This window comes from Saccharopolyspora sp. NPDC003752 (assembly GCF_053605825.1).
This window is the reverse complement of the sequence record NZ_JBSGJZ010000040.1, coordinates 1-55,204: the sequence shown is the minus strand read 5'-3', so window position 1 is coordinate 55,204 and position 55,204 is coordinate 1. Positions and strand designations below refer to the sequence as shown.

The 55,204-nt window shown below is 70.5% G+C and carries 55 protein-coding genes and 3 pseudogenes (1 of these 58 cut by a window edge); 18 read left to right on the top strand and 40 right to left on the bottom strand.

Annotation, left to right across the window (positions count from 1 at the left end; translation table 11 throughout):
• From ACWEV3_RS35260 to ACWEV3_RS35240, 5 genes are all read right to left on the bottom strand, one after another.
• Positions 1-576: the 5' portion of a Rieske 2Fe-2S domain-containing protein gene (locus ACWEV3_RS35260; RefSeq protein ID WP_452618046.1), read on the bottom strand. It extends 459 nt beyond the left edge of the window; the window shows 576 of its 1,035 coding nt (coding positions 1-576); it begins with the start codon at positions 574-576; the stop codon falls past the left edge of the window.
• Positions 577-578: 2 nt separating this feature from the next.
• Positions 579-803, bottom strand: a complete 225-nt coding sequence (locus tag ACWEV3_RS35255) for a recombinase-like helix-turn-helix domain-containing protein (RefSeq protein ID WP_093272452.1) — start codon at positions 801-803, stop codon at positions 579-581.
• 221 nt (positions 804-1,024) lie between these two features.
• A complete protein-coding gene (locus ACWEV3_RS35250; protein WP_452618045.1) occupies positions 1,025-1,267 on the bottom strand; it encodes a hypothetical protein in 243 nt (80 codons plus the stop codon).
• Positions 1,268-1,279: 12 nt separating this feature from the next.
• Positions 1,280-2,218, bottom strand: a complete 939-nt coding sequence (locus ACWEV3_RS35245; RefSeq protein WP_452618044.1) for a PDR/VanB family oxidoreductase — start codon at positions 2,216-2,218, stop codon at positions 1,280-1,282.
• A 76-nt stretch (positions 2,219-2,294) separates the two neighbouring features.
• Entirely contained in the window at positions 2,295-2,816 is a 522-nt protein-coding gene (locus tag ACWEV3_RS35240; protein ID WP_358566683.1) for a cupin domain-containing protein, read from the bottom strand.
• A 222-nt stretch (positions 2,817-3,038) separates the two neighbouring features.
• Between ACWEV3_RS35240 and ACWEV3_RS35235 the strand changes: the two genes are divergently transcribed.
• Positions 3,039-4,517 (top strand): aldehyde dehydrogenase, encoded by a 1,479-nt coding sequence (locus tag ACWEV3_RS35235; RefSeq protein WP_452618043.1) that lies wholly within the window; start codon positions 3,039-3,041, stop codon positions 4,515-4,517.
• A 272-nt stretch (positions 4,518-4,789) separates the two neighbouring features.
• Here ACWEV3_RS35235 and ACWEV3_RS35230 read toward each other — a convergent pair whose 3' ends face one another.
• Positions 4,790-5,323, bottom strand: coding sequence for a MarR family winged helix-turn-helix transcriptional regulator (locus ACWEV3_RS35230; RefSeq protein ID WP_235883588.1), 534 nt, complete (start codon positions 5,321-5,323; stop codon positions 4,790-4,792).
• A 376-nt stretch (positions 5,324-5,699) separates the two neighbouring features.
• On the opposite strand from ACWEV3_RS35230, the gene ACWEV3_RS35225 reads away from it, so the two are divergent.
• On the top strand, positions 5,700-6,917 hold the full coding sequence (locus ACWEV3_RS35225; RefSeq protein WP_452618042.1) for an IS110 family transposase: 1,218 nt from the start codon (positions 5,700-5,702) through the stop codon (positions 6,915-6,917).
• Positions 6,918-7,280: 363 nt separating this feature from the next.
• Here the strand turns inward: ACWEV3_RS35225 and ACWEV3_RS35220 are convergent, their stop codons facing one another.
• The 6 genes and pseudogenes from ACWEV3_RS35220 to ACWEV3_RS35195 all read right to left on the bottom strand — a co-directional run bounded on the left by ACWEV3_RS35220 (position 7,281) and on the right by ACWEV3_RS35195 (position 11,973).
• On the bottom strand, positions 7,281-7,997 hold the full coding sequence (locus ACWEV3_RS35220; protein WP_452618041.1) for a hypothetical protein: 717 nt from the start codon (positions 7,995-7,997) through the stop codon (positions 7,281-7,283).
• A gap of 170 nt (positions 7,998-8,167) precedes the next feature.
• Entirely contained in the window at positions 8,168-8,602 is a 435-nt protein-coding gene (locus ACWEV3_RS35215) for a VOC family protein (protein WP_452618040.1), read from the bottom strand.
• 72 nt (positions 8,603-8,674) lie between these two features.
• Positions 8,675-8,778 (bottom strand): annotated as a pseudogene (locus ACWEV3_RS35210) (IS481 family transposase); the annotation flags it as partial.
• A gap of 54 nt (positions 8,779-8,832) precedes the next feature.
• Positions 8,833-8,976: pseudogene (locus ACWEV3_RS35205) on the bottom strand (IS481 family transposase); the annotation flags it as partial.
• Between the two features lie 312 nt (positions 8,977-9,288).
• On the bottom strand, positions 9,289-10,926 hold the full coding sequence (locus ACWEV3_RS35200) for an ABC-F family ATP-binding cassette domain-containing protein (protein ID WP_452618039.1): 1,638 nt from the start codon (positions 10,924-10,926) through the stop codon (positions 9,289-9,291).
• Between the two features lie 507 nt (positions 10,927-11,433).
• Positions 11,434-11,973: a MarR family winged helix-turn-helix transcriptional regulator gene (locus tag ACWEV3_RS35195; protein ID WP_452618038.1), complete on the bottom strand. Its 540-nt coding sequence runs from the start codon at positions 11,971-11,973 to the stop codon at positions 11,434-11,436.
• Between the two features lie 99 nt (positions 11,974-12,072).
• On the opposite strand from ACWEV3_RS35195, the gene ACWEV3_RS35190 reads away from it, so the two are divergent.
• The 4 genes from ACWEV3_RS35190 (at position 12,073) to ACWEV3_RS35175 (ending at position 16,265) form a co-directional block, all read left to right on the top strand.
• Positions 12,073-12,972 (top strand): EamA family transporter, encoded by a 900-nt coding sequence (locus ACWEV3_RS35190; RefSeq protein WP_452618037.1) that lies wholly within the window; start codon positions 12,073-12,075, stop codon positions 12,970-12,972.
• Positions 12,969-13,541, top strand: coding sequence for an NADPH-dependent FMN reductase (locus tag ACWEV3_RS35185; protein WP_452618036.1), 573 nt, complete (start codon positions 12,969-12,971; stop codon positions 13,539-13,541). The genes ACWEV3_RS35190 and ACWEV3_RS35185 overlap by 4 nt, the downstream gene beginning before the upstream one ends.
• 102 nt (positions 13,542-13,643) lie before the next feature.
• Entirely contained in the window at positions 13,644-15,218 is a 1,575-nt protein-coding gene (locus tag ACWEV3_RS35180) for an MFS transporter (RefSeq protein ID WP_452618035.1), read from the top strand.
• Positions 15,219-15,341: 123 nt separating this feature from the next.
• Positions 15,342-16,265, top strand: coding sequence for a MerR family transcriptional regulator (locus ACWEV3_RS35175; protein WP_452618034.1), 924 nt, complete (start codon positions 15,342-15,344; stop codon positions 16,263-16,265).
• Here the strand turns inward: ACWEV3_RS35175 and ACWEV3_RS35170 are convergent.
• From ACWEV3_RS35170 to ACWEV3_RS35150, 5 genes are all read right to left on the bottom strand, one after another.
• Positions 16,262-17,248 (bottom strand): LysR family transcriptional regulator, encoded by a 987-nt coding sequence (locus tag ACWEV3_RS35170; protein ID WP_452618033.1) that lies wholly within the window; start codon positions 17,246-17,248, stop codon positions 16,262-16,264. The two genes, ACWEV3_RS35175 and ACWEV3_RS35170, sit on opposite strands and share 4 nt — an antisense overlap.
• Before the next feature lie 48 nt (positions 17,249-17,296).
• Positions 17,297-18,484: an acyl-CoA dehydrogenase family protein gene (locus tag ACWEV3_RS35165; protein ID WP_452618032.1), complete on the bottom strand. Its 1,188-nt coding sequence runs from the start codon at positions 18,482-18,484 to the stop codon at positions 17,297-17,299.
• Complete coding sequence (locus ACWEV3_RS35160) at positions 18,481-19,686, bottom strand: CaiB/BaiF CoA transferase family protein (RefSeq protein ID WP_452618061.1); 1,206 nt, start codon at positions 19,684-19,686, stop codon at positions 18,481-18,483. Before ACWEV3_RS35160 ends, ACWEV3_RS35165 begins: the two co-directional genes overlap by 4 nt.
• Positions 19,686-21,011 (bottom strand): MFS transporter, encoded by a 1,326-nt coding sequence (locus ACWEV3_RS35155; protein ID WP_452618031.1) that lies wholly within the window; start codon positions 21,009-21,011, stop codon positions 19,686-19,688. Before ACWEV3_RS35155 ends, ACWEV3_RS35160 begins: the two co-directional genes overlap by 1 nt.
• A gap of 446 nt (positions 21,012-21,457) precedes the next feature.
• Complete coding sequence (locus ACWEV3_RS35150) at positions 21,458-22,051, bottom strand: TetR/AcrR family transcriptional regulator (RefSeq protein ID WP_452618030.1); 594 nt, start codon at positions 22,049-22,051, stop codon at positions 21,458-21,460.
• 124 nt (positions 22,052-22,175) lie between these two features.
• On the opposite strand from ACWEV3_RS35150, the gene ACWEV3_RS35145 reads away from it, so the two are divergent.
• From ACWEV3_RS35145 to ACWEV3_RS35135, 3 genes are all read left to right on the top strand, one after another.
• Entirely contained in the window at positions 22,176-23,144 is a 969-nt protein-coding gene (locus ACWEV3_RS35145) for an SDR family NAD(P)-dependent oxidoreductase (protein WP_452618029.1), read from the top strand.
• 161 nt (positions 23,145-23,305) lie between these two features.
• Positions 23,306-24,715, top strand: coding sequence for an MFS transporter (locus ACWEV3_RS35140; protein ID WP_452618028.1), 1,410 nt, complete (start codon positions 23,306-23,308; stop codon positions 24,713-24,715).
• 85 nt (positions 24,716-24,800) lie between these two features.
• Positions 24,801-26,003: a cytochrome P450 gene (locus tag ACWEV3_RS35135; RefSeq protein WP_452618027.1), complete on the top strand. Its 1,203-nt coding sequence runs from the start codon at positions 24,801-24,803 to the stop codon at positions 26,001-26,003.
• A gap of 59 nt (positions 26,004-26,062) precedes the next feature.
• Here the strand turns inward: ACWEV3_RS35135 and ACWEV3_RS35130 are convergent, their stop codons facing one another.
• The 3 genes from ACWEV3_RS35130 to ACWEV3_RS35120 all read right to left on the bottom strand — a co-directional run bounded on the left by ACWEV3_RS35130 (position 26,063) and on the right by ACWEV3_RS35120 (position 28,956).
• The gene (locus ACWEV3_RS35130) at positions 26,063-27,400 is read right to left on the bottom strand and encodes a hypothetical protein (RefSeq protein ID WP_452618026.1); all 1,338 of its coding nucleotides are present in this window, start codon (positions 27,398-27,400) and stop codon (positions 26,063-26,065) included.
• A complete protein-coding gene (locus tag ACWEV3_RS35125; protein WP_452618025.1) occupies positions 27,397-27,984 on the bottom strand; it encodes an RNA polymerase sigma factor in 588 nt (195 codons plus the stop codon). The genes ACWEV3_RS35130 and ACWEV3_RS35125 overlap by 4 nt, the downstream gene beginning before the upstream one ends.
• A gap of 69 nt (positions 27,985-28,053) precedes the next feature.
• Complete coding sequence (locus ACWEV3_RS35120; RefSeq protein ID WP_452618024.1) at positions 28,054-28,956, bottom strand: NADP-dependent oxidoreductase; 903 nt, start codon at positions 28,954-28,956, stop codon at positions 28,054-28,056.
• Between the two features lie 263 nt (positions 28,957-29,219).
• On the opposite strand from ACWEV3_RS35120, the gene ACWEV3_RS35115 reads away from it, so the two are divergent.
• Complete coding sequence (locus ACWEV3_RS35115) at positions 29,220-29,480, top strand: hypothetical protein (protein ID WP_452618023.1); 261 nt, start codon at positions 29,220-29,222, stop codon at positions 29,478-29,480.
• Between the two features lie 59 nt (positions 29,481-29,539).
• On the opposite strand, the gene ACWEV3_RS35110 is transcribed toward ACWEV3_RS35115, so the two are convergent.
• The 3 genes from ACWEV3_RS35110 to ACWEV3_RS35100 form a co-directional block, all read right to left on the bottom strand.
• Positions 29,540-29,782, bottom strand: a complete 243-nt coding sequence (locus tag ACWEV3_RS35110) for a CDGSH iron-sulfur domain-containing protein (RefSeq protein WP_452618022.1) — start codon at positions 29,780-29,782, stop codon at positions 29,540-29,542.
• A 13-nt stretch (positions 29,783-29,795) separates the two neighbouring features.
• Positions 29,796-30,002, bottom strand: coding sequence for a heavy-metal-associated domain-containing protein (locus ACWEV3_RS35105; RefSeq protein ID WP_452618021.1), 207 nt, complete (start codon positions 30,000-30,002; stop codon positions 29,796-29,798).
• A gap of 81 nt (positions 30,003-30,083) precedes the next feature.
• Positions 30,084-30,917, bottom strand: coding sequence for a hypothetical protein (locus ACWEV3_RS35100; RefSeq protein WP_452618020.1), 834 nt, complete (start codon positions 30,915-30,917; stop codon positions 30,084-30,086).
• A 336-nt stretch (positions 30,918-31,253) separates the two neighbouring features.
• On the opposite strand from ACWEV3_RS35100, the gene ACWEV3_RS35095 reads away from it, so the two are divergent.
• A complete protein-coding gene (locus ACWEV3_RS35095) occupies positions 31,254-32,675 on the top strand; it encodes an MFS transporter (protein WP_452618019.1) in 1,422 nt (473 codons plus the stop codon).
• A 58-nt stretch (positions 32,676-32,733) separates the two neighbouring features.
• Positions 32,734-33,273 (top strand): carboxymuconolactone decarboxylase family protein, encoded by a 540-nt coding sequence (locus ACWEV3_RS35090; RefSeq protein ID WP_452618018.1) that lies wholly within the window; start codon positions 32,734-32,736, stop codon positions 33,271-33,273.
• 14 nt (positions 33,274-33,287) lie between these two features.
• Here the strand turns inward: ACWEV3_RS35090 and ACWEV3_RS35085 are convergent, their stop codons facing one another.
• The 6 genes from ACWEV3_RS35085 to ACWEV3_RS35060 all read right to left on the bottom strand — a co-directional run bounded on the left by ACWEV3_RS35085 (position 33,288) and on the right by ACWEV3_RS35060 (position 38,218).
• Positions 33,288-33,749: a pyrimidine/purine nucleoside phosphorylase gene (locus ACWEV3_RS35085; protein WP_452618017.1), complete on the bottom strand. Its 462-nt coding sequence runs from the start codon at positions 33,747-33,749 to the stop codon at positions 33,288-33,290.
• A gap of 79 nt (positions 33,750-33,828) precedes the next feature.
• Complete coding sequence (locus tag ACWEV3_RS35080; protein WP_452618016.1) at positions 33,829-34,878, bottom strand: polyprenyl synthetase family protein; 1,050 nt, start codon at positions 34,876-34,878, stop codon at positions 33,829-33,831.
• Positions 34,879-35,203: 325 nt separating this feature from the next.
• Positions 35,204-35,551 carry a YciI family protein gene (locus ACWEV3_RS35075; protein WP_358566770.1) on the bottom strand — a complete coding sequence of 116 codons (348 nt, stop codon included), beginning with the start codon at positions 35,549-35,551 and terminating at the stop codon, positions 35,204-35,206.
• A gap of 146 nt (positions 35,552-35,697) precedes the next feature.
• Complete coding sequence (locus ACWEV3_RS35070; protein ID WP_452618015.1) at positions 35,698-36,606, bottom strand: Vgb family protein; 909 nt, start codon at positions 36,604-36,606, stop codon at positions 35,698-35,700.
• Entirely contained in the window at positions 36,603-37,256 is a 654-nt protein-coding gene (locus ACWEV3_RS35065; RefSeq protein WP_452618014.1) for a CatB-related O-acetyltransferase, read from the bottom strand. Before ACWEV3_RS35065 ends, ACWEV3_RS35070 begins: the two co-directional genes overlap by 4 nt.
• Positions 37,257-37,270: 14 nt before the next feature.
• Complete coding sequence (locus ACWEV3_RS35060; protein ID WP_452618013.1) at positions 37,271-38,218, bottom strand: GNAT family N-acetyltransferase; 948 nt, start codon at positions 38,216-38,218, stop codon at positions 37,271-37,273.
• Positions 38,219-38,370: 152 nt separating this feature from the next.
• Here ACWEV3_RS35060 and ACWEV3_RS35055 point away from each other — a divergent pair, with 152 nt between their 5' ends.
• Entirely contained in the window at positions 38,371-41,055 is a 2,685-nt protein-coding gene (locus ACWEV3_RS35055) for an ATP-binding protein (RefSeq protein WP_452618012.1), read from the top strand.
• Positions 41,056-41,419: 364 nt separating this feature from the next.
• On the opposite strand, the gene ACWEV3_RS35050 is transcribed toward ACWEV3_RS35055, so the two are convergent.
• The 3 genes from ACWEV3_RS35050 to ACWEV3_RS35040 form a co-directional block, all read right to left on the bottom strand.
• On the bottom strand, positions 41,420-41,635 hold the full coding sequence (locus ACWEV3_RS35050) for a hypothetical protein (protein ID WP_452618011.1): 216 nt from the start codon (positions 41,633-41,635) through the stop codon (positions 41,420-41,422).
• Entirely contained in the window at positions 41,590-41,841 is a 252-nt protein-coding gene (locus ACWEV3_RS35045; protein WP_452618060.1) for an NAD(P)H-binding protein, read from the bottom strand. Before ACWEV3_RS35045 ends, ACWEV3_RS35050 begins: the two co-directional genes overlap by 46 nt.
• A gap of 88 nt (positions 41,842-41,929) precedes the next feature.
• Positions 41,930-42,979 carry an NAD(P)-dependent alcohol dehydrogenase gene (locus ACWEV3_RS35040; RefSeq protein WP_452618010.1) on the bottom strand — a complete coding sequence of 350 codons (1,050 nt, stop codon included), beginning with the start codon at positions 42,977-42,979 and terminating at the stop codon, positions 41,930-41,932.
• 111 nt (positions 42,980-43,090) lie between these two features.
• Here ACWEV3_RS35040 and ACWEV3_RS35035 point away from each other — a divergent pair, with 111 nt between their 5' ends.
• A complete protein-coding gene (locus ACWEV3_RS35035) occupies positions 43,091-43,696 on the top strand; it encodes a TetR/AcrR family transcriptional regulator (protein WP_452618009.1) in 606 nt (201 codons plus the stop codon).
• 79 nt (positions 43,697-43,775) lie between these two features.
• Here the strand turns inward: ACWEV3_RS35035 and ACWEV3_RS35030 are convergent, their stop codons facing one another.
• On the bottom strand, positions 43,776-44,219 hold the full coding sequence (locus ACWEV3_RS35030) for an RrF2 family transcriptional regulator (RefSeq protein ID WP_452618008.1): 444 nt from the start codon (positions 44,217-44,219) through the stop codon (positions 43,776-43,778).
• Between the two features lie 146 nt (positions 44,220-44,365).
• Here ACWEV3_RS35030 and ACWEV3_RS35025 point away from each other — a divergent pair, with 146 nt between their 5' ends.
• A complete protein-coding gene (locus tag ACWEV3_RS35025) occupies positions 44,366-45,484 on the top strand; it encodes an NADH:flavin oxidoreductase (protein WP_452618007.1) in 1,119 nt (372 codons plus the stop codon).
• Between the two features lie 359 nt (positions 45,485-45,843).
• Entirely contained in the window at positions 45,844-46,980 is a 1,137-nt protein-coding gene (gene corA / locus ACWEV3_RS35020; protein ID WP_452618006.1) for a magnesium/cobalt transporter CorA, read from the top strand.
• 33 nt (positions 46,981-47,013) lie between these two features.
• Here the strand turns inward: corA and ACWEV3_RS35015 are convergent, their stop codons facing one another.
• The 4 genes from ACWEV3_RS35015 to ACWEV3_RS35000 form a co-directional block, all read right to left on the bottom strand.
• Positions 47,014-47,946 (bottom strand): 3-keto-5-aminohexanoate cleavage protein, encoded by a 933-nt coding sequence (locus ACWEV3_RS35015; protein ID WP_452618005.1) that lies wholly within the window; start codon positions 47,944-47,946, stop codon positions 47,014-47,016.
• Between the two features lie 26 nt (positions 47,947-47,972).
• Positions 47,973-48,737: an SDR family oxidoreductase gene (locus ACWEV3_RS35010; protein ID WP_452618004.1), complete on the bottom strand. Its 765-nt coding sequence runs from the start codon at positions 48,735-48,737 to the stop codon at positions 47,973-47,975.
• 28 nt (positions 48,738-48,765) lie between these two features.
• Complete coding sequence (locus ACWEV3_RS35005) at positions 48,766-50,070, bottom strand: MFS transporter (protein WP_452618003.1); 1,305 nt, start codon at positions 50,068-50,070, stop codon at positions 48,766-48,768.
• Between the two features lie 64 nt (positions 50,071-50,134).
• A complete protein-coding gene (locus ACWEV3_RS35000) occupies positions 50,135-51,205 on the bottom strand; it encodes a LacI family DNA-binding transcriptional regulator (RefSeq protein ID WP_452618002.1) in 1,071 nt (356 codons plus the stop codon).
• Between the two features lie 245 nt (positions 51,206-51,450).
• Between ACWEV3_RS35000 and ACWEV3_RS34995 the strand changes: the two genes are divergently transcribed.
• Positions 51,451-51,921 (top strand): Asp23/Gls24 family envelope stress response protein, encoded by a 471-nt coding sequence (locus ACWEV3_RS34995; RefSeq protein WP_452618001.1) that lies wholly within the window; start codon positions 51,451-51,453, stop codon positions 51,919-51,921.
• A gap of 106 nt (positions 51,922-52,027) precedes the next feature.
• Here the strand turns inward: ACWEV3_RS34995 and ACWEV3_RS34990 are convergent, their stop codons facing one another.
• On the bottom strand, positions 52,028-52,525 hold the full coding sequence (locus ACWEV3_RS34990) for a COG4315 family predicted lipoprotein (protein ID WP_452618000.1): 498 nt from the start codon (positions 52,523-52,525) through the stop codon (positions 52,028-52,030).
• A gap of 187 nt (positions 52,526-52,712) precedes the next feature.
• Positions 52,713-53,462 (bottom strand): SDR family NAD(P)-dependent oxidoreductase, encoded by a 750-nt coding sequence (locus ACWEV3_RS34985; RefSeq protein ID WP_452617999.1) that lies wholly within the window; start codon positions 53,460-53,462, stop codon positions 52,713-52,715.
• Between the two features lie 122 nt (positions 53,463-53,584).
• On the opposite strand from ACWEV3_RS34985, the gene ACWEV3_RS34980 reads away from it, so the two are divergent.
• Positions 53,585-54,778 carry a PucR family transcriptional regulator gene (locus tag ACWEV3_RS34980; RefSeq protein ID WP_452617998.1) on the top strand — a complete coding sequence of 398 codons (1,194 nt, stop codon included), beginning with the start codon at positions 53,585-53,587 and terminating at the stop codon, positions 54,776-54,778.
• Positions 54,779-54,924: 146 nt separating this feature from the next.
• Here the strand turns inward: ACWEV3_RS34980 and ACWEV3_RS34975 are convergent.
• Positions 54,925-55,204 (bottom strand): annotated as a pseudogene (locus ACWEV3_RS34975) (acetyl-CoA C-acyltransferase); the annotation flags it as partial.

Sequence of the window (55,204 nt, the reverse complement as noted above, 5' to 3'; positions counted from 1 at the left end):
GAACGCCGCCTCCCGCTTCCCGGTGTACATGGTGTGGCTGTTGCGGTGCAGGAACGCGCCGTGCATCGGGTCGAGCAGGTTGTCCAGCGAGAGCAGGTAGGAGGCGTCCCACTCGACGTAGCAGAGGAAGTTGTCCCACTCGCCGCCGGCGATCGGCGCGGGCACCTGCAACGGAGTCGGTTCGGCGGCCTCGTCCGCGCCGAACCAGGCGAAGATCGCCCCGGCGTGCTCCTGCGCCGGGAAGGTGCGCAGCGCCTTGCGGCCTTCCAGCGCGCAACCCGGGCTGCCCGGCACCGAAGCCACGACACCGTCTCCGTCGAGCTGGACACCGTGGTAGTTGCAGGCGATCCGGTCGCCCATGTGCACGCCCAGCGACAGCCGCGCGGCGCGGTGCGGACACCGGTCCTCCTGCACGTGCACGACGCCGGAACTGTCGCGCCACAGCAGCAATTCCTCGCCCGCGCGCTCCAGCCGGGTCAGTTCGCCCGCCCGGACCTGGCTCGACGGGCACAGCGGGTACCAGCGGTCCCGCAGCCCGAGCAGCAGGAGGTCTTCCTCGTTCCGCAGCCTGGTCATCGTCAGATCTCCTTCGCGCCGAGGCGGGCGAGCTCGGCGGTGAACGCCTGCTCGGTCCAGTCGGAGCCGTCGGCCGGGCGGACGCCGGTCTCGTTGAGCGCGGCCACGACGCCGGGCAGGTCGTGCACGCCCCGGCCGTAGATCGCCTCCAGTTCGTCGGCGAAGGCATCCGCATAGCTCGTGGTGGGCCCGAGCCGGGTCTGCACCGGCTCCAAGGTCAGCGACATGTCGGTTCTCCTCCAGTGTTTCCAACGGGACACCGGCACCCGGATCTCCAAGGGGTCGTTCCGGATTGCGGGGTACGGGCAAGCGCGCGACGTGGCCGCCTGGGATGCAGGGCGTCGATTTCGCGCGAAATCAGCGCTTCTCGTGGGGGCGGGGTGGCGATTTCGCGCGAAACCGCCACTGGCGTCGGGCGCGCCTGCCCGGAGCCATTCCGGAACGCCCCCTAGTGCAGTGCCGCCCGGCCGAGGTCGGTCAGGGCAGCGGTCACGCGCCCGCTGCTCGCGCCGGGCGGGGCCGCGCGCAGGAGGCCGGTCTGCACCAGCTCCCGGGCGCTGCCCTGGTCGCAGCACGGCAGCCCGTCGACGTACAGGTCGGGTTCGCAGCTGCAGGTGATCTCGGCCCGGCCACGGGCGACGGCCCGCAGCATGGCCAGCTGCCGGTGGTTGAGCACCGCGATGACGGTCATGGTCCTACTCGTTCACAAGTCCAGTACCAGCTCGGCCGAACGGCAGCGGGACACGCAGATCATCATCGTTTCCCCGGCATCCCGCTCCGCCTGGCTGAGCACGAAGTCGCGGTGCTCCGGCTCGCCGCCGAGCACCTTGGTCTCGCAGGTGCCGCACACGCCTTCCTGGCAGGAGCTCGGCACCGGCACCCCGGCGTCGGACAGCGCGTCGAGCACCGAGACGTCCGGGCCGACGAACACCCGCGTGCCGGACGCCTCGCAGGCCACCTCGAAGCCTCCGTCCGAAGTGGACGCCGGCGCCTCCGGGGCCCGGAACCGCTCGACGCGCAGCACCGACGGATCTGGCAACGCCGCTTCCACCGCGCCGATCAGCGGTTCGGGACCGCAGCAGTACACCAGCGCGCCGGGCGGCAGGCCGGCGAGTTCGGCACCGAGGTCGGGCGGCCCGCCGTGCTCGTCGTCGGCGTGGACGCGGACCCGGTCACCACCGATCTCCTGCAGTTGCGGCAGGAAGGCCATGCTCTCGCGGGACCGTCCGCAGTAGAGCATCCGCCAGTCGGCGCCGCGGTCGGCGAGTTCGCCGGCCATGGCCCGCATCGGCGTCACGCCGATGCCGCCCGCGATGAGGAGGTGGCGCTCGGCGGGTTCCAGCGGGAAGTTGTTGCGCGGCCCGTCGACCGTCAGCAGGGTGCCCGCGGTCAACCGCTCGTGCACCCAGCTGCTGCCGCCGCGCGAGTTCGGCTCGCGCAGCACCGCGACCGTCCAGCTGCGGCGGTCGGCCGGGTCACCGCACAGCGAGTACTCCCGCGTCATCCCGTTGGCCAACCGCAGTGCGAGGTGCGCCCCCGGTTCCCACGCCGGGAGGTCGGCCCCGGCCGGATCGCGGAATTCCACCTGCACCACACCGGATGCCAGCCACGTCGTGCTGTGCACCCGAACCTCGTGCGCCATGCTCCTCACCCCGGGCCTTCCTCGACTGACGTCTGTTCTCAATGCGGCGCGGGGCCGCTCGCGGTGTGGACCCGGTTCAGTCGCGGGTGACGCCGTGCACCGGCGAGGTGGCCGGGTAGGTCGGCAGCTGCGGCTTCTGGGCGCCGATGACGACGCAGAACAGCGCGTCGGTGTCGCCGATGGCCTTCAGGCTGCGCGGCACCCCGGCGGGCACCCGGATCAGGTCGCGGTAGCCGAGCACGCGGGTCGCGGTCTTGGTGCCGTCCTCGACGTCGTGGACGCTGACCTCGAGCTGCCCCTCCAGCACGAAGAACACCTCCTCCACGTCGTGGTGGGTGTGCTCCGGGCCGATCGCGCCCAGCGGCAAGCGCATGTTGGAGAAGGTGAAGTGCTCCGACGGCAGCGTGCGGCCGTCGCCCTCGTGGTTGCCGGTGGCGCCGGAACCGATGTACCGGATCTGCGCGCGGCGGAACTCGTCGCCGGCCTTGGCCTGGAACGCGAGGGTGTCCCAGTCCTCGTGCCGGCTCTCCCGCGAGGCGATGCAGGAGTCGATCAGGTCTTCCAGGCCGGTGTTGGTCTTGGCGTCTGCAGCGGTCATCGGGCGACCTCCAGAATCTCTTAGCGGTAAGCGAGCGAGTGGTGAGCAGTATGAACACGAGGCTGTGACCGCCGCAACCCCCGGTGCAAAACTTCTTTCCAGATCATCTCGTTTTCGCAGCTAGATGCCGGTCGATCGAACGCGTCCGCGACGCACCTTGTTGCCACATTCATCTTAGTTCTAAGCTAATCAACCAACGTCGCTCAGACCTGGAGGTGCAGCATGACGAGTCCCGGGGTGCCGGACGAGATCCACGTCGCGGGCCGCTGGCGGCCCGGCCGCGGCAACCCGCTGGAGTGCGTCGACCCGGCCACCGGCGAGGTCATCGCGAAGATCACCGGCGCCGCACCGGAGGACGTCGACGAAGCCGCCCGCGCCGGGTCCGCCGCCGCGGCGGACCCGGCCTGGCGGGACCTGCTCCCGCACGAGCGCGCCCGGCTGCTCGCCCGGGTCGGCGACCTGATCGAGCAGCACGCCGGCGAACTCGCCCTCCTGCAGACCCGCAACACCGGCAAGGCGCTGGCCGAGACGCGCGCGCTGGTGGGCAGCGCCGCAGGCACTTTCCGGTTCTACGCCGCCGCTTTGGAGACCACCGAGACCCCATTGACCCCGCAGCGCGGCCCCTACCTGACGATGAGCGTGCCGGAGCCGATCGGCGTGGTCGGCGCGATCACGCCGTGGAACTCCCCCATCGCGAGCGATGCGCAGAAGGTCGCGCCGGCGCTGGCCGCGGGCAACGCCGTGCTGCTCAAGCCCGCCGAAGCCACCCCGCTGGTGTCGCTGGCGCTCGCCCGGCTGGTGGTCGAGGCCGGGGTGCCCCCGGCGCTGCTCTCGGTGCTGCCCGGCAAGGGATCGGTGGTCGGCGACGCGATCGTCCGGCACCCGGTGGTTGGCAAGGTCTCCTTCACCGGCGGCACCGACACCGGCCGCGCCATCGGCCAACTCGCCGCGGCCAAGTTCATGCCGCTGACCAGCGAACTCGGCGGCAAGTCGCCGACGATCGTGTTCGACGACGCCGACCTGGACCAGGCCGTGGCCGGGGTCCTGTACGGGATCTTCTCCTCCAGCGGGCAGAGCTGCATCGCCGGATCCCGGATCTTCGTGCCGGAGCGGATCTACTCCGAGTTCGTCGAGCGCCTGGTCGCCGGGGCGCGGCGGCTGCGGGTCGGCCCCGGCACCGACCCGGCCAGCCAGGTCGGGCCGCTGGCCACCTTCGCGCACCGCGACCGGGTGGCCGCGCTGGTCGACCGCGCTCGCGAGGAAGGCGCCAACGTGCTCTGCGGCGGTGGGATCCCCGACGATCCGGAGCTGGCGCGCGGCGCGTACTACCTGCCGACGCTGCTGGACGGGCTGCCCAACGACGCCCGCACGTGCCAGGAGGAGATCTTCGGCCCGGTCGGCGTCGTGCTGCCCTTCCGCGACGAGGACGACCTGATCGCCCGGGCGAACGACACGATCTTCGGCCTGGCCTGCGGGATCTGGACCCGGGACTACCGGCGGGCCTGGCGGGTGGCCCGGCGCATCGACGCGGGCACGGTGTGGATCAACACCTACAAGCAGTTCAGCATCGCCACCCCGTTCAGCGGGATGAAGGCCAGCGGCGTGGGCACGGACAAGGGCCGCGACGCGATCCTCCGGTACACCCGGCAGAAGAGCCTCTACTGGGGCCTCGACGAAGCCCCGCTCCCCTGGGCCACCTAACCCACCGCCCACCGGAGGTCCGCAGTTTCAATTGAAACCGCAGAAACCTCGCACTCCAGAGGGTTCAGAGGTCGACAGTTTCAATTGAAACCGCGGAAACCTCGCACCCCAGAGGGTTCAGAGGTCGACAGTTTCAATTGAAACCGCGGAAACCTCGCACCCCAGGAGGTTCAGAGGTCGACAGTTTCAATTGAAACTGCAGAGACCTCGGGCTCCGGGTTCGGAGGTCGACAGGCGCGCCGGAGAGGGATCTCCCGGCTCTTGCCGGAAGATCACTCGCCGGCGCGCCTGGCCACCGCGTGGTCGAGGGAGCCTTCGAGCCTGCTGAGCAGGTCCGCGAGGCGTTCCTGCTCCGTGGCGGACAGGCCGCTGAGCATCTCGCGTTCGTTGGCGAAGTGGGCCTCGCTGACCCTGTCGGTGAAGGCGAGGCCTTCCTCGGTCAGCTGCACGTGAACGGTGCGCCGGTCGTCGGCGTCGCGCTCCCGCCGCACCAGGCCGGCGGCCTCGAGCTTGTCGACGCGCTGGGTGATGCCGCCCGTGGTCACCAACGCGGCGTCGGCGAGCTCGCCCGCGGTGCGCCGGTACGGGCTGCCCGCCCGGCGCAGCGACGCGAGGATGCTGAACCCGGCCATGGTCAGGTCGAAGGACTGGAAGATCCGGTTCAGCTGGTCCTGGTAGCGGTGGTAGGCGCGGTGCAGGCGGCCGAAAACGGCCATGCCGGATGCGTCAACGTCCGGGACCTCGCGGCGCCACTCCGCCAGCATGAAGTCGACCGCGTCCGGCCGGGACCGGTTGCGTCGGACCACCTTCGCCCACCACCCGAAACTCGAGAACAAGACGAACTAAGAATAACAGAGCTAAGAGAATTTCCCGCCCGGCGCCAACCAGAACCGCAGTTCGGCACAACAGTGCCACCAGAACCGAACCCGACCGACACGACGCTCATGATCCCCCCCGTTACCTTTTTCGTGGCTCTGATCTTGGAGCCCTGGTCGCCAGGTCCGGCATGACTAGCTCCCCCAGTCGAGCGGATGATCCGGGGGGTGGTGTCACCGGGCCTGGTGGCATCGGTGGACCGCTAATAGGGACACGGCCACCCTCGGGTAGGTCTCGTCGTAACGTGGCTGCCGGCCGTCGATGCCTGACTGGTGACCAGCAACCTCGATACGAAGGACATGGTCGATGACCAGCACGTACGGCGTGTTCCTCGGTCTGGACGTGGGCAAAGGTGAACACCATGCCGTGGGCCTGGACCCGTCCGGCAAACGGCTGCACGACGGGCCGCTGCCCAACAGCGAACCGAAGCTGCGGGCACTGTTCGACAAACTCGCCGCCCACGGGCCACTGCTGGCCGTAGTGGATCAACCGGCAACGATCGGTGCTCTGCCGGTGGCGGTCGCTCACGCTTGCGGGCACCAGGTCGCCTACCTGCCCGGCCTGGCCATGCGCCGCATCGCCGACCTCTACCCGGGCAACGCCAAAACCGACGCCCGCGACGCCTTCGTGATCGCCGACGCCGCACGCACCCTGCCCCACACGCTGCGGCAGGTCGACGTCGGTGACGACGCTTTGGCCGAACTCGGCGTGCTGATCGGCTTCGATGACGACCTGGCCGCCGAGGCCACCCGGATCAGCAACCGCATCCGTGGCCTGCTCACCGGTATCCACCCGGCCCTCGAACGCGCCCTGGGACCTCGCGTCACCCATGCCGCGGTGCTGGAACTCCTGGCCCGCTGCGGCGGGCCGATCGGCCTGGGCAACACCAGCCGCCGCAAACTGACCTCGATCGCCACCGCACACGCGCCCCGCATGGGCCAGCGACTCGTCGACGACATCCTCGCCGCCTTGTCCGAGCAGACCGTGGTGGTTCCCGGCGCCACCGCAGCCGACATGGTGCTGCCACGACTGGCCGAGAGCCTGAAAACCGTACTGGAACAACGGAAAGCACTCGCCGCCGAGGCCGAGGGGATCCTTGATGCGCACCCTCTTGCCGAGGTCCTGACCTCCATGCCCGGCATCGGGGTCAGGACTGCCGCTCGCATCCTGCTGGAGATCGGCGACGCCTCCGCGTTCGCCAGCTCCGCGCACCTGGCCGCCTATGCCGGCATCGCACCGGTGACCCACCGATCCGGCAGCAGCATCCGAGGTGAGCACCCCGCCCACACCGGCAACCGCAAGCTCAAACGCGCGTTCTTCCTCGCCGCGTTCGCCGCCTTGTCCGACCCGGTCAGCCGCGCCTACTACGACCGCAAGAGGGCCGAGGGCAAAAAGCACAACGCCGCCCTGATCTGCCTCGCACGACGACGTTGCGACGTCCTGTTCGCCATGCTCCGCAACAAGACCCTCTACCAGCCAGCCCGCCCCACAACCCAGCCCGAGGCACCTCCAGCCGCCGCTTGACAAAACCATAGGAACACCCCCCGGGCCCCCAGCCCCGATCCCCCTGGCCCCTCAGCCACGATGCGCCCGTCCTCACCCCTGCACCGGGGTTCCGCAATTTCAATGGAAATCGGACCTCTGATTTCCATTGAAATTGCGGAAGTTGTCCACAGGTACCCGGGGTTGTCCACATCCTCCGGCGTGTCGGGGCGGCCGTGTCGGGGCAGTCGTGTCGGGGCAGTCGTGTCGGGGCAGTCGTCCATCCTCTGAGGTCCACCGAACTCGGAAGAAGCACCCGGACAGGATTGAGACCGCGACGCCCCCGCTCGCGCAGGCGAACGCCGAGGGCGAGATCGATTGGACCGTGCGCGTGGAGGCCGACGATCAGGCCTGGAAGCCGCTGCGGCGTTCGGCCAGCCGGGCGCGCAGCGGCGCGTAGTCGTGATCGGGGAACAACGTCGGGAAGACCTCCAGCATGATCTCCGCGAACTGCCCGGAGACCTCGTGCTCACCGTCGTCGTCCAGCGAGACGTCGGTGAACAGGAACTGCCACCCGTAGGTGCCCTTCGTGATGCGCAACGCCTCGAGGTAGCCGGGGAAGTCGAGGTCCATCCGGTGGTAGCCCTTGGTCGTCGCGTCGAACCACAGCTCGGGATTGGCCACGCCCGGCTGGATCCGCAGCATCGACAGGTGCCCGGCTCCGGCATGCGGGGTTCCGTCGAAGCAGCGGAACCCGGAGTACAGCTGCAGCTCCTCGGGCGTGGGGTCGTACAAGCGCTCCACCAGCGGACCCGACTGGACCGCCCGGTGGATGTTGTCCAGGTGGAACTCCCCGGCGATGAGGCAGTCCTCGTCGTAGTCGGGGTTGGGATCGGGCACGTCCCACACCGCCGCAAGGCCGGAGAACCGCAGGTGGTAGGGCTTCAGCGACGGGTCCAGCACGATGCCGTCCCGGTCGGCGAGTTCACCGAACGCCCGGTCGGCGTCCGCGTCGGCCAGCTGCCCCTGATCGGCGCTTTCCCGCCTGATCCCCGGGCAACTGCGCAATTCTTCCAGCACACCGAGCCACGTCGTCTCGTACGCGGTCAGCTTGCTCGTCATCGGTTCCTCCGGCTTGGTGGCGTGTCACACCGGACTCCGATTCCGATGATCAACTGCTGCGACGTGGCGCAGGACCGGATGGTTCCACGCACGGCACTTCCCAACCGTCGACGACGTGCGCCCAGAGCAGTTCTTCGTTCTGCCCCACGGGGACAGAACGAAGACACCCCTCAATCGAGGCAGAACTCGTTGCCCTCGATGTCCTGCATCACGATGCACGACTCGTTCTCACCATCGGCAAGCAGCAGCTGCACGCGTACCGCGCCGAGCGCGACCAGTCGTGCGCACTCGGCCTCGAGCGTGGCGAGGCGTTCTTCACCCACGAGCCCGGTGCCGGCCCGCACGCAGAGGTGCACCCGATTCTTGACGACCTTGCTTTCGGGAACGCGCTGGAAGTACAGTCTCGGGCCCTCACCTGAGGGATCGAGGCAGACGAACGACGAACCCTGACGCTCCGGCGGCAGCGTGCGATCGTAATCGTCCCAAGTGGCGAACCCCTCCGGTGGCGGCGGCACGACGTACCCCAGCACATCGCACCAGAAACGAGCGACGCGCTCGGGTTCTGCGCAGTCGAAGGTGACTTGGAACTTCTTGATCGACGTCATCGGTCCACCATAGTGGCGCGTGCTGTGCGCCGAGACCCCGGATGTCATCGCCGCGCGGGTCGATGACACACCCTAGGTGTACTGACTTGAGAGGTTGGGACGCGGCTGGCGGGTGGTAGGCCGCCGAGTGCGGTGTGGCCGCGGTGGTGGTTGTAGGTGTGAATCCAGGTGGGGTATGCGTTGCGGGCATGACTGTTGCCGTTGCGGTCCAGTCGTTTGCAGGGCGTGCGGGTGCGATGCCGTTGGCCGGCTTGGCTGCCAACGGCTCGGTGGCCGCCGTCGTCGGGGATGTTGCCCAGCTTCTTGATGTCGACGTGCACCAGCTCGCCTGGTGCGGCGCGTTCTCCTGAGCACCACCGGCGAACCGACGTCCCGGCATCGGATTCCCCCTCCTCCTCGGGTGAACTCACAGCAGCTGCACGGTGGTGCACCGCGATCAATCCACTGTGGCCTGCCGAAGCGATCTCCCGCGCGTTCGGGTTTTTCGCCCGCACAGCGACCGTCCGGGACGACGCCGCGGCCGACGGAATCGAGCACCGCGCGGGCGGATACCTGGCAGGCCCGTACGTCGTCGAGGTGCGCCAGGTCGTCGAGCACTAGGGCCGGGCGGCGCGGAGGGGCGGCAGGTCCCGGCGGACCCACCACCCCTCCTTTCGTCCACGAGGGACGGTCCGGCTACGACGCGATCAGGCCGTGGCCGGTTCCCGGATCGTGCGGAGCTCCTCGTCGAGCAGGACCCACCGGGTGATGCCGATCGATTCGAGGAACGGCATGTCGTGGCTCGCCACGATCAGCGCCCCTTCGTACGACCTCAACGCCGCGACCAGCTGACGTGCGCTGGCCATGTCGAGGTTGTTCGTCGGTTCGTCCAGCATGAGCAGCTGCGGCGCCGGTTCCGCGAGCATGAGCGCGGCTAGCGCCGCGCGGAATCGCTCACCGCCGGACAGCGTCGCCGCCTGCTGGTCGGCCCGCGCCCCCTTGAAGAGGAAGCGGGCCAGGCGGGCCCGGATCTCGTTGTTGGTCGAACCCGGCGCGAATCGCGCCACGTTCTCGGCGACGCTCAGCTCCTCCTGCAGGACGTCGAGCCGCTGGGGCAGGAAGCGCAGCGGTACGTGCGCGGTGGCCTCCCCCTCCAGCGAATCCAGATTCCCGGCGATGGTGCGCAGCAGCGTCGTCTTGCCCGAGCCGTTCCGGCCCAACAGCGCGACCCGTTCGGGCCCGCGCAGTTCGAACTCGCCCCGCACCCGCGCCCCGTAGCGCAGGCGCAAGTCGCGCAGGGTCAGGACGGTTCGGCCGAGCGGCACCGCCGTGTGCGGCAGATCGACCCGGATCTCGTCGTCGTCGCGCACCGCCTCCACCGCCTCGTCTAGCCGCTCCTTCGCCTCGGCGAGCTTCTCCTCGTGCATGATGCGGTGCTTGCCGGCGGAGACCTGGGCCTGCCGCTTGCGCTCGCTCATCACGACCTTCGGCTCGCGCTTGGTGTCCCACATCTTCTGGCCGTACCGCTTCCGGCGGGCCAGCTTGATGTGCGCGTCGGCGAGTTCGCGCTTCTGCCTCCGCAGATCGGTCTCGGCGACGCGGACCATCCGCTGCGCCGCCTCCTGCTCGACGGCGAGCGTCTCCTCGTAGGCGGCGAGGTTGCCGCCGTACCAACCGATCTCGCCGTCCCGGAGGTCGGCGATCTGGTCCACCCGCTGCAGCAGTTCGCGGTCGTGGCTGACCACGACCAGCACGCCCGACCAGTTCCCGACCGCCTCGTACAGCCGTCGCCTGGCATGCAGGTCGAGGTTGTTGGTCGGCTCGTCGAGCAGCAGGACGTCCGGCCGCGTCAGCAGCAGCGCGGCCAGCCGCAGCAGCACCGACTCGCCGCCGGAGACCTCGCCGATGGTGCGGTCGAGACCGATGTGGCCCAGCCCGAGACCGGCGAGCATGGCCGCCGCGCGCTCCTCGACGTCCCAGTCGTCGCCGATCGTGGCGAAGTGCTCCTCGCGCACATCACCGGCGTCGATGGCGTTGAGCGCGGCGCGGATCCCGGCTATGCCGAGGGCCTCGTCGACGCGCATCCTGGTGTCCAGCGCGACGTTCTGCGGCAGGTAGCCGACATCGCCGGACACCCGGACCGCGCCGGCGGTCGGCGCGAGCTCGCCCGCCACCAGCTTCAGCAGGGTGGACTTGCCCGACCCGTTGAGCCCGATGAGGCCGGTGCGGCCGGGTCCGAACGCAGCCTGCAGCCCGTCGAAGACCTGGCTGCCGTCCGGCCAGGAGTAGCCGAGCTCGGTGCAGGTGATGGCGGCGATGCCGGGCAGGTGCGTGGAAGTGGACATGAGGGCCTCGCAGTTGCTCGAAGTAGCGGTGTGGTTGCAACGCGTTCGAGACGCCGCGAGCGACAGCAGGCGAAGCGGGAAACGCCGACTCACGGCCCGTTGTCCGGGGCGGAGGCGGAGGAACGGCTCACATCGCAGAGGTCGCGACCGGGTCGGCGCTTCGGGAACGAGCGCGACGCACGGCGTCTCAGGACCTCAGATGAGCAACGTTCCTCTCCAATCGACGGCAGCAGAAGCTCGGCTACTTTAAGGACACCTCGGGAAGAAAGTCAAGGAGAAAACAAACTTCTTTCATCGGCACGAGCAGCGAGGCCCGGCTCGCGATCGACGAGATCGAACCCACGGGGGGACCCGCCGGGACGACAGGCCCTCCCCGCGGCGCCTCGATTGGCGTCCGGCACCGCTGTCGTGTCCTGCTTCCTCGTCGACAGCACCCCTTCCGGGCGAGCCCACCGTCCAGAAGGGACGTTTTCATCGGGCAGCCCCGAGGTTCGCCGGAGACGGGACTCAGGCGCTTTCGGCCGGTTTGCCGGTGGCCCGGCCCCGGTCGAGCCGGTCTCCGAAGTGCTCGAGCAGGCGGCGGAGCTCGCCGGTGAGTTGTTGGTAGTCGGCGGGTTCGTAGTCCGGGAGCAGCCGTGCCTCGTTGGCCAGGTGGAGCCGGAAGACGCGGTCGACGACCTCGATTCCGTGTGCGGTCAGGCGAACGCGCACCGAGCGGCGGTCGTCGGGGTCCCGGACGCGTTCGACGAGGTCCTTCGCCTCCATGCGGTCAATGCGGTTGGTGACCGTGCTCGAGGTGATCATCGCCGCCTCGAGCAGTGCTCCGGGGGTCAGTTCGTAGGGCGGACCGGACCGGCGCAGGGTGGTGAGGACGTCGAACTCCCACACCTCGAGACCGTGCTCGGCGTAGAAGTCCTTCAAAGCGCGGTCGAGGATGCGGGCGAGTCGTTGCACTCGCCCCACGATCGCCACCGGCCACAGGTCCTCTGCCAGCTCCGGCGCTTCCTCGCGCCAGAGATCCATGATCATGTCGACGGTGTCGGCCACATCCACTCCTTGATAACTCGATGTCGAGAGACTTGACATCGAGATTGTCCTCCTGATTTTATCTCGACGTCGAGATTACCCGATGGAGGAGGCAGTGACATGGTCGCCGTCGCAGACCTGGCGCCGGGGGCGCGCATCCGCGAACCGACGCCGCTGCGCGACGCGCTGCTCACCGCGATTGCGCCCGTGAGCTTCGGAACCGTCTACGTCGCAACCACTCTGCTGCTGCCGCCGGATCGGCCATTGCTGGCCGCCGCCGCGCGTGCACTGCCCGCGGGTCTGCTCATCCTGGCCTTTACCCGGACGCTGCCGCAGGGGGCGTGGTGGTGGAAGACGACCGCGCTCGGGATGCTCAACGTCGGCGCGTTCTTCCCGCTGCTGTTCGTGGCCGTCTACCGGCTGCCCGGCGGGCTCGCCGCCACCTTCGGAGCGCTGCAGCCGCTCATCGTCGCGGCGCTGGCGGTCCCGCTGCTGAAGATCCGCACTCCGCGCGCAGTGCTGCTCGCGTGCGTCGCGGTCGCGGCCGGTGTCGCACTGATGACCACTGCGGCTGCGACCATGCCGGACCCGGTCGGCATTGCCGCCATGCTCGCGGCGACCTCGCTGATGGGCTTGGCGATCGTGCTCGGCAAGAAGTGGGGTTCACCGGTTCCGGCGCTGACCATGACCGGCTGGCAACTCACCATCGGCGGGCTGGCGCTCACGCCGTTGACGCTCGCGACCGAAGGGCTGCCGGCGACGTTCACCGCCGCGAACCTGCTCGGCTTCGCCTACGTCGGGCTCATCGGAACCGCGCTCGCCTACACGCTGTGGTTCCGCGGCGTGCAACGCCTCGCGCCCACCTCGACATCGCTGCTGTCGACCGCGAACCCGCTCGTCGCCACGCTGGCCGGATTCGTCTTCCTCGGCCAGACCCTCACCCCCGGGCAGATCACCGGATTCACCATCGCCCTCGTCGCGCTCGTCGTGGGCCAATCGATGAACAGGAGCTCGAAATGACCGCACCGGCAAAGGAATACCGCGTTCTCGCTCTCTCCGGGAGCCTGCGCGCCGACTCCTACAACACCGCGCTGCTGCGCGCGGCCGACAAGTTCAACCCCGGCCCGATGTCCATTCAGATCTACGGCCTCGGCGATCTGCCGCTGTACGACCAGGACCTGGAACGAGGCCCGCTGCCGGCCGCGGTGCACGACCTGCACCAGTACGTCTCGCAGGCCGACGGGCTGCTGATCGCGACCCCGGAGCACAACGCGTCGATCCCTGCCGCGCTGAAGAACGCGATCGACTGGATGAGCCGCATGCCCGACGGAGCGGGCATGGCCGGCAAGCCGGTCGCCGTGGTCGGCGCCTCTCCTGGTGCGCTGGGAACCGTGCGCGCCCAGCTGGCCCTGCGCCAGATCCTCGGGAGCGTCGGCGCCGATGTGCTCGCCAAACCGGAGGTTCTCGTCTTCCGCGCCCACGAGCGGTTCGACGAAAACGGGATCCTGACCGACGAATTCACCCGGAACCTCCTGGTCGACCTCCTGGCAGAACTGGCCGGGCGAATCCGGCGACGCGATTTGACCTGAAGTCAAGTCGAGGTCATGGCGTCCCGATCGATCCCGGCCGGGACGCCACCTCGTTCGCGCGCACGCCACGACACCGGTTCAAGCTACGAGTTGGGAAAAACCATGCCGTCGAACGCCCCCGAGGGCCCTGTCCGGAAGGCCGGGCCCCGGGAGTGGCTGGGGCTCGCCGTGCTCGCCCTGCCCACCCTGCTGATCTCCCTCGACCAGAGCGTGCTGTACCTGGCACTTCCCCACCTCGCCGAAGGGCTGCAGCCCACCGGCACGCAGACGCTGTGGATCATGGACATCTACGGCTTCCTGATAGCCGGCTTCCTCATCACCATGGGCACCCTCGGCGACCGGATCGGCCGTCGCAAGCTGCTGATGATCGGCGCCGTCGCCGTCGGCATCACCTCGGTGGCCGCCGCCTTCTCCACCAGCGCGGAGGCCCTGATCATCACCCGCGCCCTGCTCGGCATCGCCGCCGCGACGCTGATGCCGTCCACCCTCGCCCTCATCAGCAACATGTTCCACGACCCGCACCAGCGCGGTCGCGCCATCGCGGTGTGGGCCGGCTGCTTCATGGGAGGCACGGCGCTCGGCCCGGTCATCGGCGGCGCACTGCTGGAGTTCTTCTGGTGGGGCTCGGTGTTCCTGCTCGGCGTGCCCGTCATGGTGGTGCTGCTGATCGCCGCCCCGCTCGTGCTGCCGGAGTACGAGGACCCCGATGCCGGCCGGATCGACCTGCTGAGCGTGCTGCTGTCGCTGGTGTCGATCCTGTCGATCATCTACGGGCTGAAGGAGCTCGCGCGCTACGGCTTCGCGGCGGTGCCGGTCGCCGCGATCGTCGTCGGCCTGGCCGTCGGCGCGGCTTTCGTGTCGCGGCAGGGCAAGCTCGCCCACCCGCTGCTCGACCTGAAGCTCTTCAGGGTCGGCGCGTTCACCGCCGCGCTGCTGATCCTGATGGTCTCGATGCTCGGCACCGGAGGCGGCTACCTCTTCATCACCGGGTTCCTCCAGATGGTCGAGGGACTCTCGCCGATGGCGGCGGGTCTGTGGATGCTGCCCGCGGCCATCGCCTCGATCATCGCCGCGCAGGTGGCGCCGATCTTCGCCAAGCACTTCCAGCTCGGCACCGTGATCGGGGTGGCCCTGCTCATCGGCACGGCCGGCTACCTGATGCTCGTCTTCGTCGACCCGGTCGGCGGGATGCCGCTGCTGATGACCGGATTCGTGATCATCTTCATCGGCGTCGGCACCTTCGGCTCGCTCGGCACCAACCTGGTCGTCGGGTCCGTCCTGCCCGAGCGGGGCGGCTCCGCGGCGGGCCTCTCCTCCATCAGCGGCGACCTGGGCAACGCGCTCGGCGTCGCCACGCTCGGCAGCCTCGGCGCCGCCGTCTACCGCGAATCGATCGCGCCTCCCGCCGGAATCCCGGCCGGCACCGCCAGGACAAGCATGGAGGACGCCATCACCGCCGCCCGGGAACTGCCCGCCAAGGCCGCCGAGGACTTGATGACCGCTGCCAAGGAGGCGTACACCAGCGGGCTCAACACGATCGGCCTCGCCTGCGCCGCCCTCACCGCCATCAGCGCGATCATCGCGATCACCATGCTGCGCAACCGCCGCGGAGCCGTCCCGTCCGGCAACGATGCACCGCGGGAAAGGGCAGCCGAGGACTCCCTCCCGACCGCCTGATAGGCGACGATGACCGCATTTCCTGGCATTGGCGCGGAGCGGTGCGCATGGGGTTGCACCTTCCGCAGCGGCATGTGGTCCGGTGGACTTACGCCCCGATCCCTTGAGGAAAGGTCCCTGCTCATGCATTCGTCTTTCATGCCACCCCGCCAGGTCAAGATCGGTGACGCGGCGGCCTTCGCCGGCAGCACGCCACGGGCGATTCGCCATTACCACGAGATCGGCCTGCTCCCCGAGCCTGAGCGGGGCGGCGATGACCGCCGCCGCTACGGGTACGAGGACATGATCCGCTTGCTGTGGATTCGAAAGATGGCCGACGCCGGGATCGCCCTGAACGACATCCGTGACGCCTTTACCACCGGCACGGCTTCCGCCGGTGCGGACGGCGGAGAAGGTATCGAGGGCATCCTGGAGCGGTTGGAGGAAACCCTCGCCGAGCAGGAGGCGGAATTGCGGCGGCAACGGACCGCCGTGCAGCGGATGCGCACCGAAGGCAGCCGGCTGGGCCTGCTCTCCGACTTCGTCACCGAACGCCTCAAGAGCCTGCCCGAGGGCTCCCTGCGTCAGGCGGACCTGGACAGTCTGCTGGTCACTGAGCGGATCTTCGGCCCGCTCGGCGCGGCCGTCCAGGCCACCCGCTTCGTCGTCCTGGCCACGCATCCCGCTCTGCGGGAGGATTCCGACCGCATCGATGACGCCGAGGAGGCACTCGACGACAGTGTCGCCGTCGATGATCCACGGGTGGCTCAAGTGGCCGCCGAGCGGCACGCCTTCGAAAGCGCCCTGCAGGCCGTCATCGAGGAGTCCGGCCTGGGTAAGGACGACGATGCCCTCTGCGACGCCTGGGACACTTTGCACCCTGCTACCGCCGATGACGGCGAGGACGAGGCCGACCTCAGCTCCGGCAGGCGGGAGGCTGACCCCATGAGCGTGTTCGAAGCCACCGGCAAGATGCCCTACGACTTCTCCCCAGCCCGCCTGCGCTGCATGGAACTGGCCGAAGAACTATCCGCCCAAGACCCACCCGCTACCCGAAACACGGCCTAGCCGCCCGGATTCATCGGGCGGTGCACGTCGTCGTAGGCGGCGTCGGCCGCGTCGATCAGGCTCGCCCCTTCGGTCTGGAGGCCGGCGATGGCGGCGTACCAGGTGTCGAGGGTGGCCTTGCACTGGCTGACCACCTCCGCCGCCGCCGGGCTCAGCGCGGCACGCCGGTGGACCACGCCGAAGGGCACCGACACCAGCGGATCGGTTTCGATCACGACGGCACCGAGCCGCCGCGCCTGAACGGCCATCCGCAGCGGGAGGAAGGCGTGCACGCCGCCGCCGAGGACGAGCGTGAGCTGCGCGTGGCGATTGGGCATGCTCGCGATCAGCCGCGGCTCCACCCCCACATCCCGCAGCGCCGTCGCGACCCGGTCGTTCTCGCGCTGCGCCAGCGAGCAGATCGTCAGCGGCAGGTCACCGAGGGCGTCGAGCGGCAGCCGCCCGGTCGGCGGTGCCGGCGAGCCCGGCGGCATCACCAGCAGCAGCCGCTGCACGCCGAGCTCGACGAAGTCCAGGCTCTCGGTCGGGACGGGCCGCGTGGTGAACCCGAGCTCGTACCGGCCGGCGACGACCTCGCCGCACAGCGCCCGGACGCCGGCGGCCTCGGCGATGTCCAGCCGCACGTCCGGATGCCGGGCCCGGAACGAGGTGATCCAGGAGGCGACCGCGTCACTGGACATCTCCGGCATCGTGCCGATGGAAACGGAGCCCGCCTTGAGATCCCGGGCCCGGCTCATCGCGTCCCGGGCGGCCACGACGCCGTCGAGGATCGCCCGCGCCTTCGGGACCAGCAGCGTTCCCGCCGGGGTCAGGACGAGGCTGCGCCGTCCCACGCGCTGGAACAACTCCACGCCGAGCTCGCGTTCGAGCGCCTGGATCGCCTGGGAGAGCGCCGGCTGGGAGACGTAGAGGCGCTGCGCGGCCCGGTTCAGGCCCTCGTGCTCGACCACGGCCAGGAAGTACTCGATCTGGCGCAGCTCCATCGTCCCTCCTCCGATCGTCCGGGGCCGGCGCGCTCCCGATGACGAGCCCTAACGTACGCGGTAGCTGTCCGGCAGCATCCCGTCCGCCGCGACCGACCGGATCATCGCGCGGCCCAGGTTCCGCTCGTGGATCGCGGAGGCACCCTCGTAGATGCGCAGGGTGCGGACGTCGCGCCACATCCGGGGCACCGGGTGCGGCCCGACGATGCCCTCCCCGCCGAGCAGCTGCACGCACCGGTCGGCGACCCTGCCGACCATCTCCGAGCAGTACAGCTTCGCCGCCGAAATCCGCTGCCGGGGAACGGTTCCGGCGTCGAACGCGCGGGCGGCGTCTAGGGCGAGGGCCCGCCCGGCCTCCATCTCCGAGTAGCACCGGCCCAGTTCGGCCTGCACGACGCCGAGATCGGCGAGCGGGGCGCCGAACTGGTGCCGCTCGCTGACGTGGCGGGTGGCCTCCTCCAGCATCCGGGTCGCCTGGCCGACGCAGGTCGCGGCGACGTGGAGCCGGGCGTGGTTGATCCCGCGCATCGCGGCCGCGAGCCCGGTGCCGGGCACCCCGCCGAGCAGCCGGTCCTCGGCGACGACCACCGACTTCAGGTCGATCTCGGCGACGGGGCCCTCGGCGTGGCCGTTCATGTGCTCCGGGATCCGGGTCGACACGCCGGGCGCGGTCCGGTCCACGATGAACGCGGACACCTCGGGGCCCTCGGCGCCGTCGGTGCGCGCGAAGACGAGCAGCGCGTCCGCCCAGTGGGCGTTGGTGATGTAGCGCTTCGACCCGTCCAGGACCCAGCCGTCGCCGGTGCGCCGCGCGACGGTCTGCACGTTGGTGGCGTCGGAACCGGCCTCCGGCTCGGTCAGCGCGAACGAGGTCACCCGCCGGCCGGCCGCCATCTCCGGCAGCATCTCGCGGCGCTGCTCCTCCGTGCCGTGGTCGAGGATCGCCTGCGAGCAGAGCCCGATCACGGTCGAGAAGCGGGACCGGTACACGCACGACGCCCTGGTGAACTCGAGCGTCAGCAGCACCTGCTGCTCCATGGTCCAGCCGAGCCCGCCGTAGGCGGGCGGGATCGAGATGCCGAACAGCCCGAGCTCGGCCATGCGGCGCACGATCGCATCCGGAACCTGTCCCGCGGCGACCATTTCGGCCTCGGCGGGGATCAGCTCGTCGTCGGTGAACGCGGCGATCGTGCGCAAGTACGCGTCGAAGTCGGCCATGCCGGCGGCGCGGGTCATCGTTTCTCCATCCTTGGTCGCGGTTGCTCCGGCAGGGCGACGACGCCATCGTCGGCCAGCCGGTCGATCTCGTCCTCGCTGCGCCCGAGTTCGCGCAGCACGTCGCGGGTGTGGGCGCCCAGCCGGGGCGCGGCCGACGTCCGGCCGCGGGCCGCCCCGTCGACCCGGAAGGGCGCGGCCGGGGCGTCGATCCCGAGCTCGTCCAGCTCGACGACCAGGCCCGATGCGGCGAGGTCGGCGTCCTTCACGAGCTCGTCGAACGACCGCACCGAGCCGCACACGATCCCCCGCGAGGCCAGCAGCGCGATCGCCTCGGCGCGGGTGAGGTGGCCGAGCGCGGAGCTCAGGACTTCCTTCAGCGCCAACCGGTTCGCGACCCTCGACCCGTTGTCCGCGAAGCGCGGGTCGGTCGTGAGCTCCGGCCTGTCGATCGCCGAGCACAGCGCGGCCCACTTGGTCGCGGTGTAGGCGGAGACCACGACGGCGCCGTCGACGGTCCGCACGAGATCCGCGGCGGGTGCCACCGCGGGCTGGCCGTTGCCCGTCCGCCGGGGCGCCTCGCCGGTGAGGCGGTAGCCCGTCCACTGCGTCGCCTGGGCCGCCACCACCGCTTCCATCAGCGAGGTCTCGACGACCGCGCCGTTGCCGGTCCGGCCGCGCCGGACCAGCGCGGCGAGCACCCCGGCCGCCAAGGCGTTCGCGGCCAGCACGTCGGCGACGGTGAAGCCGACGCGCTGCGGTTCGCCGTCGGCGTCGCCGGTGGTGTGCATGATCCCGAACTCGGCCTGGGCCGCGATGTCCAGCCCCGCACGCCCCGCCGAGGGGCCACGGGTTCCGAACCCGGTGACGAACCCGTAGACGAGGTGCGGGTGGCGCGAACGCGTCCGCTCCGGCCCGATGCCGAGGCGTTCGGCCGAGCCGTGCCGGAAGTTGTGCAGCAGCACGTCCGATCCCGCGCACAGCTCGTCGAGGACTCGGAACCCCTCGGGGTGCCGCAGGTCGATCGCGATGCTGCGCTTGCCGCGGTTGTTCGCGTGCAGCATCGCTTGGCCGAACGAGCCGACGGATCGCGCCTGGTCGCCGCTGGGGCTCTCCACCTTGATCACCTCGGCGCCCAAGTCGGCCAGCTGCTGGCCGGCCCCGGGAGCGGCGATGTACTGGCCCAGGTCCACCACCCGGATCCCGGTCAGCGGTGCCTCCATCACGAAGCCTTCCTCATCGCGGTCTCGGCCTCCAGGGTCCGGCGGGCGGCCTCGGGGTCCAGCAGCCGCGCGCCGATCACGGCGCACGCGCAGATGGCGATGCCGACGACGAGGAACCCGTTCGAGTAGCCCTCGGACGGCGTCGGTCCGGCTTGGACGATGAGCCCCAGCGCGTAGGGGGCGACGATTCCCGCGATGCTGTAGAACCCGATCACGCACCCGAAGAACGCGGTCCGCTGGCGCTGCGGCAGGAAGTCGGAGGCGCCCGCGAAGGCGACCGAGAACGCGACGCTGTTGATGGAGAAGGTGCAGATCACCAGCACCAGCTGGAGCGTCCCCGGCCCGACCAGCGCGAACGCGATCATGCTCAGCCCGGCGAAGACGATCAGGACGCCGCTGAGGTGACCGCGCGCGGCCCGGGAGCTCCAGCCCCGCGCGAGGAGCCGGCCGGACAGGTATCCGCTGGCGACGAGGACGACGACCGCCGTGGCGTAGGGCGCGGTGACCAGCCATCCGACGGTGGTCGGCGCGTAGCCGAGGCCTTCGCCGAGGAACGCGGGCAGCCACGAGACCTTCAGCGAGGTGATGAGGTAACCCGCGAACGAGAGCAGGCTGAGCCCCCAGAAGCTGCGCAGCCGCAGCAGCCGGAGGAACGGCACGTCGATGTGCCCGTTCGGGTCTGCCTCCGCCGCCGCGGCCACTGGGCGCTTCCGCAGCGGCTGCCGCTCGACGTAGCACAGCCAGACGACCAGCCAGACGACGCCGACCGCGATCAGCACGAGGAACGCGGCGTGCCAGGAGTACGAGACGATCACCCACGTCAGCACCGGCGCGGAGATCAGCGGGCCGACCGAGGACCCCGCGTTCACGATCGACCCGGCGAACGCGCGCTTCTCCTTCGGGAACCGGTCGGCGACGACGCTCTGGCACAGGGCGTGCGCCGGCCCCTCGAAGAAGCCCAGCACGATCCGGGACACCAGCAGCACCCCGAACGTCGTGGGCACCGCGAGCGGCAGCATGCTGGCGATCCAGGTGAACATCAGGATGGCCGCCGCCCACTTCGCGGAGATCCAGCGCATGGCGGCGGACAACCCCACCGCGCCGACGGCGAACAACCAGAAGAACGCGCTGCCGACCAGGCCGAAGTCGCCGGCGGTCAGGCCGAGGTCGTGGCGGATCTGCTGCGCCGCCAACCCCACCGCCGCCTTGTCCGCGAAGTTCAGCGTGAAGAAGGCGAAGAGCAGGATGACGATGCCCCAGGCCTTGCGGTCCGGGCGTGGGAGCACCGGTGACACCACCGGCGTCCCGATTTCGGCTGATGCCATGTGACCCTCCGTCACGGCCTTGACCTCGTTGACAAGCGCTGCGCAGCAACAACTCCACCGGCGATCGGCGGCACCAACAAGGCCGAATCCCGAGTCACGCTTATAGCCAGAGCCGATAATCCGCGCGACGCGCACCGCCCCGGGGGCCGCTTCGCATCGTGGTGTGGTCACGTGTGGGACGCGGCCACTTGGGACGAAGGACGCCGGTTTCGCGCGAAACCGCCATTCCACGTGGGGCCGGACGCCGGTTTCGCGCGAAACCGCCACTTGTGCCAGGGGCCGGGCGCATTCGGGAGGAGCTCTCCCGAAGCCTTTCTGGAAAGCCCACTTGACATCCAGGATGCAAGAGCAGCCGAGCGGGAACGAGATCACGTCCACAAGGGACTACGACGTACGGAGACCGATGTTCTGCGGGAAATGCCGGGTGCCGACTGTCGAGGTTCGGCTCAGGGCAGGTCGGGCCAGCCGCGCGCGAGGTGGGAGAACGCGATGTCCAGGGCCGCTCGCGGGTCGGCTTCAGCGCCCGCGAGATCGGGAATTTCCAGGACGTAGCGGGCCAGCAGGCGCAGGGCGAGGTCGTCGGCGTCGCGGCCGGTTTCCTCGGCGATGACGCGGGCTAGCGCGGCTTCGCAGCTCGTCCACAACGTCCGGGCGTAGGCGCGCAGAGCCGGGGTGGCTACCACGAGTTCGGCGACTCGCCGGGCCTCTGGTTCGGGGTCGGGGACGAAAGGGCCTCGCGTGGCGAGGAAGTCGCGCAGGGCGTCCAGGATCGAACCGCCCTCCGGGCGGTTGCGAACGGCCGCCGCCAGGGCCGCCTCGCGCTCTCCGGCGTCGCCCAGGACCAGAGCTTCCTTCCCACCGGGGAAGTGCGCGAACAGCGTCGACACCGCCGTGTCCGCGGTGTCGGCGATCTCGGCGACGGTGACCTTGTCGAAGCCCCGTTCCAGGAACAGCCGGCGCGCGGCCGCCGAGAGCGCCTGGCGGGTGGCGGCCTTCTTGCGTTCGCGCCGGTCGGACACCCGCGCCGGAGTCTGTGCCATGCCTCGATGCTACCGACGAGCAGGAGCGACTCCAAAATCGAAGTCGTTGCAAAGTCGGAATGACTTCGATTTACTGGGACGGGGCGCGACACCGCACCCCGAAACCGAGCCCACCGGAGCCGCCATGCCGCCCACCGCCCAGACCGCGCCGTGGGACGTCCGCCGACCACCGCGCGCCGATGGGAAGACCTTCCTGGTGACCGGCGGAAACGCCGGGATCGGGTACTTCGCCGCCGAACAGCTGGCCGGCACCGGGGCGACCGTCGTCCTCGGCAGCCGCAACGGCGCCAAGGCGAACGCCGCGATGGCATCGATCCGGTCCCGGATCCCCGATGCGCGCGTGCACCACCTCCGCCTGGACCTCTCCGACCTCTCCTCGATCAAGTCCGCCGCGGACGGGCTCGACGCGGACGGGCTCGACGCGGTCGTCTGCAACGCCGGGGTGCTGCTGGACGGGCCGCAGCGCCAGGCGACCGAGGACGGCCACGAGCTGACGTTCGCCACCAACCACCTCGGGCACTTCCTGCTGGTCGGCCACCTGGCGCCACTGCTCACCGCACGCGCGGGCCGCGTGGTCACCACCGGCAGCTTCGTGGCGAAGTCGGCGAGCCTGGACCTCGCCGACCTGCAGAGCACACGGGACTACGAACCCAAACGCGCCTACGCGCGGTCGAAGCTCGCGCAGATGTTGTTCGGCTTCGAGCTCGACCGCCGCCTGCGCGCCACCGGCGGGGCGGCGCTGAGCGTGGTGAACCACCCCGGTGGCGCGCTCGACTCCCTCACCCCTTCCCGGCCGCCCGTCCACATCCGGACCACCGGTCAGCGGTTGCGGGGGCTGCCCGCCGGTCTCGCCTTGCAGGGCAAGGAAGCCGGCGCATGGCCCGCCGTTCGAGCGGCCCTGGATCCATCCGCTCGCGGTGGCCAGCTGTGGGGGCCTCGCATCTTCGGGCTTCGCGGCGAGCCGCGCAGCGAAGCCGTTCAGGGGCCGCTCGCCGACGCCGCGCTCGCCGCAGGCGTGTGGGCCGCCAGCGTGGACCTCACCGGCATCGACCCCTTCGAAGCCGTTCCAGGACCGGCGAAGCACGGGCGGTGAGCCCGCCCTGGTCCGTCGACATCGGACAGTTCGCGAATGCTCACCCATCGCGAGCGACCTCAAGAAGATGTGACGCATTTCACGTCTGTTTTGTCCGTTTACCGGGTGTTCCCGGCCCGGCATGATGCACGCGCCAATCGCTCAACAGTGAGGAAAAGCGCGTGGAAAACACTCGGGATACCGGGTCGTGGCGGGAGCTCGGCGGTCATCTGAGCACCGCGGTCGTGCTGGCCGGCGGAGTGCTCGTCGGCGCGGTGAACATCTACGTGGCGGCGAGCCTGCTGCCGACGGCGGTCGGCGACATCGGCGGCGAGCGGCTGTACGCATGGAACATGACGGCCTTCCTGATCGCCCAGGTGGTCGCGACGATGTTCGTGGGCCGGTTGCTCTCCCAGCGCGGCGATGTCGGCTCCTACCTGATCGGCTTCGGCGTCTTCGCCGGCGGTTCACTGGTCTGCGCGATGGCCCCGGCGATGCCCGTGCTGCTGGTCGGCCGCGGCATCCAGGGCCTCGGCGCCGGACTGCTGACCGGCCTGGGATTCGCCATGATCCGCTCGGCGCTGCCATCCCACCTGTGGTCGCGCGGCAGCGCGTTGGTCTCCGCGATGTTCGGCGTCGGCAACTTCGTGGGCCCGGCGCTCGGCGGGCTGTTCGCGCAGTTCGGTTCGTGGCGGCTGGCTTTCGTGGTGCTGGCCGTCGTCTCGGTCGTGATGGCGGCGTTCGTGCCCAAGGCGCTCCCGCGAAGCGGACGGGACGAGCACGCGACCCCGGTACCGGTGCGCTCGCTGGTGCTGGTCGTCGCGGCCGTGGGTGCGGTGAGCGTCGCCGGCATCCTCTCGAACGCCGCCGCGATGACGGCGTTCATCCTGCTGGGACTCGCGTTGGTCCTGGCGTTCCTGGTGGCGGAGAGGCGCGCGGAGGTGCGGGTCCTGCCGCGTTCGACGTTCCAGTCCGGCTCGGCGTTGCGGTGGGTCTTCCTGACCATCGTGCTGCTCGCATCCGGTGTCGCCGTGGAGACGTTCCTGCCGCTGTTCGGCCAGCACCTGGGTGGGCTGCCGCCCGTGGCGGCGGGATTCTTCGCCGCAGCACTGTCTTTCGGCTGGTCGGCGAGCCAGATCGCGAGCTCCTCGGCGAGCCGGGAGCGGACGATCCGGCGGCTCCAGGTCGCCGGCCCGGCCGCACTCGCCGCCGGGTTCGCCGTGCTCGCCCTGCTGCAGCACGACGACGCGCCGCTGCTCGTGGTCCTCGCGTGGCTGCCCGTGCTCGTCGCCGGTGGCGCGGGAATCGGCATCGCCATGCCGCACCTGTCCGTCGCCGCCATGGCCAGCACCGATGATCCCGGTGAGGGCCGGAAAACCGCCGCCGCGATCGCGACGGTGCTGACGATGTCGACCGCCTTCGGCGCGGCGGTCGCCGGACTCCTGGTCAACCTGGGCGCGCCGTCGATGGTCGCGTCCGCCCGCTTCCTCCTGATCGGGTTCACCGCCATCGCCGCGCTCGGGATCTTCACCGCGCGACGCGCCAACGACGTCGCGCGCCGCCCGCAATTTCAATGGAAATCAGAGCTCTGATTTCCATTGAAATTGCGGCGGAGAAGGCGGACGCCCACTGATGACCAAGCCGACAACACATGACCACCCGACACGAGGAAGTTCTATGAACGACGCACAGGTTCCGATGTTCCCGATGGACCGCGCGCAGGGGTGCCCGTTCGATCCGGCGCCCGGGCTGGCGGAACGGGCGCCGGTGTCGCGGGTGAGGCTGTGGGATGGCAGCACGCCGTGGCTGGTCACCCGCTACGCGGATGTCCGGGCGCTGCTGGTCGATCCCCGCGTCAGCGTCGATGTCGCGCAGCCCGGTTTCCCGCACACCAACGCGGTGAGCAAGGCGCGGGACGCGCAGATGAAGACGCTGATGCAGATGGATGCGCCCGAGCACACCGCCCAGCGGCGGTTGCTGACCCCGGAGTTCACGCCGAAGAAGATCGAGGCGTTGCGGCCCCGCATCCAGCGGATCGCCGACGAGCTCGTCGACGCGTTGCTCGCCGGCCCGAAACCCGTGGACATCGTGGAGGCCCTCGCGCTGCCGATCCCCTCGCAGGTGATCTGCGAGCTGCTCGGCGTGCCCTACGCAGACCGCGATTTCTTCCAGGAGGTGGCCCGCACGCTCGTCATGGACGAGTCCGATCCCCTGCGCGCCCTGGCCGCCAGCGAGGAGCTGAACGCCTACCTGGAGGAGCTGGTGGTCGCGAAGGACGCCGAGCCGGGCGAGGACCTGATCAGCAAGCTGGCCGTCGAGCACTACCGGACCGGGGAGATGACCCGGCGCGAGATCTCCGTGCTGGGACAGCTCCTCCTGGTCGCCGGGCACGACACCACCGCGAGCATGATCGCCTTGGGCACCGCCGCGCTGCTGACGCACCCGGAGCAGTTCCACGCGGTCCGGGACAGCGACGATCCCGCGCTGGTGGCGAACGCGGTGGAGGAACTCCTGCGCTACCTGTCCATCACGCACACCGAGGCCCGCCGCGTCGCACGGGAGGATCTGGAGATCGGCGGGCAGACCATCCGCGCGGGCGAAGGCATCATCGCGGTGAAGAGCACCGCCAACCGGGATCCCGCGGCGTTCCCGGACCCCGATGTGCTCGACGTCCGCCGAAAAGCCCGCCACCACGTCGCTTTCGGTCACGGCGCGCACCACTGCCTCGGCCACGCGCTGGCCCGGGTCGAGCTGCAGGTCGTGTACGGCACCCTCTACCGGCGCATACCGACTCTGGAGCTGGCCGTACCACCGGAACAGCTCGTGTTCAAACAGGATGCGGTCTTCTACGGGGTGCGGGAGCTGCCCGTCACCTGGTGAGCTCCGGCGGAAACCGGGCGGGCGGCTTCGAAAAGCCGTCCGCCCGGGACACTTCCCCATCACTTCATCTGCACGTACCCGTTGAACAACGGCTTCTGCTCGCCGTCCCGTGCGAGGACCCACGTGGTGCCGTCGTCCGGGGAGACGGGCTTCGCCCCTTCCGGCAGCCACATCCCGAACGTCCCGTTCGCGACCGGCACGTCTGACGGCTGCCCCAGCGAGAAGTCGGCGATCATGGAGGCGCCCGACGGGGGCACGATGCCCACGAACGCGATCTTCCCGCCGTCTTTGCCCAATCCGGGCACCGCGAGGCGGCGAACCGGGATGGACTGGCCGACGAAGGTGTCGGTGTGCAGCCGGTGGATCTTGCCCGCGGGGTTGGCCGGATCCGGCTCCGTGGTGCAGGCCACCGCGTGCTGCGCGGTCCGGCCCAGCACCACCCGGTACGGCCCGTCCTCGACGAGGACGCCGGGCTGGTAGCCGTCCCGGTCGGCAGGCGGCTCGGCGAGCCCGGCCAGGCATTCGCCGAGTGCCCTGCCCGCCGGAGAAGTCCGGTCCCCGGCGCGGTCGATCAGGCTGAGCAGCGGCGCCGGCGGCGCGGGCAGTTCGGCGCGGGGCCAGATGACCCTCTCCGCGCCCCTACCCGGCTGCCCCGGCTCGCCCCGCCCCGGCTGCTCAGGCGCGCCCTCACCCGGCTGTTCCGGTTCGCCCTGACCCGACGGCTCCGCCTTGCCCCGGCCCGGCTGTTCCGGCTTGTACTCGTCCAGCCGTTGCGCCCAGAGCCGGGTGGTCGCCGGGTTCGTCAGCGTGAAACTGGTGAACTGCCGCGTGTCCGTCGCGACGTCGCTCTCCGAAACACCCAAGCCGTCCGGCATGGACAGCATGATCCGGGGCCATGTGGGATCGGCGACGCCGGCGGCCACCCCGGTGCTGGTGTGGAGCAGCAGCGCGGTGCGGCTTCCGGCGGAGTAGGAGGGTTCCGCGTTCGGGTCGGACATCGTCACCGTCGTCGACGTCGTCTCGCAGAAAACGGGCTTGCCGCCCGCGGTGAACGCGGCGACGACATCGTCGCCCTGCGCCGTGATGGACGCGTCGACCCATTCGCTCCGATCCGGCACCTGGCCGGTCTTGCCCGCGGCGCGAACCGCGTCCCAGCACCGGTCGAGCGTCCTGGTCGTGGCGTCGGGCGGCGCGGCGGCGGGCGTCTCGACGAGCTGCGAGCGGGCGACCTGCACACCGATCACGGCACCGGCGGCGAGCAGGACGACCGCGGCCGAAGCCGCCACCACCCGGCCGCGGTGGCGCGCCGACATCCCGGCCTCGACCCTGCCGCGCAACCGGGCGCGGACCTCGGGCGGGAGTTCTCGTCGCGGGGGAAGCCGTGGCTCGTCGTTCATTTCTCCTCCACCAGGTCGCGCAGCTGGGCCTTCGCCCGGGACAGATGCGAACGAACGGTCACCTCGGCGACCTTGAGCAGCGCCGCCGCATCCGCGATCGACAGGTCGCCGAGCAGGCACAGCTCGACGACCTGCCGCTGCGCTCGCGGCAGCGTGCGCACGGCATCGATCACCTGCTTCAGCCGCACCTCGCCGTCGAGCTGGTCGGCGACGGCGTCGGCGTGGTCCGACACCACGTCCGGTTCGGGAATCCGGCGCAGCAGCCGCAACCGCCAGCTCGCTCCCCGGCGCTCCGTTCGCGCGAGGTTCCCGGCCACCGTGTAGAGCCACGGCAGCAGGCTGTCCCGCACCAGGACGACCTCGGCGCGCTTGCGCCAGGCGATGAGGAAGGTGTTCGACGTGAGGTCTTCGGCGGCGCTCCAGGAACCCGTCAGCCGGTAGGCGTGGTTCCACACCGCTTGCACGTGCCGCTCGAACAGGACGCCGAATGCCCCGTCGTCGTCGCGTGCCGCGCGCGCCCAGAGGTCACCGTCTTCGAGGCCGTCGGCTGACTCCGCCGACGACCTCGCTCCGGTCCATTGCATGGTCACACCCCTCAGTGGCCGGCAACGGCGGAAGTGTTGTCGCGGTCGACCGGAGGGGAGGCGGTCCGCTCAGGGAACGAGGACGATCTTGCCGACCGCGTGCCCGTTCTCGACCTGGGCGAGGGCTTCGCCGGCTTCGTCGAGCGGCCGGACCTGCGTGACGTGTGGGTCCAACGCCTTCGTCGCGACCAGCCGGGCGAGCTCGGTGAGGACGGCCGTGCTCCGGTCCCGTTCGACCTCCCCGCCGCCGAGCTCGCGGGCCAACGGCTTGTCCGCCACCGAGCGCAGCTTGGAGCGGTCCGCGACCAGACCCGCCACGGTGCGAAGGGCCTCGCCACCGACGAGGTCGAAGACGGCATCGACCCCGCCCGGCGCGGCGGCGCGCACCCGATCCAGCACACCGTCGCCGTAGGCGACCGGGACGGCCCCGAATCCCGCGACCAACTCGTGCTTGGCCGGGCTGGCGACCCCGACGACGTTGATCCCTCGGGCTCGCGCGAGCTGCACGACCGGAATCCCGACGCCGCCGCCGGCCCCGTTGACCAGCAGCGTCGCCCCGGCATCCAGGCCGAGGTCCTCCAGCGCGTCGTGCGCGGTACCGGCCGCCACGGGCAGCACCGCGGCCTCCTCCGGCGACACCTCGTCCGGTCGATGCGCCGCGAACGAAGCGGTGACCAGCGCCTGCTCGGCCCAGCCGCCGACCATCCCGGGGCAACCGCCGAACACCTCGTCGCCGACCGAGAACCCCTCGACCCCGGATCCGAGCGCGGTGACGGTCCCCGCCACTTCGCGACCCAGCACGGCGGGCCCGGCCACGCCGTAGGAGCCCTCGCGAAGCCGCCAGTCGCCCGGGTTCACGCCCGCCGCGCGCACCCGGACGAGCAGCTCGCCCGGGCCAGGAACAGGCACCGGGACATCGAGGAAGGTTTCCTTCTCCGGCCCACCCGCTGCAGAAAATCCGTACGCCCGCATGCCCACTCCTCTTCGCCGTCCCCTCCAACGTACTAAGAGGTCGTTTCAGAATGGTGCGCGGGCACGTGCGGGACGTGGTCGTCCGGAGCACCGGGCGCCGGTTTCGCGCGAAACCGCCATCGGTGCCGGGCATTGGGCGCCTTCGGGATGAGGCGGGCGGAGCCGTGCTGAAACGAACTCCAAGAGGTGCCCAGGAACGGGCGTGACGTGTCTGGAATGGACAGTCACTTGCGCGGCGTCGTTTCAGATGCAGCCCTTGTGCGGTGCTCGGCCCCGAACTCCGCATCTGGTGCTGGGCGGCGGCCGCTGGGCCGACGGTCTACGTGCTGTCGCAGGCGATCTACTTCCGCGTCGAGACCGGCACCGGCTGGCTCGCGCAGCCCATCGGAGTCGCGGCCCTCGGTGTCGCGGCCGCGGCGGCCTGCTGGCTCCCGTCGTATGCCGTGATCGCATTGCTGATCGCCATCGTCCTCGGGCCGGCCCGCCACCTCTCCAGGGGCACGGCGGATTCCGCGACGCCCTGACCGCGTGGCGCTTTCTGCGAAAGGCCGGTGGCACTCGTTCCGCCACCGGCCTTTCGCCCCTACTCCGCTGCCTTCTCGCCGGCCCGCTCCGCCGCGGAGAATCCTTCCCGCGCGTGCGATCCGTCGCAGAACGGCTTCTTCGCCGAGAGCCCGCATCGGCACAGCAGCCGGGTGCGGCCGGGGCCGAGCTCGTAGGTGTTGTTCGCGTGGTCGACGATCTTGACCGGTCCTTTGACCTGGTACGGCCCGTTGTCCACGGTCTTGATCACCACGGGCGGCTCGGCCGGGGTCGGATCGCTCATCGATTCGCCGCCGTCAGCTCGCGACCTGGTATCCGGCCTCGTTGACGGCCTTGCGGATCGCGTCCGGGTCGACCGGCGAGGCGCTGACGACCGTGAGCTCGCCGTTGCTGATGTCCACGTCGACGTCGGTGACGCCCTCGACGCCCGTGACCGCGGACGTCACCTTGCTCATGCAGCCCGAGCACGTCATGCCCTCGACGACGAAGGTGCTCTCACTCATTCGGATCTCCTCTTCTGGGAACGAACTTGATCAGTACCCCGGCAGGGTATCAACAATACCTGCAGGGGGTATATCGGCGGACTACTCGGCGAGGGCGGTGAACTGCGCGGTGCGAACCTTCCCCGCGTGCTTGAAGTCGAGGAACAAGCGGTAGGTGCCCGGACCCGGCACCTCCGCGTGGAACGCGACCTCGGGCCCCGGCCGGGTCACGCCGTCCTCCGGCGAACCGTCCGGGTGGACGTGCAGGTACGCCAGGTCTCCCAGCCGGAGCGCGACCAGGTGGCCGTAGGCGCCGAGGTACGGCTGCAGGTCGGTGACCGGCACGCCGTCGCGCCGCACCACGAGCGTGAGCGGGTTCGCCCGGCCGGCGACCAGCTCTCCGCCGAGCTCGACCTCGTAGCCGTCGACCACCGAGACGGCGGCGACCTCCGGCACCGGGCGCGGCCGGTAGTCGCCGGCGACCGCCAGGTCCGCACCGAGGGTGAGCGCCGGCCCGCCTTCCGGCTGGAAGTCGATGAAGACCCGGTACTCCCCGGCTTCCGCGAGCTCCAGCGGCACCGACCAGGCGCCGCCGCCCACCTCGACCGGGTGCACGTGCCAGAACCCGATGAGGTCCCGGCGGACGACGATGAGGTGGATCTTCTTGCCGTGCACCTCGGCCAGCGAGGTCAGCGCGGCGCCGTCGGGCCCGAGGATCCGGAACCGGTAGTCGGCGACGTCGCCCGCCGCCAACCGGGTCGTCTCCGGCGCGAAGGCGTACCCGTCCTTCGCGATCTGCAGCCCCTGCGGCACACCCCCCGCCCCGTGGCCCTGATGACCGGCCGCGTGACCGTGCTGGCCGTGGTGCTGGTGACCGGCCGCGTGACCCTGGTGGACGTGGTGCTGGTGGTGACCGACATTCGCCGACGCGTTCATCGTCGCCGCCTCCTTCTCATATACCCCCTAGGGGTATCTCTCGAACACCGAGAACTATGCCAAACGATCAACGCGGGATGCAACGTGATCCACGACATACCCCTCGGGGGTACATGTGGATCGAGACGGCACCCGACCGAACGGCAAGGCGATTCATCGAGGTCACGCGCCGAAACCCCACGCCCCAACAGAAGATCCGGATCGAACAGGACTCGGGCCGGGCCACCCGTCGCACCCCATCGGCGATCGACGCGGGCTGGACATCCCGACCCCACTCGTCTATACCCCTAGGGGGTACCAGTACCCGATCATTCGAATCACGCGAGGAGTCCTGACATGTCCGCACCAACCCGATCGCCGCGCAGGTGGTGGGCGCTCGCGCTCATCGCCCTGGCCCAGTTCATGGTGATCATGGACACCTCGATCATCGGCGTCGCCCTGCCGCGGATGCAGGCGGATCTGGGCTTCTCCCAGGAGAACCTCTCGTGGGTGTTCAACGCCTACGTCATCGCCTTCGGCGGCCTGCTGCTGCTCGGCGGCCGGCTGTCCGACCTGCTCGGCGCGCGCCGGATGTTCGCCGCCGGCTGGCTCGTGCTGCTCGCCGGCTCCGCCGTCGCTGGGGCCGCCGGCACGGCGTGGGTCGAGCTGGCCGGGCGGGCGCTGCAAGGCGCGGGATCCGCGCTCATCGCACCGTCCGCGCTGACGCTGCTGATGATGCTCTTCGGCGCAACGCCGAAGGAACTCGGCAAGGCGCTCGCGCTCTACGGCGCCGCCGCCCCGGCCGGCGGAACCGCCGGCGTCTTCCTCGGCGGTGTGATCACCGAATACCTGAGCTGGCCGTGGGTCTTCTACCTGAACATCCCGATCGCGGTGCTCGCGCTCGCGCTCACCCCCGCCCTGATGCCCGCCGGTTCGGCACAGCGCGGTTCCACTGACCTGCTCGGCGCGTTCCTGGCCACCGGCGGGCTCGCCGTCGCGGTCTACGCCATCGTCCGCGCGCCCGAAACCGGTTGGGGTTCCGCCGAAACCGTCGTCGGCCTGGTCGCGGCGGTCGCGCTGCTGGCGGCTTTCGTGGTCGTCCAGGCCAAGCGCCGCACGCCCCTGGTCCGGCTCGGCATCTTCCGGACCCCGGACCTCGGCGCGGCCAACATCGCGCAGCTGCTGCTGGGTGCGGCGTGGATCCCGATGTGGTTCTTCCTGAACCTCTACCTGCAGCAGGTGCTCGGCCTCGGCGCCTTCGCCAGCGGCTCCGCGCTGCTGCCGATGACCACGGTCATCATGCTGCTGATGATCGTCATCGCGCCGAAGCTGGCCGCCCGCTTCGGGGTCAAGCCGATGATCGTGTCGGGCCTGGTGCTGCTCGCACTCGGGCTGGGGTGGCTGGCCCTGGTGCGACCGGACGGCAGCTACGCGGCCGATGTGCTGCCCGCTTCGCTGGTGGCCGCGGCGGGCATGGCGCTGGCGTTCGTCCCCTCGCTGGGCACCGCCATCTCCGCCGCCCGCCCCGAGGAGGGCGGGCTGGCCTCGGGAATCGTCAACACCAGCTACCAGATCGGGTCGGCCCTGGGCCTGGCCGCGATGACGGCGCTGGCGACGTCGCGGGGCGTCGACCGGATCGGCGATCCCGCCGCGCTCACCAGCGGCGTCTCGGCCGCCTTCGTCGGCGCCGCCGGCATCGCGATCGCCGGTGCGCTCATCGCCGGGATGAGCTTGCGCGGCAAGCGTTCCGCGACCAAGCCCCAGACCGCGAGCGCCTGACCACCTGCCGCCGCCCGCCTCGCGAGACGGGCGGCGGCCCCGAACCCCGGAGCACCACATGCGACGTCTCAAACCGCTCGAACCCGCCGAAGCACCGGCCAAGTCCAGCGAACTGCTGGCGGAGATCATCGGCCGCCACGGCGCGGCCGGCGACATGGTCCGCACCATGGCGCACTCGCCCGCGCTGCTGACCGGCTACCTGTCGTTCTCCCGCGCGATGAAGCGGACCAAGCTGCCCGCCGCGCTGGGCGAGAAGGTCTCGCTGGCGGTGCAGGAATGGCTCGGCTGCGCATCCTGCCTGGCCGCGCACACCGACGCCGCGAAGTCCCTCGGCCTCGGCGACACCGACATCGCCCTGGCCCGCCAGGGCACCTCGGCCGACCCCCGGGAGGCCGCGCTGCTCGCCTTTGTCGTGAACGTGGTGGCCGAACCCTCGACGATCGGCGACGACGACATCGCCGCGCTCACCGCCCACGGCTGGACCGAGCGCACCATCGCCGACGTCGTCGGGCTGGTCGCCCTGAACCAGCTCACCGGCACCTTCAACCTCGTCGCCGGCATCGAACCGGCACCCGCCGAGGAGATCACCGCGCGCTGACCCGGGAGTCGGCGTCATGTCCCGGGCATGACGCCGACTCCCAGGGCCAGGCCCGCGCGGACGATCCGGGACGGCCAGTCCGGTTCATGATCGTGCGGACGTCGTCGATCGCTTCGAGAACCGACGTCCCGGCGTGTTCCATCCCCGCATCCCGCCCGGCGCGCAAGCCCGGCACTGCACCGCTGCCGATCAGCCCGACGGCGCCGCGAACCAGCAGGCCGAGACCGCACCGGCCGGGAGAAGGTGTACGGGCAGAGGTAGGCGACGGTGTCCGTGATGCGCACCGTGAAGGACTCGTTGCCCCCGATCTGGAAGGAATCGCCTTCGCTGAAGGTCTTCCACTCCTCCGAACCCGGGAGTTTGGCGTCCCAGGAGCCGCGGGTCAGGATCATCCACTCCCGGGTCGGCGCCTCGAAGGTCCACTCCCCGGTTCCATGACTCCGACGGTGAACTTGCCCTGCGCCTCGGCTTCTCACGTCCGATCCGCGCCGTTGGGCACGGATCGGGCGTGGGACCTCGCGGCCGTTGGCGCTGCGCGTCGAGGCTGCGTCCGGGTCAGCGGGTCCGGCCGATCAAGGACCGGGCCAGCGCCTCGAAGGTCGCGCGGATCTCCGCCGGCATCGGCAGCGATGCCAGGCAGTCCGCGACGCCCGTGAGGTGCCGCATGGCCTCGCGTTCGGCGAACTCCCGGCCGCCCAGCTCCTCGACGAGCTCCGCAGCGAGCCTCAGGTCGGATTCGGTCCGCGCCTCGGCGCAGACCAGCGAAACCAGGCGCTCGCGCGCGGGGCCCTCAGCGGCCAGCGCGGCGATGATCGGCAAGGTCTTCTTGCCCTCGCGCAGATCCCCGAGCACCGGCTTGCCCGTCGCCGCCGGATCTCCCCAGATGCCCAGCACGTCGTCGGTGCACTGGAAGGCGAGCCCGAGGCTGCGGCCGAGGTGGTCGAAGCACTCCGCCGTCGCGGCGTCCGCGCCGGCCAGCAGGGCGCCCGCCGAAGCGGAAAAGCCGAGCAGCGCGCCGGTCTTGGCCTCGGCCATCGCCTGGTACTCGGCGACGCCCACCGCCAGCTCGCCCGTCCACGGCCGTTCGGTGAACCGGATGTCCTCGACCTGGCCGACGACCACCTCCCGCATCGAGGCGGCGAGCCGCCCGGCCACTGCGGCACCGGCGTGCGCCCCGCCCTGGCCGAGCAGGATCGCGAACGCTTCGGACTGCAGGGCGTCGCCGAGCAGGATCGCCGCCGGAACCCCGTGCTCCTTCCACACCGCGGGCTGACCGCGTCTCAGCACGTCGCCGTCGATGAGGTCGTCGTGGATCAGGCTGAAGTTGTGGACGAGTTCGACAGCGGCGGCCGCGGGCAGCGCCACCGACGGTTCACCGCCGACCGTCTCCGCGGCGAGCACGGCGATCGTGGGCCGGATGGCCTTGCCAGTGGCGGCGGGATCCCGCGAGTGCCAACGAAAATGGTAGGAACCGATCGCCCCGAGCGATGGCCCGAGCCGTGCGACGGCATCGCGCAGCAGTGGTTCGGTGAGCTCGCGAGCCCGTCGGCTGGCATTCGCCAGCAGCTCGTGATCAGTGTTCGCGGTGACCGGCAGCGTGGTCATGATCGGCCTCGATCCTGGTTTCAAATCCCGACCTGACCGACGTTACGTGTCCAAAGAGGCCGGTCAGATCGGCCGAAGTGGCAACCGAGATCGACCGATCGGCCAGGAAACGAGGCCCGGCGCCTCATACTTTCGGCCGAAGAGGTCGTTCCAGATCGGGATGCGGGGACGTGTGAGACGTGACCGCCCGGCACCTTCGTTCCCGGAACCCCTGGCCGGGAGCGGCCGCCGGCGGTAGGCGAATGCGACGACGCGAACGCGGAGTGATCACCGCATCCCTGCCCGCCGTCGAGGACGACCGGTCGGCAGGGATGCGGCGTTCGGCTCAGGCGGATTCGAGGACCGGGCGGATTTCGATCGTCTCCGGGGTGGGGAGCCCCTTGGCCAGCTCGACGGCCTCCGCGCGGTCCGCCACCTCGAGCACGAACCAGCCGCCGAGGGTCTCCTCGCCGCCGTGCGCGGGCCCCTCGGTGACCGCCGACGATCCGTCGGCCGCCTTGCGCACCGTCACCGGGGCGTTGTGCTCGGTTTCGAGAGCCTCGCCGCCGACGAGCTTGCCGGCCGTCGCGACCTGACCGATCCAAGCCTCGTACGCCTTGCGGTACGCGTCCCGGTCGGCCTGGATCCGGCGGCGCGACTCATCCGTCTCGAAGATCACGAGTGCGAATTTCATGGGTGTTCCTTTCTGATGGCCGTGCGGCCTGGAGGTGTCGCCGTCGGGCCACGGGCGTTGGGTCTGCCATGCGGCGCTCGCGACTGCCGCAGCAGGGGTCGCGGAAGAAATTCCGGCGAATTCGTCGCGGTCGTCGATCTCCTCGTTCAGCGGCGGTTTTCGGCCGCGGGCGCGGCGATCCGGGCGAGGGCGCCGATTTCCAGCGCCGTCCACAGTGCACCGTCCGGGCCGAGGGCGATGCCGTGCGGTTCCGAGCCGGACGTGGGCAGGTCGTGCACCTCGATGACGCCTCCCGCGGTGATCGAGCCGACCCGGCCGGCTCCCCACTCGGTGAACCACATCGCCCCGTCCGGTCCGGTGGTGATGGCGTGCGGCCGGGCGGCGCGGTCGAGCAGCGGAAACTCCTCGATCCGGCCATCGGTGCTGATCCGGCCGATCTGGCCCGCGCCGATCTCGACGAACCAGATCGCGCCGTCCGGGCCCGCCGCGATGCCCACCGGCCCGGCGGCCTCGGTCGGCAGCGGGTGGACCGCGACCTCGCCGTCCAGGCCGATCCGCCCGATCGCGTTGGCCATGTTCATGGTGAACCACATCGCGCCGTCGGCACCGGCGGTGATCGCGGACGGGAAAGCACCCTCGATCGGCAGCGGGAACTCCCGCACCTGACCGTCCGGCGTGATCCGGCCGATCTGGCCGGCGGCCGTTTCCGTGAACCACAGCGCGCCGTCCGGGCCGGGGGCCAGGCCGTACGGCCCGGATTCCGGGGTGGGCAGTTCGAACTCGGCGATCTCGCCCCCGGTGGTGATCCGGCCGATCCGGTGCGCCTGGTACTCGGTGAACCAGACCGCGCCGTCCGGGCCGGTGACGATGATCGTCGGCCCGCTGTCCGGGTCGAGCTGGTGGCTCGTCGGCTCGCCGCCCGGCACCAGCCGGCCGATCCGGCCGGTGCGGACCATGGTGAACCACAGGGCGCCGTCCGGGCCGGTGGTGATCGAGTACGGGCCGCCGGCCTCGTCGGAGACGACCTGCTGCTCGATCTGCACGGTCGATGTCATGCGACCTCCTCGTTGTGCTGCTGTGCGATGCGTTCGATATCGGCGGGAGTGCCCGCCATGATCGTCCGGGCGTGCTCGGTGACGAGTTCGACGGGCCAGTCCCACCACGCGGCGCGGAGCAGCCGCTCGACGTCGGCGTCGTCGAAGCGCCGCCGGATCGGCTTGGCCGGGTTGCCGCCGACGATCGTGTAAGGCGCCACGTCGGAGGTCACCACAGCGCCGGCCGCGATGATCGCCCCGTCCCCGATCTTCACCCCTGGCATGACGGTCGCCTGGTAGCCGAACCAGACGTCGTTGCCGACGACGGTGTCGCCGCGGCTGGGCATGCCGGTGACGATGTCGAGGGTCCGCTCGGTCCACTCGCCGCCGAACATGGTGAACGGGAAGGTGGAGACGCCCATCGTCGGGTGGTCGGCGCCGGCCATCAGGAACCGGGTTCCGGTGGCGATCGCGCAGTACTTGCCGATGATCAGCCGTTCCGGCCCGTATCCGTAGAGCACGTTGCGGTGCTCGAAACCGGTCGCGCCGCCGGGGTCGTCGTAGTACGTGTACTCGCCCACGGTGATCTTCGGCGAACCGATCAGCGGTTCGAGGAACACGACCCGCTCGTGATCGGGCAGCGGGTGGACGGTGGCCGGATCAGGAGTCATCGCGAAGTCCTTCCTCATGGGGCGGGTGGTCCCACCTGTTGCACGCCCAGCCGGTATTGGTGGCTGCGGCGATGCGGGCGAAAGCCCAGCCGCCGGTTGACGGCGAGCATGCGGACGTCGTCCTCGGCGTGATCGGTCTCGATCTCGGCGATATCGGGGTGGTCGGCCCGCAACCGCCGCACCATCGCGGCCTTCATCCAGAGGCCGAGCCCGCGCCCGCGGTGCTCGGGCACCACCGCGGTGTCGTGCTGCAGCGCCCGCTTGCCCTCGTCCCGGATGACGATCTCGGTGTAACCGGCCATGGTCTTCCCGTACAGCACGGCTACGACCAGCAGGCTGTCGCCGCGGTCTGCCGGTACCCGCTGCTTGCCCGCAGGCATGTCGTGCATCGCGGTCTTGGCTGCGGCGAAGGTGTCGGCCAGACCATCGGGCACGGTGCCCGTCCAGGAAGCCAACTCATAGCCGGGATGTGAGGTGTCCGCCGCGCTGTCGTCGGCCGCGGACAGGTTCAGCAGCAGGTGCAGCGAGGTCAGGACGCGCCGGAAGCCCCGCGCGGTGCAGAAAGCGGCACCCGGTCCCGCGTCGGCGACCCTGGTGAGCACGCTGCGCCGGTCCTCCACCTGGGCGGCGAAGACCACCTGTGCCAGCAGCTGCGAGCCGACGCCGCGGCGGCGCCGCTCGGGGTGGACGTGGAGCTCCAGCTCGGTCACGTGCTCCTGCCCCGGGCGCGTGAACAGCCGCAGCCCGGCCACGCCGGCGACCGAGCCGTCCGGCTCGGCGGCCAGCCAGAGCAGTCGACGGCTGTCCGGCCCGGCGGTGGTCAGCCGGGCGTGCACCTGCTTCGGCGTCGGCGGCCGGTCCGGCAGGTCGTGCTCCAACGAGGCGGCCAGGACGGCGTGCCAGGAAAGCGCCTGCTCCGCCGACACCCAGGACAGCGGAAGAATATGGATCGGGGACGGCAAGGCGGCTCCTTCGGTGCGCGAACACGAGATGTCACGCTAGGTGCGCCGGTCTCCCCCGCGAATCGGCAACGATGACGTAATCGCCGGTCCCGCACCGCCCGCCCTATCAGTCGGAGAGCCCGCGCAAATCCGCCTTGGATAGCCTGGCGTCCGTGCTACACGGGAGACAGGCAGAGCTGGAGACGGTCACGCGGCTGCTTGACTCCGCCCGCAACGGCGCCAGCGGAGCCCTGGTGATCCGCGGCGAACCGGGCATCGGCAAGACGGCGCTGCTGGACGAGATCGCCTCCCGCAGCGGCATGCCGGTGCTGCGCGGCCTGGGCATCGAGTCGGAGGCCGAACTCTCCTTCAGCAGCCTCCACCTGCTGTTCCACCCGGTCCTGGGCGAACACCTGCCCACGCTGCCCGGTCCCCAGCGGCAAGCGCTGGAGGGCGCTTTCGGCCTGAGCGCCGGCCCGCCGACCGACCGCATGCTGGTGGGTCTGGCGGTCCTGACCCTCCTGTCCGGGATCGCCGAACGGGCTCCCCTGCTCTGCGTCATCGACGACGCGCACTGGCTGGACCGGCCTTCGGCCGAGGCGCTGCTGTTCGCCGCGCGGCGGCTCGGGGCCGAAGGTGTGGCCATGCTGTTCGGCGCACGCACCGGCGATGCACCCTTCCCCGCGCCTGGCCTGCCCGAACTGCACCTGGGCGACCTGTCACCCGACGACGCCGCCGCCCTGGTGGACGAGCGGGAACACGACCTGGAGCCCGAAGTGCGGCGGCGCGTCCTGGCCGAGGCGAGCGGCAACCCGCTGGCACTGATCGAGCTGCCCGCCGCCCTGCGCACCGCCCAGGCGACCGACGTGCTGCCGCTCACCAACCGCCTGCAGCTGGCCTTCCACGCCCAAGCCCTCCGCCTGTCCGCGCCCACCAGGGCGTTGATGCTGGTCGCCGCCGCCGACGACACCGGTGACCTGGGAGTCGTGCTGCAGGCGGCCGCGCGCTTGGGCGCGGGCGTCGAACACCTGCCGCCGGCCGAACAGGCGGGGCTGCTGCGCGTGACCGGCCAACGCCTGGGTTTCCGCCACCCGCTTGTCCGAGCCGCCGTCTACCAGGGCGCCCCGCTCGACCAGCGGTTGCGCGCCCACCGGTCGCTGGCCGATGCGGTAGCGGAGCCCGACCGGCGCGCCTGGCACCTGGCCTCGGCCGCCACCGGCCCCGACGCCCGCGTCTCCGCCGAGCTGGCCCGGACCGCGAAACTCGCCGCGGCGCGCAAGGGTTACGCGGCCGCGGCAGCAGCCTTCGAGCGAGCCGCACAGCTGGCCGAGGACAGCGACGAGAGCACGCTGCTGCTGGCCGGCGCGGCCGAGGCGGCTCTGGAGGCAGGCCAGCTGTCGCGCGCCCGGGCGTTGGCAGAGCGAGTCCTGCCTCAAGTGGGTGCACCTGACGCCCGCCTGGCGCTGGTCCGGGCGCATGCCACCGCCGCGGCCGGCCTCGGCCTGCTGCACGAGGCGCAGGGGCTCCAGCTGGCCGAAGTCACCCGCTTGACCGAGACCGACCCGCGTCAGGCGGTCGCCATGATGCTGGACGCCCTGCACACCACCTGGTTCTCCGCCGATCCCGAACTGACCACCACCGCCGCTGCGCAGCTCGATCGCCTCCACCTGCCCGACGACGATCCCGCTTGGCCGGTCCTTCAGCTGCAGCGCTGGCTGTCCGCCCTGGCGATGGGCGCGGACACCGAGCGCCTTCCCGAACTCGCCAAGGTGATCGCGCAGGTCGGCGAGTCGCCTGCCCGCGATGCCAGGGACCTGCTCATGACCTGCGGCATCGCCCTGATGGGCGGCCTGGACCGGCAGGCGCTGGAACTGGCCGCGCGGGTGTCCGCCGACGCCCGCGCCCAGGGCCGGGCGGGCATCATGCCCTCTGCCCTCTACTACATGGCCGTCTCCCAAACGTTCCTCGGTCATCACCGCAGCGCGATGACCAGCGCGGCCGAGGCGCTCGACATCGCCGAGGCCACCGGCCAGCACCACTGGGCCAGCCACGCCGCCGGCGCGCAGGCCTACCTGCTGGCCATCCGGGGCGCGCAGGACGACTGCCGCCGGCTGGCCGGGCGGGCGTTGGAGTACGAGGGCGGCGGGGTGCACCGGGCCCGGTGGGCGCTGGGACTGCTCGAGCTGGGGTGCGGCAGGGCGCAGGAGGCGCTCGACGAGCTGATGGTCCTCTTCGACGGCACCGCTCAGCACCAATTGCCCGCCGAACACAGCCTGCCCGACCTGGTTGAAGCCGCAGTGCGGCTCGGCCGCCACCAGCTGGCGGCAGAGGCGCTGGCTCGTTTCGAGCGGGTGGCCCGGCGGGCTGCGGAGCCGGCGGTCGAGGCGCTGCTGCACCGCTGCCGCGCCCTCCTGTCCCCGGCGGAGCACACCTTCACCCGGGCTCTGGAACTGCACGAGCGCGACAGCCGCGGCTTCGAGCACGCGCGCACCCGGCTCCTGCACGGCGAGTGGCTCCGCCGGTCACGCCGCAAAACCGAGGCACGCGAGCAACTCTCAGCCGCGCTGGAGATCTTCGACCAGATCGATGCCCGGCCGTGGGCCGAGCGCGCGCACGGCGAACTGACCGCGGGCGGTGCGGCCACGACGGCGCGGCGAGGTCCCGGTGTGCTGGCACTGCTCACGCCGCAGGAGCTGCAGATCGTCCGGCTCGCCGCCCAAGGCCTTTCCAACCGGGACATCGCAGCCCAGCTGTTCCTCAGCCCGCGCACGGTCGGCCACCACCTCTACCGGGCCTATCCCAAGCTGGGCGTCGGATCGCGCCGCGAACTCGCCGCGGTCGTGCGGCCGGACAGCTGATTCTCGCCGAAGTCCCACGTAGCTCTGGAAAGGCCCGCCGTCCGAGTCCTTCGCGCGGGGCCCGTGATGGCAGCGTCCACAAGAGACAATCACATGGGAAACCCGGCGAACCGCTTTCACGCCACCGTCGGCACGCCGCGCACCACGGCGGCGGCTCCGCCGATCAGCGCGACGACGGTGATCAACCGCCGCCCAGTCTCCGGACAGCGCGCACACCGACACCACCGGGACACACCTGGGGAGCTCTTTTCCAGATCTACCAAGGATTCGACGAACAGCGCTCGCACATCGCACCCCGAGCGGATGCGACCTCACCCGGCGGCGGCACGGGGCGGAGATCCATGCCGCCGCCGGGTTCGGCGACTCACGCCCCCGGGCGCCGGGCTGGGTCTGCGACGGCGTCGGTGACCGGTGTGGGGCCGTCAGTGAGCTCGACGATGATCCGGTTGAGCCCGGGCTCGCCCAGCGCCGCGGCGATGAACCCGGCGACGTCGTCGCGGTGCGCGGAGCCGTACTCGATCGCGGCGCCGGCCGTCACGCGGCCGGTTCCGGGATCATCGAGCAGCTGCCCGGGGCGCACGATGAGCCAGTCCAGATCGGTGCGAGCCAGGTAGGCGACGTGGTCTCGTCCATGCCGGTGCCGTGCGCACCGGCGGAGAAGACGATCGCATCGTGGCCGGCGAACTTCTCGGCGAGATCGTCCACCGAGTCGGCGATCAGGTCGCCGTGGACCGGCGTCGCACCGGACAGCCGCACCGTCTCCGCCTGCGCCGGCTCGCGATGCATGCCGGTCACGTCGTCACCGCGCGCCGCGAGGCGCCGTTGGCCGCACCGATCTGGAAAACCCTCATGCGTCAGCCCCTTCTCCGCCTGCTCAGGCGCCGATGGTGGCCGTGTCGATCACGAAGCGGTACCGCACGTCGCTGTTCTCGACGCGCTCGTAGGCCTCGTTGACCCGGTCCGCGGAGATCAGCTCGATCTCCGCGCCGATGCCGTGCTCCGCGCAGAAGTCCAGCATCTCCTGGGTCTCGGCGATCCCGCCGATCATCGACCCGGCCAGCACCTTGTTGCCGCCCAGCAGCGAGAAGGCGTTGTAGGACAGCGGCTCGCCGGGAGCCCCGACGTTGACCATCGCGCCGCCCACCCGCAGCAGCCCCAGGTAGGCGTCGATCGGCAGCTTCGCCGAGACCGTGTTGAGGATGAGGTCGAACCGCCCCGCCAGCGCCTCGAAGGTCGTCTCGTCGCTGGTCGCGAAGTAGTCGGTCGCGCCCAGCCGCAGGCCGTCCTCCTGCTTCTTCAGGCTCTGGCTGAGCACCGTCACCTCGGCGCCCATCGCGGCGGCCAGCTTCACCGCCATGTGCCCCAGCCCGCCGAGCCCGATCACGGCGACCTTCTTGCCCGGGCCCGCGCCCCACTGGCGCAGCGGCGAGTAGGTGGTGATGCCCGCGCACAGCAGCGGCGCGGCGACGTCCAGCCCGATGCCGTCCGGGATCCGGCACACGAAGGCGTCCTTCACCACGACCTGCCGGCTGTAGCCGCCGTAGGTGTTCTCGCCGTCGAAGCCCACGCCGTTGTAGGTCTGGACGTTGCCCTTGACGCAGAACTGCTCGCGGCCGGCCCGGCAGTACTCGCACTCGCCGCAGGAATCGACCATGCAGCCGACCCCGACCCGGTCCCCGATCTGGTACTTCGTCACGGCCGATCCGACCGCGGCGACCACGCCGGCGATCTCGTGCCCGGGAACCATCGGGAAGATCGCCTCGCCCCAGTCCTCCTTGGCCTGGTGGATGTCGCTGTGGCAGATGCCGGCGTAGGCGATGTCGATCAGCACGTCGTCCGGGCGCAGGTCACGTCGCTCGATCGTCGTCGGCGCCAGGGGTGCACCCGGCGACGGCGCGGCGATAGCGTGCGTGATCGTGCTCATGAATCCTCCAAGGAACAGCTGTGCAGCAGGTCCCGATCATGTAAGAGACCTCTTACATTGGAGACGTAAGAGCCCTCTTACATATTCCGAGCGGAAGATGTGATCCACGACATGGGCGGCAAGTACCACCACGGCGACCTCCGCGCCGAGCTCGTGCGCGTCTCGCTGGACCTGATCGCGGAGCGGGGCCTGGCCGGCTTCTCGGTGGCGGAGGTGGCGCGGCGGGCCAAGGTCAGCCCGGGTGCGCCGTACCGGCACTTCCCCGAACGGGAGAGCCTGCTGGCGGCCGCCGCGGCCGCGGTCGCATGCCAACTCGCGGAACGCGTAGAGGCCGCCGTCGAGGCCCGGGAGGATCCCGTGGACGCGCTCGCCGCGGCGGCCGGGGCCTACACCGAGTACCTCCTCGAACGCCGCGCGGGCATGAACGTCATCTACGCGGACGACCTGCAAGGCCCCAAGCACGCCGAGCTGCACGAGCAGACACGACGGCTGACCGATCAATTCCTGATGCTCTGCATGGCCGTGTCGGACACACCCCAGGAAGCCCTGGAACTGATGGAGCAGCTGTTCACCCAGGCGCACGGCTACGGCATGTTCTGGCTCGACGGCGTGTTCACCAAGCAGGGCTACTCCCCCGAACTCGTCGTGCGGAAGTCCACCACCGCCGCGCGCATCGCGATCGAAGGCCACGCGAAGCAGCCACCCCCGAGCCGCTGAAACCCGTGGGCGGCAAAGGAATTCACACTTGCCGGATGAGCACGCCCCACCGTTCCCGGGAGCGGTGGGGCGTCGAGTCCTACTGACCGGACTTCGCGTCGAGGCCGCGCAGCTCGCGCACGCTCTCAGCGAGCGTGCGGTCACCGAGCGAATTGAGCACCGCCCGCTCGGCCTCGGCCGTGAGCGCGGCGAAGTACTCCCCCGAGCGCGCGGTGACCAGGCACATGTCCTCCGCCTCCGGCGAGCAGGCCCACAGGGGCTTGTCGCCGACGGCGCAGCGGTAGATCTCCGCCAGCGTGATCTGATCCGCCGGACGTCCCAGCCGGGCCCCGCCGGCACGCCCCTTGACGCAGACGACCAGCCCGGCGTTCGCCAGCGGCACGAGGAGCTTGCGGACCAGGCTCGGGTTGGCGTTCAGGCTGCCGGCCAGGTGGGCCGAGCTCAACGCGGCGGAGTCCTCCTCGGCGGCGATCGCCAGGAACAGCATCACCTGCAACGCGCGGGAGAACCGGATGTCCAGCACGGTCCCACCCCTCCCGCGGATCGACGCCGACGTCCACCCCAGAATAGCAACTATCACAGTTGCACTTCTCGCCACTAAATGTATCTTTGACTTGAACATTTAAACGCGGGCGATCGCCCGCAAGCACACGGCAGGAGACCGACACGGTGAGCACCCGCGCAGCTCAGGCACTGTCCCGCCCGTTCACGTTGGGTTCGGCCGAGCTGCCGAACCGGATCGTCATGGCGCCCATGACCCGCCAGCTCTCCCCCGGTGGCGTTCCCGGCGAGGACGTGGCCGCCTACTACGCCCGCCGCGCCGCGGCGGGGACCGGCCTGATCATCACCGAAGGCACCTTCGTCGACCACCGGTCCGCCGGCTTCAGCGACGGGGTCCCCCGCTTCCACGGCGAGCAGCAACTCGCCGGTTGGAGCCGCGTCGTGGAGGCCGTGCACGCGCACGGCGGCAAGATCATGCCGCAGATCTGGCACGTCGGGATCCAGCGGCCGGTGGGCGCACCGCCGTTCCCGGAGGCCCCGTCCGTGGGACCGTCCGGGCTCACGCTGGACGGCATGCCCGGCGCGGGCGAGCCGCTGACGCTGTCCGACATCGACGACGTCATCAGCGCGTTCGCCGACGCCGCGCAGGCGGCCGAGCGGATCGGCTTCGACGGCGTGGAACTGCACGGCGCGCACGGCTACCTCATCGACCAGTTCCTGTGGGAGCGCACCAACCAGCGCACCGACGCCTACGGCGGCGACCTGCTCTCCCGGACCAAGTTCGCCGCCGACGTCGTGGCCGCCGTCCGCGAGCGGGTCGCGCCGGACTTCCCCGTCGTGCTGCGGTTCTCCCAGTGGAAGGCCAACCACTACGACGCCCGGCTCGCCGAGGATCCCGGCGAGCTCGAATCCCTGCTCACCCCGCTGGCCGACGCGGGAGTCGACGCCTTCCACGCCTCCGGACGCCGCTACTGGGTGCCGGAGTTCCCCGAATCCGGGTCGGACCTGAACGTCGCCGGGTGGACGAAGAAGCTCACCGGCAAGCCGGTCATCACCGTCGGCTCGGTCGGCCTCGACAAGGTCTTCGAGCCCGGCGCCATCACGGGAGCCGCCGCGGCGGTGGAGAGCATCGAGCGGCTCGCCGAACACCTGGAGCGCGACGAGTTCGACCTCGTCGCCGTCGGTCGAGCACTGATCGCCGACCCGGAGTGGGCGGACAAGGTCCTCGGCGGCCGCCTGGCGGAACTCGTCCCGTTCAGCAAGGACGCGCTGCAAACCCTGCGCTGACGAACGGTGTGGGCGTCGGCTGAAGCCGGCGCCCACCGTCGCCATTTCCGGGATCGTTTCAGAATGCCGCGGGCGTCAGGCTCAGGCACCTTCGGTTGGGCCGGGTGGAGCCATTCCGGAACGACCTCCTGGTACACCAGCAACAGTGGGCGGCAGACCTCGGGTGCGCCTTCGGGGCCGCCACGAACCTGCTTGCGCACATAGGACCTTCCGGGCAGCAAGTAGGCCCGGATCGGGCGATTTCGCGCCCGACCGGCCGGCGCCAGCGGACCTCGCGCGGGACTGGGTAGGCTGACCGCGATCGCAGCCCCCGGGTGCTCGCTCGGCCCACGCATGCTCCGACCGCCCAGGAGGTCCTCGTGCCCGAATGGCGTCCCCTGCGCAAGCGCCCCCGGCGCACCCCGGAGGAGTCCGGGCCCGCCGCTCCCGAGCACTCCATGGATCCCCGCTCCGCCGACGAGCGGCCGCTGGCGGACCGGCCGCTGATCGACACCGCGATCTACCGCGACGGCGTCCGGACCGCCACCCCGTCCAGCCTCGCCGAGACCTACCGGCTGCTGCGGGACGAGCCCGGCACGATGGCCTGGATCGGGCTGTACCGCCCCGCCGAAGAGGAACTGCTGGCCGCCGCCGAGGAATTCGACCTCCACAAGCTCGCCGTCGAGGACGCGATCGTCGCCCACCAGCGCCCCAAGATCGAGCGCTACGGCGACACGCTGTTCGTGGTGCTGCGCGCCGCCACCTACGTGGACGAGACCGAAGAGGTCAGCTTCGGCGAGCTGCACCTGTTCATCGGCACCAACTTCGTGCTGACCGTCCGCCACGGCCAGTCCCCCGACCTGTCTGCGGTGCGCCGCCGCATGGAGGACGACCCGGATCTGCTGCGGCGCGGCCCGGAGGCCGTGCTGTACGCGGTGCTGGACAACGTCGTCGACGGCTACGCGCCGGTCATCGCGGGCCTGCAGAACGACATCGACGAGATCGAGACCGAGGTCTTCGAGGCGAAGCCGAACGTTTCGCGGCGCATCTACGAGCTGTCCCGCGAGGTCATCGAGTTCCAGCGGGCGACGCAGCCGCTGCTGGCCATCCTGCGGAGCCTGGAGGCGGGCTTCCAGAAGTACGGCATCGACGAGGAACTGCAGCGCTACCTGCGCGACGTCGCCGACCACGCCACCACGGTCGCCGAGCGCGTCGACGGGTTCCGCCAGATGCTCGACAACATCCTCACGGTCAACGCCACTCTGGTCACCCAGGCCCAGAACGAAGAGATGAAGCGGATGACCGAGGCCAGCTACGCGCAGAACGAGGAGATCAAGAAGATCTCGTCGTGGGCGGCGATCCTGTTCGCGCCCACCCTGATCGGCACGGTGTACGGGATGAACTTCGACTTCATGCCCGAACTCCACTGGGGCCTCGGCTACCCCTTCGCGGTCGTCCTCATGCTGGTGGTCTGCCTGAGCCTCTACACGATCTTCAAGCGCCGCAACTGGTTGTGAGCCGGAGCCCGCACCGGGCTCCGGCTCGGGCCGTCAGAAGCCGACCTGGTCCTTGCCCTTGAGCCGCAGGATCTCGCGGGCCTCGTCGGGGGTGGCGACCTCCAGGTTCAGCGCCTCCAGCACGGTGCGGATGCGGGTCACCTGGTCGGCGTTGGTCCTGGCCAGCTCGCCCGGCCCGATCCACAGCGAATCCTCCAGCCCGACGCGCACGTGCGAGCCCTGGGCCGCGCCGATGGTGGCCAACGGGATCTGGTTGCGGCCCGCCCCCAGGATCGACCACTGGTAGGTGTCGCCGAGCAGGCGGTCCGCCGTGCGGCGCATGTGCATCAGGTCCTCGGGGTGCGCGCCGATCCCTCCCAGCAGCCCGAACACCGACTGCACGAACAGCGGACCCCGCACCAGGCCACGCGAAGCGAAGTGGGCCAGGTTGTTGAGGTGCGCGATGTCGTAGCACTCGAACTCGAACCGGGTGCCGTTCTCCGCGCCGATGGCCAGGATCGCCTCGATGTCGGCGAAGGTGTTCTTGAACACCAGGTCCCGGCTCTTCTCCAGGGCCTCCCGCTCCCAGTCGTGCCGGAATTCCTTGAAGCGGTCCAGCATCGGGTAGAGGCCGAAGTTCATCGAGCCCATGTTCAGCGACGCCAGCTCGGGTTTGAACACCGCCGCGGGCCGCATCCGCTCCTGCACGGTCATGTGCGGCGAGCCGCCGGTGGTGATGTTGATGACCGCGTCGGTGTGGGACTTCAGCTGCGCCAGGATCGGTTCGAAGTGGGCGGGGTCCTGCGAGGGCCTGCCGTCCTCGGGGTCGCGGGCGTGCAGGTGCACGATCGCCGCCCCCGCTTCGGCCGCGCCCAGCGCCGCCTCGGCGATCTCCGCCGGCGAGACGGGCAGGTGCTCCGACATCGACGGGGTGTGGATCGCGCCCGTCACCGCGCACGTGATGATGACCTTGCGACCGGTTGCCATCTTCGTCAAACCTCCACAGTGGATCGTCAGTAGAGCTTCTCGGTGTTGCCGTCGACCGCCATCGCCTGGCCGTTGACGTTGCGGGCCAGCGGGCTCGCCAGGAACGCGGCCATGTCCGCGATGTCCTCGGCGGTGACCAGCCGGCGCATCGACGACTGGTCCTGGTAGGCGGCCGCGATCTCCGCCACCGGCCTGCCCAGCATCTCGGCCTTCGCCTCGATGACCGCGCGGATGCGCGGGCCGTCGACCGCGCCGGGGCAGATCGCGTTCGCCCGGATCCCCTCCGGGCCGAGCTCGATCGCCAGGGTTTTGGTGAAGCCCACCACCGCCCACTTCGACGCCGAGTACGCGCTGCGCCCGGCCATGCCGAGCCGCCCCGCGGCCGAGGAGAGGTTCACGATGGACGCGTCAGCGGCCTCGCGCAGCAGCGGCAGCCCGTGCTTCACGCAGTAGAACTGGCTGTGGATGTTGACCTCGAAGGTCCGCGCCCACGCGGCGCCGTCCAGCGTTTCCACCGGCCCGGTCGGGCCGGCGATGCCCGCGTTGTTGACCAGCACGTCCAGGCCGCCGAGCTCCGCGCGAACGGCACCCATCAGCTCCTCGACCTGCGCCTCGCTCGAAGCGTCCGACACCCGGGCGGCCAGGCCCCGTTGCCCGGCCGCCCGCACCGCGCCCTCGTTGATGTCGGTGACGAGCACGCGGGCGCCCAGCCCGGCGAACCGGCCGGCGATCGCCAGCCCGATGCCGTCCGCACCGGCGGTGACGAGCACCCGCTTTCCCGAGAAATCCACTTCCTGCACCCTTCCTGGAACTCCGGTGTCACGAACGCCGTTCGGCGTCGCCGTACTTGAGGAAGAACGACAGCGCGGTGCCGATGGCGCACACGCCGACGACGAACCACAGGCCGGACAGCTTGCTGCCGGTGAAGTCCTCCATCGCACCCATCACGTACGGGCCGAGGAATCCGCCGAACAGCCCGATGGTGTTGACGAACGCGATGCCGCCCGCCAGGGTCGCCCCGCTCAGCCGCGACGCCGGGAACGTGTAGAGGATCGGCTGCATCGCGAAGAACGAGAACGCGCCTAGGCAGAACCCGATCAGGCCGACGACCGGGCCGGAGACCGCGCCCAGCGCGAAACCGACGCAGATCCCGCCCATCGTGATCGTGACCAGCCTGCGGGAGCTGCCGCCGTTGACGGCGAACCGCGGCACCAGGAACGCGCCCAGGCCGGCGAAGATCCACGGGATCGAGGTCAGCAACCCGATCTGCAGCGACGACAGCTCGCCGTAGGTGCCGATGATCGACGGCAGGAAGTAGGACAGCGCGTACACCGCGATCTGCTGCGACAGGTAGATCCCGACCACCAGCAAGATCTGCTTGTCCCGCCACACCTGGCGCATGCTGTGCGTGCCGGACGCCTCCGCGCCCGCCTCGTCCTCGGCGGCGATGCGGCGCTGGAGGTCTTCGGCTTCGGCCGCGGTCAGGAACTTCGCCTGGTCCGGCCGGTCGGGCAGCTTCTTCCACACCACGAAGGCGAACAGGCAGGCCGGGAGCCCCTCGATCAGGAACATCCACTGCCAGCCGTGCATGCCGCCGAGGCCGCCCATCCCGAGCAGCAGGCCGCCCAGCGGCGGGCCGAGGATGCTCGCCGCGGACACTCCGAGCAGGAACAGGCCGTTGGCCTTGGCGCGGTCGGCGCGGGTGAACCACTGCGTCAGGAAGTACATGACGCCCGGGAACAGGCCGGCCTCGGCCACGCCGAGCAGCATCCGCATGATGTAGAAGGACCACTCGCCCTGCACGAAGGCCATACCGGCGGACACCAGGCCCCAGGTGATCATGATCCGGGTGATCCAGAACCGCGCCCCGACCCGGTGCAGGATCAGGTTCGACGGGATCTCCGCCAGCGCGTAGGTGATGAAGAACAGCCCGGCGCCGATCCCGTAGGCGGTCGCGGAAATGCCCAGGTCGATCTGCAGGTGTTCCTTCGCGATACCGATGTTGGTCCGGTCCAGGAAGCTGATGATGTAGGCCCCGATCAGCAGCGGGAGCAACTTGCGGAAAATGACTCCGTTCAGCTCGCTGGGCGAGCGCATCACCGATTCTGGGGCGCTTTTCGGCATGGCGTGACCTTCGGTTCTTTTCCGGCGTGCGGATGGTCGGATTCTTCTTCGGGAATTCGCTTTTTCAGCGGCGGGATTTCTCGGCGGCCCGGGTCGGTTCGCAACCGCAGGTCCGGCCGATGTGCAGGCGGTGCGCGCACACCAGCGATTGGTAGCTGTTCGACGGCTTTTCCATGCGTTTGAGCAGCATTCCGAAGGCCTCCCGGCCCATTTCCTCGTGCGGCTGCATGACGGTGGTGAGCCCGATCAGCCCGGACATGCTGTGCGGAATGCCGTCGTGCCCGGTCACCGCGACGTCCTCGGGCACCCGGATGCCGTGTTCCACCGCGTACTCCAGGATGCCGATCGCGAGCTCGTCGCTGCCGCACACGATGGCGCTCGGCGGATCATCCCGGGCGAACAGACGGGCCGCCGCGCGGCGGCCGCCGTCGCTGTTGAGCTCGGTGCTGATCTTGCGGTCGCCGCCGATGTCGACGCCGTGCGCGCGGGCGGTCGACACGAAGGCCTGCTCCCGGGCCAGGGACGCCGAGGAGAACCGCGGCCCGATGACGGCGGCGATGTCGGTGTGGCCGTGCGCCAGCACGTGCTCCATCAACGACGTCGCCGCGGCGGCGTCGTCGATGCCGACGAAATCGCCCTCCAGGTACTGGGATCTCCGCGACAGGTAGACGTACGGGATCCGGGCGGCGCGCAGGGTCCGCAACGCGGTTGCGTCCTCCCGGAACGCGGCGCTCAGGACGACCCCGTCGACGTTGCGGTGCACCAGGCTGCTGGAGACCTTGCCCAGCGTCCGGAGGTCGTCCTGGGTGGTCGCGACGAACACCTCGTACCCGGCTTCGGCGGCCGCGGAAACGATGCTCTGCGCGAATCGCGGATAGGTCGGATTGATGATGTTGGGTTGCACCAGCCCGATCACGCGGGTGCGATTCGGGTCGACCGGTTCTCCCCGGTTCGGCGGGCGAAAACCGATTTCCTCGGCGATGGCGAGGATGTGCCGGCGCGTTTCCGGCGCCACCCCGCCCTTTCCGTTCATGACGTAGGAGACGGCGGCGGTGGAAACGCCGGCGGCGCGCGCCACCGCGGCCGCCGAGACCGTGCCCGGTCGGCGCGAGGAGCGACGAGTCGCGATCTCCACAGCCGAGTCTCCCTTGACGTGCGATGCGGATCTCAGATCCGGGGTGAACCTAAGGCGCTCGCTGAACGTTAAGCAACATTAAGCTTGCGGCCTCCCCCGGCGACGGCCGGTCGGGCGTTCGACGCGGACACCCTGCGACGACCTGCCGACTGTGCGCGAACGTCGCAGACTGGTGGGCAGCCAGTCATCACCGGATCTCGAGGCGAGACGCGCGCGAGCCGAAATCGAACAGGGAGACGGCAGCGATGGCCGAATCGGGCGGAAGAACATCGAAAGAGCAGGCGGAGACCACTGAGGCGGTCAAGTGGACCACGACGGCCGGCGAAGTCGCCGAGACCGGTCAGGGACGCACGACGATCGGGGTCGTGGTGGTGCAGAAGATCGCGGTGACCGCCACCCGCGAAGTCCCCGGAGTGGCCGCGCTGGGCGGCGGGATGGCACGGGCGTTCGGCGCGCTGAGGGAGCGCATTCCCGGTGCCAGCGCCGCGCAGACCTCGGGCGCGAACGTGGAAGTGGGCGAGAAGCAGACCGCGATCGATTTGCAGATCATCGTGGATTACGGCGTTTCCTTGGTGGAGCTGGCACGAGCGGTGCGGCGCAACGTCATCACCGGCGTGGAACGCATGACCGGGCTTCAGGTCGTGGAGGTCAACATCGAGGTCATCGACATCCGCCTGCCCGGTGAGGAAGAGGCGGCGCCCGCACGCGTCGAATGATCCCGGCCGGTCGTTTTCAAGCGGCGGCAGCCGCTTGCGGTGTGGGACGCAGCCTGCGCCGCCGCGCAGGCCAAACCCATCTCCCCTGCTCCGGCGCCCGGCCGTCCTACCCGCCGATGCGGTTCCCCGCGGGTGAGATCGCGTACCAGTTGCCACCGTTGGAGTTCACGGCTTGGCCGTTGGCCTGACCCGCCAGTTCATCGCCGACGTAGTAGTACAGCGGGTGCCCGTTGTAGACGACCTGCGTGCTGCCGTCCGGGCGCCGGGTCGTGGCGAGCAGGGCCGGGTTCACGGCCGGACCCGCGATGGGCGGAGCGGTCGTGGTCAGCGGCGGCCAATCGCCTGCGCACGCCTCCAGGCAGGCCAGCTGGTCGCTTCGATCCCTGTCGAACAGGTACACCGTGCGCCCGTCCGGGCCCGTGAGCACGGCGCCGAGGTTGGGCACTTCGCGGGTCTGGACCGCAATGGGTCCGCCGGTGACCGGCGGGGCCGTCGTCGGTGGCGGGGGTGTTCCAGGTCCGCTGCCGGCCGGGACGTCTCCAGCGGGGACGCACGCGGTCGCGAAGGCCAGGACACCTCCCGCCAGCCCGATGCCTCGCAGCACGGCTGCACGGTCTCGCGCCAAGTGGGCCATCGCGCCTCCCCAGGGCGAGGCCGCCGAACCTCGCCATCGCGAAGCCGGGTTCGCGGTGGCCGAAAAACGACCACTACCCGAGCACAGCACGAGGGTGCAACCCGCCGGGCGGCCGAGCACAGGGCCGGAAGTCCCCGCGTCTGCTTCGATCACGTGGTCACAGCGGTCGTCGCGCGAGGCTGAAGGTCTGGCCGGTCGGCCCGCCGTGCGGCCTGGTCGCCAGCCACAGGACGAGTTCGGCGACCTCGTCGGGCGCCTTGACCCGCTCGCTCCTGGCGCCCCGGAGGGATTCACCGAGGGTGAAGTGCGGACTGGTGAGTTCGGTGGCCACCGGCCCCGGGACGATCTCGTTGACGTCGATGCCGGCCTGCCAGACCTCCTGCGCGAGGACCCGGACGAGCTGGGACGCCCCGGCCTTCGCGGCGGCGTAGGCCGACATGCCCGGGGTGGCGGCGTGCCCGGCCCCGGAGCCCATCAGCAGGACCTTCCCGGCGCCTTGCCGGGCCATGACGGGGATGGCGGCCTGGCAGCAGTGGAACACGCTGGTCAGGTTGAGCACCACCGTCCCGGCCCAGGCCTCGGGATCGCTGTCGACGAGCTTTCCCCCGGTCAGTCCTCCCCCGGCGTTGCACAGGAGCACGTCGAGCCTGCCGAGTTCGGCAGCGGTCCGCTCGACCATCGCGCGACACTCGTCGCGTGCGGTGATGTCGGCCTTGACGGCGAGCGCCGTGCCGCCTTCGCTGCGGATCTCCTGGACGACGTCGGCCAGCTGCGCGGTGGTCCGCGCCGCCACCGCCACGGCCGCTCCGGCGCGGGCCATGGCCAGGGCACTTGCCCGGCCGATCCCCCGGCCACCCCCGGTGACCAGGCACACCGCGCCGTCGAGGGGCCGGGACGTCGTCGTCATGGTCGTGCTCCGTTCTCGTCGGGGCCGCGGCCTCGGGATCATGTGCCTCGCCCCAACCCTGAACCGGCAGGTGCCGCACCGGTAGCGCGTTTTCCCCAGGATTTGGGTTAGCGTGCTGTGGCATGTCACAGGATCTGTGGGATCGGCTCGAACACCGGATGCCCGAGATCGCCGATCGCGCGATCCGTGCCTACGCCGCCGCGTCACCGCTCTACCAGGGCGATGTCCCCGAGCACCTCCGCCGCCACATGGCGCACAGCAGCCGCGAGTTCGGCCGGCTCTACGTGCGCATGGTCAAGCAGGAGCGGGAGCCGCGGGACGACGAGCTGCAGCTCTTCCGGGACAGGGGTGGGGAGCGCGGCGCGGAGGGGCTGCCCGTCACCGACCTCATGGACGCCTACCTGGTGGGCGCCGAAGCGCTGTGGGACGAAGTGTCACGCCTCGCGGGCGGCGAGCCGCCTGCGGCCGCGGCAGCCGCTCTGCTGCGCTGCCTGCACCGCACCATGCACGTCGGATTCCAAGCGCACCAAGACGAATACCAGGCGGTGCGCAGCGAGGAGCGGGAGACCATGCGCGCCGCGGTGCACGCGTTGGTGAGCGGCGAGGCCCGCGACGGGTCAGCCGGCCGCGTCGACATCAAGCCGGCCGACGGCTACGCGGTCCTCGCTCTCCAGTTCGCCCCAGAGCCATCCGAATCCGTTGACAACACGGCCGGGCGCCGCCTCGCCGGACGACGCAAGGTCCACCGGCTCACCGACGAATTGACCCGCTCGTTGCCCGACGACGCCCTCATCGCGCTGGAACCGGACGGGGGCCTGGTCCTCCTCCCCTCCGCTGCCGATCGCGCTACCGCCGACCTGGTGGCAGCGCGGTCCGCGGTAGGCCGGCTGCAGCGGGTCATCGGCGTCGACGTGACGGCGGGATTCGCGCACGCCGGAGACCGTTCCGCCGTCCCGGCCGCCGCGGACCAGGCCCAGCGCCTCGTTCGACTGGGCACGCCCGGCGACGTGGCCGTGCTCGAAGACCTGCTGTTCGAGTACCAGCTCCGCCACGACAGCGCGGCGCTGCCACACCTCTTGTCCATAGTGGATGAGCTGGACCAGGAGCCGGACCTGCTGGCGACGCTGCGGGTCTACTTCGCCGCCGACTTCAACCGGAGCCGGGCCGCGGGTCGGCTGCACGTCCACCCGAACACGATCGACAACAGGCTCTCCCGGATCGCGAACCTCACCGGAGCCAACCCCCGCACCGCACGCGGCCTGATGACCCTGGCGGCGGCCCTGAACGCAGCCGCCAGACCCGCCCCGGGCACATGACGCGGAGCGTCGTGATCACTCGCCTCGGCCCGCGTCGTCGGAGGAGGCACGCGACGGTATCGCCCTGGCGCCGCTGACTCGGCGGCCCCAGCCGAAAAAGCCCGCTGACATGGGCTTTCCGCACATGTCAGCGGGCTTTTCGCCCGTCAGGCTGTCGGTACGCGGAGGATCAGCGCGTCACCCTGCCCACCACCACCGCACAACGCCGCCGCACCAACCCCACCACCACGACGCCTCAACTCCAACGCCAAATGCAACGCCAACCGCGCACCCGACATCCCGATCGGATGCCCCAACGCGATCGCACCACCATTGACGTTCACCCGATCCCCATCAACACCCAACGCACGCATCGACGCGATCCCCACCGCCGCGAACGCCTCGTTGATCTCCACCAGATCCAGATCCGCCGCCTCGACCCGCTCC

What these genes read in the sequence shown, in the direction of transcription:
- ACWEV3_RS35255 (WP_093272452.1), bottom strand. Translation starts at nt 803, where the DNA reads ATGTCGCTGACCTTGGAGCCGGTGCAGACCCGGCTCGGGCCCACCACG.
- ACWEV3_RS35250 (WP_452618045.1), bottom strand. Translation starts at nt 1,267, where the DNA reads ATGACCGTCATCGCGGTGCTCAACCACCGGCAGCTGGCCATGCTGCGG.
- ACWEV3_RS35245 (WP_452618044.1), bottom strand. Translation starts at nt 2,218, where the DNA reads ATGGCGCACGAGGTTCGGGTGCACAGCACGACGTGGCTGGCATCCGGT.
- ACWEV3_RS35240 (WP_358566683.1), bottom strand. Translation starts at nt 2,816, where the DNA reads ATGACCGCTGCAGACGCCAAGACCAACACCGGCCTGGAAGACCTGATC.
- ACWEV3_RS35235 (WP_452618043.1), top strand. Translation starts at nt 3,039, where the DNA reads ATGACGAGTCCCGGGGTGCCGGACGAGATCCACGTCGCGGGCCGCTGG.
- ACWEV3_RS35225 (WP_452618042.1), top strand. Translation starts at nt 5,700, where the DNA reads ATGACCAGCACGTACGGCGTGTTCCTCGGTCTGGACGTGGGCAAAGGT.
- ACWEV3_RS35220 (WP_452618041.1), bottom strand. Translation starts at nt 7,997, where the DNA reads ATGACGAGCAAGCTGACCGCGTACGAGACGACGTGGCTCGGTGTGCTG.
- ACWEV3_RS35215 (WP_452618040.1), bottom strand. Translation starts at nt 8,602, where the DNA reads ATGACGTCGATCAAGAAGTTCCAAGTCACCTTCGACTGCGCAGAACCC.
- ACWEV3_RS35200 (WP_452618039.1), bottom strand. Translation starts at nt 10,926, where the DNA reads ATGTCCACTTCCACGCACCTGCCCGGCATCGCCGCCATCACCTGCACC.
- ACWEV3_RS35190 (WP_452618037.1), top strand. Translation starts at nt 12,073, where the DNA reads ATGGTCGCCGTCGCAGACCTGGCGCCGGGGGCGCGCATCCGCGAACCG.
- ACWEV3_RS35185 (WP_452618036.1), top strand. Translation starts at nt 12,969, where the DNA reads ATGACCGCACCGGCAAAGGAATACCGCGTTCTCGCTCTCTCCGGGAGC.
- ACWEV3_RS35180 (WP_452618035.1), top strand. Translation starts at nt 13,644, where the DNA reads ATGCCGTCGAACGCCCCCGAGGGCCCTGTCCGGAAGGCCGGGCCCCGG.
- ACWEV3_RS35175 (WP_452618034.1), top strand. Translation starts at nt 15,342, where the DNA reads ATGCATTCGTCTTTCATGCCACCCCGCCAGGTCAAGATCGGTGACGCG.
- ACWEV3_RS35170 (WP_452618033.1), bottom strand. Translation starts at nt 17,248, where the DNA reads ATGGAGCTGCGCCAGATCGAGTACTTCCTGGCCGTGGTCGAGCACGAG.
- ACWEV3_RS35165 (WP_452618032.1), bottom strand. Translation starts at nt 18,484, where the DNA reads ATGACCCGCGCCGCCGGCATGGCCGACTTCGACGCGTACTTGCGCACG.
- ACWEV3_RS35160 (WP_452618061.1), bottom strand. Translation starts at nt 19,686, where the DNA reads ATGGAGGCACCGCTGACCGGGATCCGGGTGGTGGACCTGGGCCAGTAC.
- ACWEV3_RS35155 (WP_452618031.1), bottom strand. Translation starts at nt 21,011, where the DNA reads ATGGCATCAGCCGAAATCGGGACGCCGGTGGTGTCACCGGTGCTCCCA.
- ACWEV3_RS35150 (WP_452618030.1), bottom strand. Translation starts at nt 22,051, where the DNA reads ATGGCACAGACTCCGGCGCGGGTGTCCGACCGGCGCGAACGCAAGAAG.
- ACWEV3_RS35145 (WP_452618029.1), top strand. Translation starts at nt 22,176, where the DNA reads ATGCCGCCCACCGCCCAGACCGCGCCGTGGGACGTCCGCCGACCACCG.
- ACWEV3_RS35135 (WP_452618027.1), top strand. Translation starts at nt 24,801, where the DNA reads ATGAACGACGCACAGGTTCCGATGTTCCCGATGGACCGCGCGCAGGGG.
- ACWEV3_RS35130 (WP_452618026.1), bottom strand. Translation starts at nt 27,400, where the DNA reads ATGAACGACGAGCCACGGCTTCCCCCGCGACGAGAACTCCCGCCCGAG.
- ACWEV3_RS35125 (WP_452618025.1), bottom strand. Translation starts at nt 27,984, where the DNA reads ATGCAATGGACCGGAGCGAGGTCGTCGGCGGAGTCAGCCGACGGCCTC.
- ACWEV3_RS35120 (WP_452618024.1), bottom strand. Translation starts at nt 28,956, where the DNA reads ATGCGGGCGTACGGATTTTCTGCAGCGGGTGGGCCGGAGAAGGAAACC.
- ACWEV3_RS35110 (WP_452618022.1), bottom strand. Translation starts at nt 29,782, where the DNA reads ATGAGCGATCCGACCCCGGCCGAGCCGCCCGTGGTGATCAAGACCGTG.
- ACWEV3_RS35105 (WP_452618021.1), bottom strand. Translation starts at nt 30,002, where the DNA reads ATGAGTGAGAGCACCTTCGTCGTCGAGGGCATGACGTGCTCGGGCTGC.
- ACWEV3_RS35100 (WP_452618020.1), bottom strand. Translation starts at nt 30,917, where the DNA reads ATGAACGCGTCGGCGAATGTCGGTCACCACCAGCACCACGTCCACCAG.
- ACWEV3_RS35095 (WP_452618019.1), top strand. Translation starts at nt 31,254, where the DNA reads ATGTCCGCACCAACCCGATCGCCGCGCAGGTGGTGGGCGCTCGCGCTC.
- ACWEV3_RS35090 (WP_452618018.1), top strand. Translation starts at nt 32,734, where the DNA reads ATGCGACGTCTCAAACCGCTCGAACCCGCCGAAGCACCGGCCAAGTCC.
- ACWEV3_RS35080 (WP_452618016.1), bottom strand. Translation starts at nt 34,878, where the DNA reads ATGACCACGCTGCCGGTCACCGCGAACACTGATCACGAGCTGCTGGCG.
- ACWEV3_RS35075 (WP_358566770.1), bottom strand. Translation starts at nt 35,551, where the DNA reads ATGAAATTCGCACTCGTGATCTTCGAGACGGATGAGTCGCGCCGCCGG.
- ACWEV3_RS35070 (WP_452618015.1), bottom strand. Translation starts at nt 36,606, where the DNA reads ATGACATCGACCGTGCAGATCGAGCAGCAGGTCGTCTCCGACGAGGCC.
- ACWEV3_RS35065 (WP_452618014.1), bottom strand. Translation starts at nt 37,256, where the DNA reads ATGACTCCTGATCCGGCCACCGTCCACCCGCTGCCCGATCACGAGCGG.
- ACWEV3_RS35045 (WP_452618060.1), bottom strand. Translation starts at nt 41,841, where the DNA reads ATGCATCGCGAGCCGGCGCAGGCGGAGACGGTGCGGCTGTCCGGTGCG.
- ACWEV3_RS35040 (WP_452618010.1), bottom strand. Translation starts at nt 42,979, where the DNA reads ATGAGCACGATCACGCACGCTATCGCCGCGCCGTCGCCGGGTGCACCC.
- ACWEV3_RS35035 (WP_452618009.1), top strand. Translation starts at nt 43,091, where the DNA reads ATGGGCGGCAAGTACCACCACGGCGACCTCCGCGCCGAGCTCGTGCGC.
- ACWEV3_RS35015 (WP_452618005.1), bottom strand. Translation starts at nt 47,946, where the DNA reads ATGGCAACCGGTCGCAAGGTCATCATCACGTGCGCGGTGACGGGCGCG.
- ACWEV3_RS35005 (WP_452618003.1), bottom strand. Translation starts at nt 50,070, where the DNA reads ATGCCGAAAAGCGCCCCAGAATCGGTGATGCGCTCGCCCAGCGAGCTG.
- ACWEV3_RS34995 (WP_452618001.1), top strand. Translation starts at nt 51,451, where the DNA reads ATGGCCGAATCGGGCGGAAGAACATCGAAAGAGCAGGCGGAGACCACT.
- ACWEV3_RS34985 (WP_452617999.1), bottom strand. Translation starts at nt 53,462, where the DNA reads ATGACGACGACGTCCCGGCCCCTCGACGGCGCGGTGTGCCTGGTCACC.
- ACWEV3_RS34980 (WP_452617998.1), top strand. Translation starts at nt 53,585, where the DNA reads ATGTCACAGGATCTGTGGGATCGGCTCGAACACCGGATGCCCGAGATC.